Annotated in this window: 53 protein-coding genes and 1 tRNA gene (1 of these 54 only partly in view); 36 read left to right on the top strand and 18 right to left on the bottom strand. The window is 68.3% G+C overall.

Annotation, left to right across the window (positions count from 1 at the left end; genetic code table 11):
- Window positions 1–142 precede the first annotated feature (142 nt).
- Window positions 143–1,543, bottom strand: a complete 1,401-nt coding sequence (locus NV401_RS06465; RefSeq protein ID WP_261293591.1) for a glycosyl transferase family protein — start codon at window positions 1,541–1,543, stop codon at window positions 143–145.
- Between the two features lie 131 nt (window positions 1,544–1,674).
- On the opposite strand from NV401_RS06465, the gene NV401_RS06470 reads away from it, so the two are divergent.
- Both NV401_RS06470 and pbpC read left to right on the top strand, forming a co-directional pair.
- Window positions 1,675–7,443: an alpha-2-macroglobulin family protein gene (locus tag NV401_RS06470; RefSeq protein WP_261293592.1), complete on the top strand. Its 5,769-nt coding sequence runs from the start codon at window positions 1,675–1,677 to the stop codon at window positions 7,441–7,443.
- 162 nt (window positions 7,444–7,605) lie between these two features.
- Window positions 7,606–9,714, top strand: a complete 2,109-nt coding sequence (pbpC, locus tag NV401_RS06475) for a penicillin-binding protein 1C (protein WP_261293593.1) — start codon at window positions 7,606–7,608, stop codon at window positions 9,712–9,714.
- A gap of 69 nt (window positions 9,715–9,783) precedes the next feature.
- Here the strand turns inward: pbpC and NV401_RS06480 are convergent, their stop codons facing one another.
- Window positions 9,784–10,290 carry an RcnB family protein gene (locus NV401_RS06480; RefSeq protein WP_261293594.1) on the bottom strand — a complete coding sequence of 169 codons (507 nt, stop codon included), beginning with the start codon at window positions 10,288–10,290 and terminating at the stop codon, window positions 9,784–9,786.
- Window positions 10,291–10,411: 121 nt separating this feature from the next.
- Window positions 10,412–10,900, bottom strand: a complete 489-nt coding sequence (locus NV401_RS06485) for an outer membrane protein assembly factor BamE (RefSeq protein WP_261293595.1) — start codon at window positions 10,898–10,900, stop codon at window positions 10,412–10,414.
- A 128-nt stretch (window positions 10,901–11,028) separates the two neighbouring features.
- On the opposite strand from NV401_RS06485, the gene NV401_RS06490 reads away from it, so the two are divergent.
- The 3 genes from NV401_RS06490 (at window position 11,029) to NV401_RS06500 (ending at window position 12,965) form a co-directional block, all read left to right on the top strand.
- A complete protein-coding gene (locus NV401_RS06490; protein WP_261293596.1) occupies window positions 11,029–11,535 on the top strand; it encodes a ubiquinol-cytochrome C chaperone family protein in 507 nt (168 codons plus the stop codon).
- Window positions 11,532–12,056 carry a YceD family protein gene (locus NV401_RS06495; protein WP_261293597.1) on the top strand — a complete coding sequence of 175 codons (525 nt, stop codon included), beginning with the start codon at window positions 11,532–11,534 and terminating at the stop codon, window positions 12,054–12,056. The genes NV401_RS06490 and NV401_RS06495 overlap by 4 nt, the downstream gene beginning before the upstream one ends.
- Before the next feature lie 120 nt (window positions 12,057–12,176).
- Window positions 12,177–12,965: an acyl-CoA thioesterase gene (locus NV401_RS06500; protein ID WP_261293598.1), complete on the top strand. Its 789-nt coding sequence runs from the start codon at window positions 12,177–12,179 to the stop codon at window positions 12,963–12,965.
- A gap of 29 nt (window positions 12,966–12,994) precedes the next feature.
- On the opposite strand, the gene NV401_RS06505 is transcribed toward NV401_RS06500, so the two are convergent.
- Window positions 12,995–13,071: transfer RNA gene (locus tag NV401_RS06505), tRNA-Pro, on the bottom strand.
- A 159-nt stretch (window positions 13,072–13,230) separates the two neighbouring features.
- Between NV401_RS06505 and yajC the strand changes: the two genes are divergently transcribed.
- The 5 genes from yajC to NV401_RS06530 all read left to right on the top strand — a co-directional run bounded on the left by yajC (window position 13,231) and on the right by NV401_RS06530 (window position 17,776).
- Entirely contained in the window at window positions 13,231–13,572 is a 342-nt protein-coding gene (yajC, locus tag NV401_RS06510; protein ID WP_261293599.1) for a preprotein translocase subunit YajC, read from the top strand.
- Between the two features lie 7 nt (window positions 13,573–13,579).
- The gene (gene secD / locus NV401_RS06515; RefSeq protein ID WP_261293600.1) at window positions 13,580–15,178 is read left to right on the top strand and encodes a protein translocase subunit SecD; all 1,599 of its coding nucleotides are present in this window, start codon (window positions 13,580–13,582) and stop codon (window positions 15,176–15,178) included.
- 13 nt (window positions 15,179–15,191) lie between these two features.
- Window positions 15,192–16,160, top strand: a complete 969-nt coding sequence (gene secF, locus NV401_RS06520; protein ID WP_261293601.1) for a protein translocase subunit SecF — start codon at window positions 15,192–15,194, stop codon at window positions 16,158–16,160.
- Between the two features lie 7 nt (window positions 16,161–16,167).
- Window positions 16,168–16,539 carry an Mth938-like domain-containing protein gene (locus tag NV401_RS06525; protein WP_261293602.1) on the top strand — a complete coding sequence of 124 codons (372 nt, stop codon included), beginning with the start codon at window positions 16,168–16,170 and terminating at the stop codon, window positions 16,537–16,539.
- Between the two features lie 67 nt (window positions 16,540–16,606).
- Complete coding sequence (locus NV401_RS06530; RefSeq protein WP_261293603.1) at window positions 16,607–17,776, top strand: DUF3089 domain-containing protein; 1,170 nt, start codon at window positions 16,607–16,609, stop codon at window positions 17,774–17,776.
- Here the strand turns inward: NV401_RS06530 and NV401_RS06535 are convergent.
- Window positions 17,751–18,932 carry a glycosyltransferase gene (locus tag NV401_RS06535; protein ID WP_261293604.1) on the bottom strand — a complete coding sequence of 394 codons (1,182 nt, stop codon included), beginning with the start codon at window positions 18,930–18,932 and terminating at the stop codon, window positions 17,751–17,753. The genes NV401_RS06530 and NV401_RS06535 overlap by 26 nt on opposite strands.
- Window positions 18,933–19,013: 81 nt before the next feature.
- Window positions 19,014–19,838 (bottom strand): class I mannose-6-phosphate isomerase, encoded by an 825-nt coding sequence (locus NV401_RS06540; RefSeq protein WP_261293605.1) that lies wholly within the window; start codon window positions 19,836–19,838, stop codon window positions 19,014–19,016.
- A gap of 135 nt (window positions 19,839–19,973) precedes the next feature.
- On the opposite strand from NV401_RS06540, the gene NV401_RS06545 reads away from it, so the two are divergent.
- From NV401_RS06545 to NV401_RS06560, 4 genes are all read left to right on the top strand, one after another.
- Window positions 19,974–20,912 (top strand): outer membrane protein assembly factor BamD, encoded by a 939-nt coding sequence (locus tag NV401_RS06545; protein WP_261293606.1) that lies wholly within the window; start codon window positions 19,974–19,976, stop codon window positions 20,910–20,912.
- A 62-nt stretch (window positions 20,913–20,974) separates the two neighbouring features.
- The gene (recN, locus tag NV401_RS06550; protein WP_261293607.1) at window positions 20,975–22,639 is read left to right on the top strand and encodes a DNA repair protein RecN; all 1,665 of its coding nucleotides are present in this window, start codon (window positions 20,975–20,977) and stop codon (window positions 22,637–22,639) included.
- Window positions 22,640–22,706: 67 nt separating this feature from the next.
- Entirely contained in the window at window positions 22,707–25,202 is a 2,496-nt protein-coding gene (locus tag NV401_RS06555; protein WP_261293608.1) for an ATP-binding protein, read from the top strand.
- A 31-nt stretch (window positions 25,203–25,233) separates the two neighbouring features.
- Complete coding sequence (locus NV401_RS06560; protein WP_261293609.1) at window positions 25,234–25,407, top strand: hypothetical protein; 174 nt, start codon at window positions 25,234–25,236, stop codon at window positions 25,405–25,407.
- 9 nt (window positions 25,408–25,416) lie between these two features.
- On the opposite strand, the gene NV401_RS06565 is transcribed toward NV401_RS06560, so the two are convergent.
- Window positions 25,417–26,601, bottom strand: a complete 1,185-nt coding sequence (locus NV401_RS06565) for an MFS transporter (protein WP_380815746.1) — start codon at window positions 26,599–26,601, stop codon at window positions 25,417–25,419.
- A gap of 145 nt (window positions 26,602–26,746) precedes the next feature.
- Between NV401_RS06565 and NV401_RS06570 the strand changes: the two genes are divergently transcribed.
- Complete coding sequence (locus NV401_RS06570) at window positions 26,747–28,405, top strand: FAD-dependent oxidoreductase (protein WP_261293610.1); 1,659 nt, start codon at window positions 26,747–26,749, stop codon at window positions 28,403–28,405.
- Between the two features lie 45 nt (window positions 28,406–28,450).
- On the opposite strand, the gene NV401_RS06575 is transcribed toward NV401_RS06570, so the two are convergent.
- Both NV401_RS06575 and NV401_RS06580 read right to left on the bottom strand, forming a co-directional pair.
- The gene (locus tag NV401_RS06575) at window positions 28,451–29,539 is read right to left on the bottom strand and encodes a calcium:proton antiporter (RefSeq protein ID WP_261293611.1); all 1,089 of its coding nucleotides are present in this window, start codon (window positions 29,537–29,539) and stop codon (window positions 28,451–28,453) included.
- Window positions 29,540–29,933: 394 nt separating this feature from the next.
- A complete protein-coding gene (locus NV401_RS06580) occupies window positions 29,934–30,803 on the bottom strand; it encodes an MBL fold metallo-hydrolase (RefSeq protein ID WP_261293612.1) in 870 nt (289 codons plus the stop codon).
- Window positions 30,804–30,874: 71 nt separating this feature from the next.
- Between NV401_RS06580 and NV401_RS06585 the strand changes: the two genes are divergently transcribed.
- Genes NV401_RS06585 through NV401_RS06595 form a run of 3 tightly spaced genes read left to right on the top strand, consistent with a single transcriptional unit; the run spans window position 30,875 to window position 32,499 of the window.
- Window positions 30,875–31,189: an ArsR/SmtB family transcription factor gene (locus NV401_RS06585; protein WP_261293613.1), complete on the top strand. Its 315-nt coding sequence runs from the start codon at window positions 30,875–30,877 to the stop codon at window positions 31,187–31,189.
- A gap of 4 nt (window positions 31,190–31,193) precedes the next feature.
- On the top strand, window positions 31,194–31,712 hold the full coding sequence (locus tag NV401_RS06590) for a rhodanese family protein (protein WP_261293614.1): 519 nt from the start codon (window positions 31,194–31,196) through the stop codon (window positions 31,710–31,712).
- A 7-nt stretch (window positions 31,713–31,719) separates the two neighbouring features.
- The gene (locus tag NV401_RS06595) at window positions 31,720–32,499 is read left to right on the top strand and encodes a sulfite exporter TauE/SafE family protein (RefSeq protein ID WP_261293615.1); all 780 of its coding nucleotides are present in this window, start codon (window positions 31,720–31,722) and stop codon (window positions 32,497–32,499) included.
- Between the two features lie 307 nt (window positions 32,500–32,806).
- On the opposite strand, the gene NV401_RS06600 is transcribed toward NV401_RS06595, so the two are convergent.
- Entirely contained in the window at window positions 32,807–33,271 is a 465-nt protein-coding gene (locus NV401_RS06600) for a VOC family protein (RefSeq protein ID WP_261293616.1), read from the bottom strand.
- Between the two features lie 641 nt (window positions 33,272–33,912).
- On the opposite strand from NV401_RS06600, the gene NV401_RS06605 reads away from it, so the two are divergent.
- Genes NV401_RS06605 through NV401_RS06625 form a run of 5 tightly spaced genes read left to right on the top strand, consistent with a single transcriptional unit; the run spans window position 33,913 to window position 38,877 of the window.
- Window positions 33,913–34,935, top strand: coding sequence for a fumarylacetoacetate hydrolase family protein (locus tag NV401_RS06605; RefSeq protein WP_261294047.1), 1,023 nt, complete (start codon window positions 33,913–33,915; stop codon window positions 34,933–34,935).
- A gap of 17 nt (window positions 34,936–34,952) precedes the next feature.
- A complete protein-coding gene (locus tag NV401_RS06610; RefSeq protein WP_261293617.1) occupies window positions 34,953–35,735 on the top strand; it encodes an SDR family NAD(P)-dependent oxidoreductase in 783 nt (260 codons plus the stop codon).
- Window positions 35,735–36,595 (top strand): SMP-30/gluconolactonase/LRE family protein, encoded by an 861-nt coding sequence (locus NV401_RS06615; protein WP_261293618.1) that lies wholly within the window; start codon window positions 35,735–35,737, stop codon window positions 36,593–36,595. Before NV401_RS06610 ends, NV401_RS06615 begins: the two co-directional genes overlap by 1 nt.
- Before the next feature lie 39 nt (window positions 36,596–36,634).
- A complete protein-coding gene (locus NV401_RS06620; RefSeq protein WP_261293619.1) occupies window positions 36,635–38,050 on the top strand; it encodes a sugar porter family MFS transporter in 1,416 nt (471 codons plus the stop codon).
- Window positions 38,047–38,877, top strand: coding sequence for an aldose 1-epimerase (locus NV401_RS06625; protein WP_261293620.1), 831 nt, complete (start codon window positions 38,047–38,049; stop codon window positions 38,875–38,877). Before NV401_RS06620 ends, NV401_RS06625 begins: the two co-directional genes overlap by 4 nt.
- Window positions 38,878–39,019: 142 nt before the next feature.
- On the opposite strand, the gene NV401_RS06630 is transcribed toward NV401_RS06625, so the two are convergent.
- A complete protein-coding gene (locus NV401_RS06630) occupies window positions 39,020–40,096 on the bottom strand; it encodes a LacI family DNA-binding transcriptional regulator (RefSeq protein ID WP_261294048.1) in 1,077 nt (358 codons plus the stop codon).
- 194 nt (window positions 40,097–40,290) lie between these two features.
- Here NV401_RS06630 and NV401_RS06635 point away from each other — a divergent pair, with 194 nt between their 5' ends.
- The 3 genes from NV401_RS06635 (at window position 40,291) to NV401_RS06645 (ending at window position 42,561) form a co-directional block, all read left to right on the top strand.
- Window positions 40,291–41,262: an alpha/beta hydrolase gene (locus NV401_RS06635; protein ID WP_380815737.1), complete on the top strand. Its 972-nt coding sequence runs from the start codon at window positions 40,291–40,293 to the stop codon at window positions 41,260–41,262.
- Window positions 41,263–41,346: 84 nt separating this feature from the next.
- Window positions 41,347–41,961 carry a TetR/AcrR family transcriptional regulator gene (locus NV401_RS06640; protein WP_261293621.1) on the top strand — a complete coding sequence of 205 codons (615 nt, stop codon included), beginning with the start codon at window positions 41,347–41,349 and terminating at the stop codon, window positions 41,959–41,961.
- A 207-nt stretch (window positions 41,962–42,168) separates the two neighbouring features.
- The gene (locus tag NV401_RS06645; RefSeq protein WP_261293622.1) at window positions 42,169–42,561 is read left to right on the top strand and encodes a hypothetical protein; all 393 of its coding nucleotides are present in this window, start codon (window positions 42,169–42,171) and stop codon (window positions 42,559–42,561) included.
- Window positions 42,562–42,583: 22 nt separating this feature from the next.
- Here NV401_RS06645 and NV401_RS06650 read toward each other — a convergent pair whose 3' ends face one another.
- On the bottom strand, window positions 42,584–43,309 hold the full coding sequence (locus NV401_RS06650; RefSeq protein WP_261293623.1) for a FadR/GntR family transcriptional regulator: 726 nt from the start codon (window positions 43,307–43,309) through the stop codon (window positions 42,584–42,586).
- 147 nt (window positions 43,310–43,456) lie between these two features.
- On the opposite strand from NV401_RS06650, the gene NV401_RS06655 reads away from it, so the two are divergent.
- Both NV401_RS06655 and NV401_RS06660 read left to right on the top strand, forming a co-directional pair.
- Window positions 43,457–44,329, top strand: a complete 873-nt coding sequence (locus tag NV401_RS06655) for a 2-dehydro-3-deoxygalactonokinase (RefSeq protein WP_261293624.1) — start codon at window positions 43,457–43,459, stop codon at window positions 44,327–44,329.
- On the top strand, window positions 44,326–44,967 hold the full coding sequence (locus NV401_RS06660; RefSeq protein ID WP_261293625.1) for a 2-dehydro-3-deoxy-6-phosphogalactonate aldolase: 642 nt from the start codon (window positions 44,326–44,328) through the stop codon (window positions 44,965–44,967). The genes NV401_RS06655 and NV401_RS06660 overlap by 4 nt, the downstream gene beginning before the upstream one ends.
- A 1-nt stretch (window position 44,968) precedes the next feature.
- Here the strand turns inward: NV401_RS06660 and NV401_RS06665 are convergent, their stop codons facing one another.
- Together NV401_RS06665 and NV401_RS06670 are read right to left on the bottom strand one after the other, a co-directional pair.
- Window positions 44,969–45,511, bottom strand: coding sequence for a SixA phosphatase family protein (locus NV401_RS06665; protein ID WP_261293626.1), 543 nt, complete (start codon window positions 45,509–45,511; stop codon window positions 44,969–44,971).
- A 10-nt stretch (window positions 45,512–45,521) separates the two neighbouring features.
- Window positions 45,522–48,236, bottom strand: coding sequence for an ATP-dependent DNA helicase (locus NV401_RS06670; protein WP_261293627.1), 2,715 nt, complete (start codon window positions 48,234–48,236; stop codon window positions 45,522–45,524).
- A 198-nt stretch (window positions 48,237–48,434) separates the two neighbouring features.
- Here NV401_RS06670 and NV401_RS06675 point away from each other — a divergent pair, with 198 nt between their 5' ends.
- Window positions 48,435–50,018, top strand: coding sequence for a lysine--tRNA ligase (locus NV401_RS06675; RefSeq protein ID WP_261293628.1), 1,584 nt, complete (start codon window positions 48,435–48,437; stop codon window positions 50,016–50,018).
- A 133-nt stretch (window positions 50,019–50,151) separates the two neighbouring features.
- Here NV401_RS06675 and NV401_RS06680 read toward each other — a convergent pair whose 3' ends face one another.
- Genes NV401_RS06680 through NV401_RS06690 form a run of 3 tightly spaced genes read right to left on the bottom strand, consistent with a single transcriptional unit; the run spans window position 50,152 to window position 51,469 of the window.
- On the bottom strand, window positions 50,152–50,574 hold the full coding sequence (locus tag NV401_RS06680) for an acyl-CoA thioesterase (protein ID WP_261293629.1): 423 nt from the start codon (window positions 50,572–50,574) through the stop codon (window positions 50,152–50,154).
- Complete coding sequence (locus tag NV401_RS06685) at window positions 50,571–51,191, bottom strand: HAD family hydrolase (protein WP_261293630.1); 621 nt, start codon at window positions 51,189–51,191, stop codon at window positions 50,571–50,573. The genes NV401_RS06680 and NV401_RS06685 overlap by 4 nt, the downstream gene beginning before the upstream one ends.
- Window positions 51,188–51,469 (bottom strand): DUF3572 domain-containing protein, encoded by a 282-nt coding sequence (locus NV401_RS06690; protein WP_261293631.1) that lies wholly within the window; start codon window positions 51,467–51,469, stop codon window positions 51,188–51,190. The genes NV401_RS06685 and NV401_RS06690 overlap by 4 nt, the downstream gene beginning before the upstream one ends.
- Window positions 51,470–51,511: 42 nt before the next feature.
- Here NV401_RS06690 and NV401_RS06695 point away from each other — a divergent pair, with 42 nt between their 5' ends.
- On the top strand, window positions 51,512–51,874 hold the full coding sequence (locus tag NV401_RS06695; protein WP_261294050.1) for a response regulator: 363 nt from the start codon (window positions 51,512–51,514) through the stop codon (window positions 51,872–51,874).
- 135 nt (window positions 51,875–52,009) lie between these two features.
- Here the strand turns inward: NV401_RS06695 and rpmG are convergent, their stop codons facing one another.
- Window positions 52,010–52,177: a 50S ribosomal protein L33 gene (rpmG, locus tag NV401_RS06700; RefSeq protein WP_034157855.1), complete on the bottom strand. Its 168-nt coding sequence runs from the start codon at window positions 52,175–52,177 to the stop codon at window positions 52,010–52,012.
- 165 nt (window positions 52,178–52,342) lie between these two features.
- Here rpmG and NV401_RS06705 point away from each other — a divergent pair, with 165 nt between their 5' ends.
- The 6 genes from NV401_RS06705 to NV401_RS06730 form a co-directional block, all read left to right on the top strand.
- Window positions 52,343–52,651: a hypothetical protein gene (locus NV401_RS06705; RefSeq protein WP_261293632.1), complete on the top strand. Its 309-nt coding sequence runs from the start codon at window positions 52,343–52,345 to the stop codon at window positions 52,649–52,651.
- 4 nt (window positions 52,652–52,655) lie between these two features.
- Window positions 52,656–53,219, top strand: coding sequence for a TMEM165/GDT1 family protein (locus tag NV401_RS06710; RefSeq protein ID WP_261293633.1), 564 nt, complete (start codon window positions 52,656–52,658; stop codon window positions 53,217–53,219).
- Window positions 53,220–53,292: 73 nt separating this feature from the next.
- Window positions 53,293–53,790, top strand: a complete 498-nt coding sequence (locus NV401_RS06715) for a Dps family protein (protein ID WP_261293634.1) — start codon at window positions 53,293–53,295, stop codon at window positions 53,788–53,790.
- Window positions 53,791–53,871: 81 nt separating this feature from the next.
- Entirely contained in the window at window positions 53,872–54,348 is a 477-nt protein-coding gene (locus NV401_RS06720) for a DUF6265 family protein (RefSeq protein WP_261293635.1), read from the top strand.
- A 60-nt stretch (window positions 54,349–54,408) separates the two neighbouring features.
- On the top strand, window positions 54,409–54,585 hold the full coding sequence (locus tag NV401_RS06725) for a hypothetical protein (protein ID WP_261293636.1): 177 nt from the start codon (window positions 54,409–54,411) through the stop codon (window positions 54,583–54,585).
- Window positions 54,586–54,788: 203 nt separating this feature from the next.
- Window positions 54,789–56,031, top strand: the 5' portion of a protein-coding gene (locus NV401_RS06730) for a cisplatin damage response ATP-dependent DNA ligase (protein WP_261293637.1). The gene runs 353 nt beyond the window's last position; only the first 1,243 of its 1,596 coding nucleotides appear in the window; the start codon lies at window positions 54,789–54,791; its stop codon lies off the right edge, out of view.

Consider the following 56,031-nt stretch of genomic DNA (forward strand, 5'->3'; position numbering starts at 1 on the left):
GGCATCGCGCCGGGCGCCGCCGCCTGGGGCGCGATCGCCTCCCGCGCCGCGCCCGGCGCGACCGGCCACAGCAGCGCCGCGCGCAGCCCGATCCAGGCGGCCAGCACCGCGAGGAGAAAGCGCAGCGGCCGCCCCGCGCCGGTCACCGCAGCGTTTCCGCGACATCGTCCGGAAAGGTGTGAGCGGTCTTGTCCCAGCAGGGCGGGCGGCCCCGCAGCATGCCGACATAGCGGATCAGCGCGCGCTGCGCGGCGACCATGGCGATGAGATTGCCGACGAACATGCGCGGCACCGACCATGCCGCCTGGCGCTTGCCATAGGCCCGGCCGGTGAACAGCGCGCGCACGCCGAGCCGCCACAGCAACAGGCTGGCGTTCACGCCGAGCAACGTCGCCAGCGGCTCGGGCACGGGCGGGATGCCGACCCCGCTCACCCCGTGCAGCGCGGCGCTCAGCAGCCACAGCGTCGCGGCGAGATAGGCCGCGAGCAGCACCAGCACGGCGAGCGGCGCGCGGCGATCGCGCATCCGCATCCAGTGATCGCGCCAATCGAGCCCCCGGCTCCAGCCGGTGCGATCCCAGCCGGCCAGCGCGATGCCGATCATCCAGCGCGTCTTCTGCCGCATCGCCGCCTCTAGCGTGGCGGGGAAATAGGCGCGCACCGCGACCGGCGCGCCGCCGGCGCGTTCGGCGACGCGCACGAACGCGCCGGTGTCGCCCAGCGCGGCGATGCGCAGCCCGAGCTCGTAATCCTCGGTCAGGCTGATCGCATCGAACGGCGCCCCGGCGCGCGCCTGCGCGATCCGGCCGAGGCACTCGCGCGCGATCGCACAGCCGACCCCGGCCAGCGGCAGCCCGGCGCCGAGCGCCTGGCGCACGATCAGCGTCTTGCCATGGCTCTCGGCGAATTCGTCGGCATAATGGCCCGAGATGAGCCGCGCGCGCGGATCGACCAGCGGCAGCACGGGCAGCTGCACCACGCCGTACACGCCGATCAGCGCGTCGAAGATGCGCAGTTCGCCTTCATGCACGACATCCTCGGCATCGTGCAGCACCACCGCCTTGGTCCGCACGCCCTCCGCCACCTCGTCGCGCAGCAGCGCGCGCCAGATCGTGTTGAGGCACGCCGCCTTGGTGGTCGGCCCAGGCGCGCCGCCGATCACCAGCCGCACGCGCGCATCGTGCTCGGCGACGAGCGCCACCTGGCGGATCGTCGCCGGATCGTTGGGGTAGCAACCGACATAGATGCGGTAATCGGGATGATCGAAGCGCGCCAGCGCGGTGCGCAGCATCGCGCCGATCACCGCCGCTTCGTCCCACGCCGCGACGAACACGGCGATCCGCCCGGGCACCACGGCAACCGGGAAATCGGCCAGCGTGCGCGGCGCCGCGCGGCCCGACAGCCGCCGGCCGCGATGGCACAGATAGACCAGATCGATCGCGAGATCGTCCACTCCGCCGATCAGGAAGCCGATCGTCGCGAACAGCATCGCCTCGCGCACGACGAGATCGACGACGGCAATGCAGTCCCCCCAACCGCCCATCGCCAGCTCCCCCGAGTCGCGAACGGGGCATTGTTTCGGACGACGGCGGGTTCGGCAAGCACGGCGCGGGTGCGAACGCACTGGATTGGCGCAGGTAAAGCCACTAGCCTGCCGCTCAAGGGGACTGATCCATGAAGCTCGCATTGCGTGTGGCATTGCTCGCACTGGCCATCGCGCCGGTGGCGGCGTTCGGCGACAATTCACCGCAAGTGATCATGGCCACGCCCGGCATCGGCGGCGGCGCGATCGAGCGATTCACGACGCGGTTCAGCCAGCCGATGGTCGCGCTCGGCGATCCGCGCGCGACCGGCCCGTTCGACGTCACCTGCCCGGTCGCGGGCAAGGGCCGCTGGGTCGATCCGCAAACTTTCGTGCACGAATTCGACACGCCGCTGCCGGGCGGCACGGTGTGCGAGTTCAAGATCAAGGACGGGCTGAAGAGCGTGTCCGGCTATGCCGTCACCGGGCAGCAAAACTTCAAGGTCGATGCCGGCGGCCCGGTCGCGCGTGCGGTGCTGCCGGCGCAATATGACGGCGAGATCGAGGAGGACCAGGTGTTCCTGGTCGCCGCCAATCTGCCCGCGACGCGCGCCTCGATCGCCGCCAATGCATATTGCGCGGTCGACGGCGTGGGCGAGAAGATCGCCGTCGACGTGCTGCCCGCCGATCTGCCGGGCAAACTGCTGGGCGAACTCGGCACGACCCGCTGGAACGTGCGCAGTTTCCTGGAGAGCGGCGGTCTGCCGGCGACGATCCCGGCGACGGCCGCCGAGCGCAACGCCGCGCTCGCCGGCGTGACCGCGCTCAAATGCCGCCGCCCGCTGCCCGCCGGGCGCGAGATGGCCCTGGTGTGGGGCGCGAACATCGCCGGGGCAGGCGGCAAGATCGCCGGCGCCGATCAGCGCTTCGACTATACCGTGCGCAAGCCCTTCACCGCACGCTTCGAATGTTCGCGCGTCAACGCGCAGGCGGGCTGCTCGCCGGTCGAAAAGGCCTATGTCCGCTTCACCGCACCGATTGCGATGAGCGCCGCGCAGGCAATCAGCATCACCACGCCCGACGGCAAGACGATCGCGCCGCTGTTCAGCGACGAGGAGAAGAAGGCCGCGACGATCAGCAGCATCAGCTTTGCCGCGCCGTTGCCCGCCGCCACTGCCGCCAAGCTGACGATCCCGGCCGGGATCAAGGACGAGAGCGGCCGGCCGCTGGCCAATGGCGAGCGTTTCCCGCTCGACGTGCGGTTCGACGACGCCCCGCCGCTGGTGAAGTTCGCCGCCAATTTCGGCATCGTCGAGGCCAAGGAGGGCGGCGTGCTGCCGGTCACGGTGCGCAACGTCGAGGAAGCGCTGCAGGGCAACAATCTGGCGATCGATGGCCAGCGGCTGCGCGTCGACGGATCGGACGGCGAGGTCGCGCAGTGGCTGCGCACGGTCGAGAAAGCCGGCAACTATGCCAGCCACACGATCAAGCGCGGCGGCGAAGACGTGACGATCAACGATACCGGATCGAAGCCGATCCTCGGCGCCGGCGCCGCGGGTTCAGCGGGTGGCGGCAATGCCTTCAAGCTCGGCCTGCCGGGCAAGGGCAAGCAGTTCGAAGTGGTCGGCCTGCCGCTCGCCAAGCCCGGATTCTATGTCGTCGAGCTGGCCAGCCCGGTGCTCGGCCAGGCGTTGCTCGGGCGCCGGGCGCCGCGCTACGTCGCCTCGGCCGCGCTCGTCACCAACATGGCGGTGCATTTCAAATGGGGCCGCGAGCGCAGCCTGGCCTGGGTGACGTCGCTCGACAGCGGCAAGCCGGTCGCCAATGCCGAAGTCCGCGTGACCGACAGCTGTTCGGGCAAGCTGCTCGCACGCGGCGTGACCGACAAGGCCGGCGGCCTGTTCGTGCCGCCCGGCCTGCCCGAGGTGCAGACCTATGGCAGCTGCGACGAAGGCTCGACCACGCCGCCGCTGATGATTTCCGCGCGCGCCGGCGACGATTTCAGCTTCACGCTGACCAGCTGGAGCGACGGCATCCGGCCGTACGATTTCGATCTGCCCTATGGCTATGACGATCGCAGCGAGATCTTCCACACCGTGTTCGATCGCGCGCTGGTGCGCCAGGGCGAGACGATCCACATGAAGCATATCGTGCGCAAGCCGATGGGCGAGGGTTTCGCCCTGTCGCCCGCGTTCGACGGCACGCTGCGCCTGTCGCATCGCGGTTCGGACACGCAGTTCGATCTGCCGCTGAGCGTCGACGCCAACGGCATCGGCGAATCGAGCTGGGCCGCGCCGCAGGGCGCGCCGATGGGCGATTACGACGTGCAGGTGATCATCGGCAGCGGCGATACGGCGCGCACGATCTTCACCTCGCAGTCGTTCAAGGTCGACGAATACAAATTGCCGACGATGCGCGCCAGCGTCACCGGCCCCAAGGAAGCGGCGGTGCGCCCGAAATCGCTGCCGCTCGACCTGTTCGTCGGCTATCTCTCCGGCGGTGGCGCATCCAACCTCGCGGTCGATCTGCGCGTCGGCTATTTCGGGCGGACGAGCACGCCCGATGGCTATGAGGCCTATACGTTCGGCGGCGATGCGGTGGCCGAGGGCGTCAAGCCGCTCAACGGCGACGGCGAGGAAGACACCACCCCCCTGCCGCCGACCCAGACCTTGCCCGCCACGCTCGGCGGCGACGGCACGACGCGCACCACGATCGAGGTGCCGCAGGGCATCGACTCCAACGCCGACATGCTGGTCGAGATGGATTATCAGGATGCCAATGGCGAAGTGCTGACCGCCTCGCGCCGCATCCCGATCTTCACTTCGGGCGTGCAACTGGGCGTCAAGACCGACGGCTGGCTGATGAAGCAGGACGATCTGCGGCTGCGCTTCGTCGCGCTCGATACCGAGGGCAAGCCGCGCGCCAACCAGAAGATCTCGGTCGCGCTGTACAGCCGCCAGGTGCTGACCGCCAGGCGCCGGCTGATCGGTGGCTTCTATGCCTATGACAATCAGATGCGCACGACCAAGCTGGCCGGCAGTTGCACCGCTACGACCGACGCACAGGGGCTGGCGCAATGCGCGGTCGATCCCGGCGTGTCGGGCGAAGTCTATGCCGTCGCCACGACGGAGGACGCGAACGGCAACGTCGCGCGGGCGACGCGCAGTGTCTGGCTGGCGGGCGATGACGATTGGTGGTTCGGCGGCGACAATGGCGACCGGATGGACCTGGTGCCCGAACAGACCAGCTACAAGGCCGGGGAGACCGCGCGCTTCCAGGTGCGGATGCCGTTCCGCGATGCGACCGCGCTCGTCACGGTCGAGCGCGAAGGTGTGCTGTCGAGCTTCGTCACCGAACTGTCCGGCACCGATCCGGTCGTCGAGGTGAAGATGCCGGGCAGCTATGCGCCGGACGTGTTCGTGTCGGTGATGGCAGTGCGCGGCCGCGTGCAGAGCGGCTTCTGGAGCTGGATGACCAGCCTGGGCCAGAAGATCGGGCTGACCAGCGGCCCGCCGGTGAGCGAACCGACCGCCTTGGTCGATCTCGCCAAGCCGGCCTACCGCCTGGGCATCGCCAAGGTGAAGGTCGGCTGGGAAGCGCATCAGCTGCAGGTCGCGGTGAAGGCGGATAAGCAGCGTTATGCCGCGCGCGATACCGCGCAGGTCGATATCCAGGTGAAGGGGCCGGACGGCACGCCGGCGGCCAGTGCGGACGTCGCCTTCGCCGCGGTCGACGAAGCGCTGCTGCAGCTCGCGCCCAACGAGTCGTGGGATGTGCTGACGGCGATGATGGGCGAACGCGCGCTCTCCGTGCTGACCTCGACCGCGCAGATGCAGGTCGTCGGCAAGCGCCATTACGGGCGCAAGGCGGTCGAGGCCGGCGGTGGCGGCGGCGGCGATCTGTCCGGGCTCAACCGCGAGAATTTCCAGCCGGTATTGCTGTGGAAGGGCCGCGTCGCGCTCGATGCGCAAGGCCGCGCGCGCGTGCCGGTCGTGCTGTCGGATGCCTTGTCCTCGTTCAAGCTGGTGGCGATCGCCACCGATGGCGCGCAGCGCTTCGGCACCGGCATGGCCAGCGTGCGCACCGCGCAGGATCTGTCGATCTTCGCCGGCATGCCGACTTTGGTGCGCTCGGGCGATTATTATGCCGCGGGCTTCACGCTCCGGAACGGCTCGGACAAGCCGATGAAGGTGACCGCCAGCGTCGATCTGTTCCCCCGCATCGCGCAAGGGAAACCGCTGACCGTGACGATCCCGGCCGGCGGCGCCGCGCCGGTGGCGTGGAACCTGACCGCGCCGGACAAGGTCGCCAATCTGCGCTGGCAGGTGAAGGCGGTCGCCGACAATGGCAAAGCCAGCGACCAGATCACCGTCTCGCAGGACGTCATCCCGGCGATTCCGGTCGAGGTGTGGGCGGCGACGCTGACCCAGATCGGGCCGAACAGCACGATCCCGATCACGCGCCCGGCCGGCGCGCTGCCCGGCTGGGGCACGGTCGACATCCGGCTCGACGATACGCTCGCCCCGCCGCTCGCCGGGGTGCGCGCCTATATGGCGGCCTATCCCTACACCTGCTTCGAACAGCGCCTGTCGACCGCGGTGGCGCTGGGCGATGCTGGCGCGTGGACGCGGCTGACCGGCGAGATGCCAACCTACCAGGCATCGGACGGCCTGTTGCGCTACTGGCCGTCGGACAGCCTGACCGGATCGGAGGCGCTCACCGCCTATGTCCTGTCGCTGACCGCCGATGCCGGGCTGCCGATCCCGGAAGGGCCGCGCGGCCGCATGATCGAGGCGATGAAGGCGGTGATCGACGGCCGGCTGCGGCGCGAGGAATATGGCGACGTTCGGCTGCAGCGCGTCGCGGCGCTGGCGGCGCTCGCGCGGCAGGGCGCGGCGACGCCGGCCATGCTCGGCCAGATCGGCATCGCGCCGAACGAGATGCCGACCGCGACGCTGGCCGACTATATCGTCGCGCTGGATCGCATCGCCGGCCTCGCCAACGCGCAGGCGCTGAAGGCAGCGGCGGAGAGCACGTTGCGCACCCGCCTCGTCTATGAAGGCACGCGGCTCGATCTGTCCGACCAGAGCAGTGCCAGCTGGTGGCTGATGTCGTCGGGCGACGAGGCGGCGATCAAGTCGGTGATCGCCACCTTGGGCCGCCCCGGATGGCAGGACGATGCCCCGAAGATGATGGTCGGCGTGTCCCTGCGCCAGCAGCGTGGGCATTGGGACACGACCACCGCCAATGCGTGGGGCACGATCGCCGCGCGCAAATTCGCGGGGCTCTATCCGGCCAGTGCGATCCAGGGGCCGACGACGTTGTCGCTGGGCGCGCAGACGATCGTGAAGTCCTGGCCGCTGGCGACGGACCAGCGCCAGGCGAGCTTCGCGCTGCCCGCCGGCCAGACGCCGCTGCGCCTGTCGCAGGCGAGCGGGCTCGGCCCCTGGGCGATGATCGCGGTGTCCGCCGCGGTGCCGCTGCGGCAGCCGCTGTTCGCCGGCTACCGCATGACCAAGAAGGTCGATGTCGTGCAGGCGCGCAACGCCGGTACGCTGACGCGCGGCGACGTGCTCAAGGTGACGATCACGGTCGAGGCCTCGGCTGAGCGCAACTGGGTGGTGGTGAACGATCCGATTCCCGCGGGTGCCACGATCGTCGGCGATCTCGGCGGTCAATCGTCGATGCTCGCCGAGGTGACCGGCACGGACGGCGTGCAGCCAAGCTATGTCGAGCGCGGGCGCGAGGCATGGCGCGGCTATTTCGCCTGGGTGCCGCGCGGGTCGTTCACCGTGGCGTACACGATGCGGCTGAACGGCGCGGGCCGCTTCAGCCTGCCGCCGACGCGGGTCGAGGCGATGTATTCGCCGGCAATCCGGGCACAGGTCCCCAACGCGCCGGTGACGGTGGCGCAGCGGTGATACGTGGGTAGCATTCGGGGCCTTAGGAAACGTTTCGAAGCCTTAGTGAGAAGGCGCCACCCCGGCGAACGCCGGGGCCCAGTCGCGAAGGTCGATGTAGCCGGGGATAGCGCTCGGCCAATTGACGTTCCACGACTGGGCCCCGGCGTCTGCCGGGGTGGTATGGGAGGGAAGGTGACGCTTGGGGTACTGGCCGCTGCCATCCTCGCGTTCGCCGGCGTGGATTACGCCACGCTCCCCCCGCCGCTGCCAAGCTACGCGCAGACCCGCGCCGCGTGGCACCCGTCCGAATCCTGGCTCTACGATCGGCACGGCCGGCTGATCGATTCCGCGCGCGTCGATTTCGCCGCGCGCCGGCTCGCCTGGACGCCGCTCGACGCGGTCTCGCCGGTGACGCGGGAGACGATCGTCGCCGCCGAGGATCGCCGCTTCTATGGCCATGGCGGGGTCGACAGCCTTGCGCTGCTTGGCGCGCTGCGCGATCGGATCCGGGGGCGACGCCATCGCGGCGCGAGCACGCTCTCGATGCAGCTCGCCGGCTTTCTCGCGCCCGATCTCGCCGCGCCCGGCGCGCGTGGCTGGTGGGACAAGCTGCGCCAGATGCGCGCCGGCTGGGCGATCGAGCGCGGCTGGCGCAAGGACGAGATTCTCGAGGCCTATCTCAACCTCGCCGGGTTCCGCGGCGAGGCGCAAGGGATCGGCGCGGCAGCACTCGGCCTGTTCGGCAAGACGCCCGGCAGCCTGGCGCGGGACGACGCGGTGTTGCTCGCCGCATTGCTGCCCGAACCGCAGGCCCCGGCGCCACGCGTCGCGCGCCGCGCCTGTTCGCTGTCGGGCGCCAAGGATTGCGCGCGCTTCCCCGGCGCCGCGGCGTCGATGCTCGGCCCGGCACGCAGCCTTGCGCTCGATCCCGGCCTGGCGCCGCATCTCAGCCAGCGCTTACTGCTCAGGGCAGGGATGCGGGTCACCACGACGCTGGATGCGCGCGTCCAGCAGGCGGCGATCGTTGCGCTCAAGCGCCAGTTGCAGGGGCTGGGCGGCAGCCGCGCGCGCGACGGGGCGGTGGTGGTGGTCGACAATGCCAGCGGCGACGTGCTCGCCTATGTCGGCGGGATCGGCGGCAATTCGACCGCCGCGGCGGTGGACGGCGCGAACAGCTACCGCCAGGCCGGCTCGACGCTCAAACCGTTCCTCTATGCCCAGGCGATCGAGCGCGGTTATCTCACCCCCGCCTCGATCCTCGACGATTCGCCGGTGCAGCTCGACACCGCCTCGGGCCTGTACGTGCCGCAGAATTACGATCACGCGTTCAAGGGCCCGGTCTCGGCGCGCAGCGCCCTGGCCGGATCGCTCAACGTGCCCGCGGTGCGCACGCTCCTGCTCGTCGGGGTCGAGCCGTTTCGCGACCGGCTATGGGACAGCGGCTATCGCGGCCTCACCGAGGACGGGCAATATTACGGCTTCAGCCTGGCATTGGGCTCGGCCGAAGTGACCCTGCTCGAACAGGCCGATGCGTACCGCGCGCTGGCCAATGGCGGGCAATGGACGCCACTCAGGCTCACCGCCGACGCGCCCCGCCCGGCGGCGCGGCGCATCACCAGCGCGCAGGCCGCCTGGCTGGTGTCGGACATGATCGCCGATCCCGACGCCCGCGCGGCGACCTTCGGGATGGACAGCGCGCTGCGCCTGCCGTTCTGGGCGGCGGTGAAGACCGGCACGTCGAAGGCAATGCGCGACAATTGGTGCATCGGCTATTCCGATCGCTACACCGTCGGCGTGTGGGTCGGGAATCTCGAAGGCGATCCGATGCGCGCCGTCTCCGGCACCAGCGGCGCGGCGCCAGTGTGGCGCGATCTGATGCTCGCGCTGCACGGCGCGCGCGCGGGACAGGCGCCGCCGCGCCCCGAGGGGATCGAGCAGCGGCTGGTCAGCTTCGGCGACGGGATCGAACGGGCGCGACCGGAATATTTCCTCGCCGGCACCGGGCAAAGCCAGATCGCCGCCGCCCCCGCCGCCGCGCGTCGGCCGCGCATCGTCAATCCCGTGTCGGGCAGTGTCTATGCGCTCGACCCCGATATCCCGATCGAGCGCCAGCGGCTGGCGATCGGCGTCTCGGGCGCGGTCAGCGCGCACCGGCTGATGCTGGACGCTAAGAATCTCGGCGCCGCCGATGCGCATCCGCTGGTGCTGGCCGGCCCGGGCAAGCATCGGCTGCGGCTGATCGACCTGACCGGCCGGGTGATCGATCAGGTGATCTTCACGATTCGCTAGCGACGCGCCCGGTGCCGGACGCAAAAAGGCCCGGGCGTCGCCGCCCGGGCCAGTCTCTCTACCGGGAGCTTACCAGTAGAAGCTGCGGATCACATCCATCACGACGCCGCGCCGCACATCGACGAGCAGGACATCGTTGTAATGCCGCACCCAGCGCTGATTGTAGCCCGGATTGGGCAGGCGATAGCGCCACGGATCGTTGATGAAGTACCGCGATCCGTAATAGTTCGGCGCAATCCGGATGCCGCTGCGGAACTGCGTGTAGCGGAACGGCGCGTTCCAATTGCCGCGGGCATAGATGCTGCGGTTGGTGTTGCGATAGCCGCGCCAGTCGTTGCGGCCCCATTTGCGGTCGCGGTCACGGCGATCTTCGCGCAGTTCCTGGCGCGCATCGCGCACGTCGCGGCGTTCCTCGCGGATGTCGCGGCGGTCGCCGTTGCGATAGGCGCGGTTCAATTCGCGCTGTTCCTGCCGCAGATCCTGCCGGTCGCGGCGGACTTCGCGCTGCGACTGCGCGCTGGCCATGGCGGGGAACGCCATGCCCGCGATCAGCGCGGTGATGATCAGTTTACGCATCGTCAGTCTCCATTCGTTGCCCGGCGGCCTGTCGGCTACCGTCAATCACCCTTTTGCCAGGGTGCCACTGAACGATCGGCGAACGGGACGGTCAGCAAAATGAAAGGAGCGCTGGCCGGGCTTACGGCTCGGCGCGATCGCCGCCGCCTTGGCCACCCTGCCCGCCGATCGCGCCGACCGTGCCGATATTACCGAACAGTTCGTCGAAGAAGCCACGCTTGCGGCCCAGCGTCGGCGTGCTCTTGTTCGATGGGCTGATCGAGGCGACCTGCGTCTGATCGCCCTTGGCGATTCCCGTCACCGTGCCGCGCGGATCGAAGCTGATGCGGATCGTCGTCTGATCGCGCACCTTGGGGTTGTTGTAGGCGAAATTGCGCGCATCGCGCGAAATATAATACCAGTCGCCCTCGTTGAACTGGCTGGTAAAGCTCGGCTTGCCCAGCACCTGCAGCACCGAGGTGCGGTTATCCACGCCCGGCTGCACCGAATTCACCAGATCGGCGTCGATGATATAGCCCTGGTGCGACTTGAGCGGGGTGCACGCCCCGGCGGCGACGCAGGCCAGGCCAAGGGCCGCGGTCGTCATCAACCGGTTCAGATATACGCTCATCACATTCTCCAGAGGGCAGTCGTCGGGGCCGCCCGCCCCATAGCCATACTGCCCATGCATTGCATCACGCGCCGTTCGCCTCAATATGCCGAGCTTCATGGCCAAACAAGGGCCGTGCGGGAGCGGGCATGGGTTGGCTGGGAAGACTGTTTGGCGAAAAGCGCGACGAGGCGTTGCCGTTATACACGGCGATCGTCGCGCGCGCGCGGCAACCGCACTGGTATCTGGACGGCGAAGTGCCCGATACGATCGACGGCCGATTCGACATGATCGCCTGTATTCTGGGCTTTGTCGTGCTGCGGCTGGAACAGGAGGCGGCCGGCGCGCCGCTCAGCGCGGTGCTGACCGAACGCTTCGTCGACGACATGGACGGGCAGTTGCGCGAACAGGGCGTGGGCGACGTCGTGGTCGGCAAGCATATCGGCAAGATGATGGGGATGCTGGGCGGGCGACTCGGCGCCTATCGCGAGGGGCTGGCGGGCGACGGGATCGATTCCGCGCTGGTGCGCAACCTCTACCGCGGCGCGGCGCCGGCGCCGGCCGCGCTGGCGCATGTCCGCGACGGCCTGCTCGACTTCCGCACGCGGCTCGCCGCAACGCCGATCGCCGCCCTGGCCGAAGGACAGCTACCGTGACCCAACCCGAATTCTCCCGCCTGCAGCGCCGCGACACGATCGGCTCGACCGAACATAGCGTGTCGATCAGCGCGACCGAGGAAGAGCGCGCCGCGCTCGCCACGCGGTTCGGCCTCGTCGCGCTCGAATCGCTCGAGGCAACGTTGCGCATCCGCACCGAGGCCGCCGGCATCGTCGCGCGCGGCACCGTCACTGCCGCCGTGGTGCAGGCCTGTTCGGTCACCGACGAGCCGCTCAAGGTGCGCGTCAATGAGGACATTGCGGTCCGCTTCATCGAGGAACAGGCGGTCGACGAAGAGGAGATCGAGCTGTCCGAGGATGCGCTCGACACGATGTTCTATTCGGGCGGCGGGATCGATCTCGGCGAGGCGGCGGCGGAGACGGTCGCGCTGGCGCTCGATCCGTTCCTGCGCGGGCCCAACGCCGCGCGCGTGCTCAAGGCGGCCGGCGTGATCGGCGAGGACGAGGTGAGACCGGCCGGCGCGCTCGCCGGGCTGAAGGACCTGCTCGCCAAGAAATGAGCGGCGCGATGCGTCGCGTGCAACCGCATCGCCGGCGCGCGCAATTGTCGCGGCCGGCGTTTGCCGCTTGAAGGCGCGGCGGCGGGCGACGGGACCGCGGCGAGCGGAAAGACCAGGACCATGACCAGCGTGACCAAGGCCGTGGGCGGCGCCGTGCAGCTGATCGACATGATCTTCCCCGGTGATACCAACCATCACGGCACCTTGTTCGGCGGCGTCGCGCTGGCGCATATGGACAAGGTCGCGTTCCTCGCCGCCGCGCGCCACGGCCGGGCGCCGTTCGTCACCGCCGCGTGCGAGCGGATCGATTTCACCGCGCCGGCGCGGCTCGGCGAGCTGATCGAGGCGACCGGGCGGATCGTGCGCGTCGGCAACAGCTCGGTCGATGTCGAGGTCGAGCTGGTCGCCGAGGAACTGACCAGCGGCGAGCGCCGCCTGTGCACGCGCGGCCTGTTCGCGATGGTCGCGGTCAAGGGGCCCGACACGCGGCTGCCGCTGCCGCCGATCGAGTCCGCGGTGAAGGATGCAGACGACGATGCGCTGCACATGGCGGACATCGTGTTCCCGTCGCAGACCAATCATTACGGCACGCTCTATGGCGGTGACGCGCTCAAGATGCTCGGGCGCGCGGCGTTCATCGCCGCGACACGCCACGCCCGCGCGGTGATGGTGATGGCCGCCTCCGACCGGATCGATTTCCGCGCCCCGATCCGCGAGGGCGAGATGACCGAGTGCATCGCCCGCGTGCGCATGACCGGGCGCAGTTCCGTCTCGATCCTGGTCGATCTCCACGCCGAGAACCTGCTCACCGGCCGCCGCGATCATGCCGCGACGGCGACGTTCACGATGGTCGCGGTGGATCCGGACGGCCGCTCGCTCCCGCATGGGGCGAGCGCGCTGCGGCGTTGAGCGCCGCGCATCACAGGGTGTGGAAAACTTGGTCGGGGCGACAGGATTCGAACCTGCGACCCCCACACCCCCAGTGTGATGCGCTACCAGGCTGCGCTACGCCCCGACCGAGGGCGGGCGTGTATGCCGAGCGGCGGCAGGATGCAAGCGCCGCGATTTGCGCACGGCCCGTCCGCCAACCGTTTGTTGCGCCCCTGCCATGTTGATGATAGCGCGCGGCGCTTGAGCGTGGGGCAGCCTCACGCGCGTCCATTCAGGTAGCCGCATGTTGATTCCCCAAGCCTTTGCCCAGACCACGGGCGCCGCAGCCGGCGCCGGCCCGCTCGGCATGTTCGCCAGCATCGCCCCGCTGCTGCTCGTCTTCGTCGTCTTCTACTTCCTGATGATCCGCCCGCAGCAGCGCCGCATGAAGGCGATGCAGGCCGCGGTGAATGCGGTGAAGAAGGGCGATTCGGTCGTCACGGCGGGCGGCATCCTCGGCCGCGTGACCAAGGTCGAGGACACGATCGTCGAGATCGAGATCGCGCCGAACACGCGCGTCCGCGTGGTCAAGGCGACGCTGACCGACGTGACCGGCGCCGGCACGGCCAAGCCCGCGAACGACTGACGCCACGATGCTCGATTTCCCGCGCTGGAAAGTACTCTCGATCCTCGGGTTCCTGGCGGCGCTGATGCTGCTGGCGGTGCCGAGCTTCCTGCCCGAATCCACCACCGCGAAATGGGGCAGTTTCCCCCATCCGCGGATCAATCTCGGGCTCGATCTCGCCGGCGGCTCCTATCTGCTGCTCGAGGCGGATACCAAGGACGTCGCGCAGACGCGGCTCGATGCGATGCGCGACCGTGTGGTCACCGAGCTGCGCCGCGGCGCCCCCCGGATCGAGACCGGCGACGTTTCCGAACGCGACGGCAAGTTGAGCTTCATGCTGCGCGATTCCACGCAGGTCGATGCGGCGCGCGAGAAACTGCTCGAGATCGCCGGCAGCGGCGTCGGCATGACCGGGCAGCGCGAATGGGACATCCAGGTCGTCGATGGCTCGCGCTTCGTGATGACGCCGAGCGAGGCAGGCCTGAAGGCCGCGATCAAGACCGCGGTCGACGATGCCACCGAAGTGGTGCGCACGCGCATCGATCAGCTCGGCACGCGCGAGCCGACGATCGTCCGCCAGGGCGATACGCGCATCGTCGTGCAGGTGCCGGGGCTGCAGAACCCGCAGGCGCTGAAGGATCTGCTCGGCAAGACCGCCAAGCTCGAATTCAAGCTGGTCGACACCACCGCCACCGATCCCGCGGCCTTGGCCAAGGGCCAGGCGCCGATCGGCAGCCAGGTGCTGCAATATCAGGAGGGCGGCCAGCCGATCGCGGTCAAGCGCTCGGCGATTATCAGCGGTGATCAGCTGACCGATGCGCGCCAGGGCTTCTCGCCGCAGGGCAACGAGCCGCAGGTGGTGATCACCTTCAACAGCGAGGGCGGCCGCCGCTTCGCCCGCGTCACGCAGGAAAACGTCGGCAAGCCGTTCGCCATCATCCTCGACAACAAGGTGATCTCCGCGCCGAACATCAACGAGGCGATCCTCGGCGGCACGGCGAGCATCTCGGGCAGCTTCACGGTCGATTCGGCCAACCAGCTGGCGATCGCCTTGCGCTCGGGCAAATTGCCCGTGCCGCTGAAGGTGATCGAGGAATCGACCGTCGGGCCGGATCTCGGCGCGGATTCGATCCGCGCAGGGATTCTCGCCTCGGTCATCGCCGTCACCGCGGTGATCATCTTCATGTTCCTGACCTATGGCCGGTTCGGCGCCTATGCCAATCTCGCCGTGGTCATCAACGTGGTGGTGATCGTCGGCGTGCTGGCGCTGCTCAACGGCACCTTGACCCTGCCCGGCATCGCCGGCTTCGTGCTGACGATCGGCACCGCGGTCGACGCCAACGTGCTGATCAACGAGCGTATCCGCGAGGAACGACGGCGCGGGCGCAACGTCGTCCAGGCGGTCGAGCTGGGTTACAAGGAAGCGAGCCGGACGATCTTCGAGGCGAACGTGACGCATGCCATTTCCGGCGTGATCATGCTCGTCTTGGGCTCGGGCCCGGTCAAGGGCTTCGCGGTCGTGCTGCTGATCGGCATCGCCACCTCGGTGTTCACCGCCGTCGTGTTCACGCGCATGCTCATCGCTCTGTGGCTGCGGAAGAACCGCCCCACCGACATCAACATTTGATCGGCGAAGACACATGCGCCTGCTGAAAATCGTCCCCGACAACACCAACCTGCCGTTCGTATCCTTACGCAAATGGGCGTTCGCGCTGACCATGGCGCTGAGCCTTGCCTCGGTCGGGCTGGTCTGGGCCAAGGGTCTCAATTTCGGCGTCGATTTCGTCGGCGGCCTGATGATCGAGGAAAAGTTCACCACCGCCCCCAACGTCGATCAGCTGCGCCAGACGATCGATCGCCTCGGCGTCGGCGATGCGCAGCTGCAGCCGTTCGGAGACGGCAAGACGATGACGATCCGCCTGCCGGTGGTGGAAAGCGCCGACGAAGGCGCGACCAACGCGGTGGTGCGCAAGGTCGAGGCGGCGGTCGGGCAGGCCTTCCCGGGCGCGACCTTCTCGCGCTATTCGACCGTCTCGGGCAAGGTTTCGGACGAACTGATCCGCAACGGCATCCTCGCCGTCGTGCTCGCGGTGCTCGGTATCGGCCTGTTCGCCGTCGTGCGCTTCGAATGGCAGTTCGGCGTGTCGACCGTCGTCGCGATCGTCCACGATTTGCTCATGACGCTCGGTTTCTTCGCGCTGACGCAGTTCGAATTCGACCTCAACATCGTCGCGGCGGTGCTGACGATCATCGGCTATTCGATCAACGACAAGATCGTCATCGATGACCGCATTCGCGAGAATATGCGCCGCTATCGCAAGATGGACATGGCCGGGATCGTCGATCTCTCGGTCAACGAAACCCTTCCACGAACCGTGATGACCTCGCTGACCATCCTGCTCGCCTTGTTCGCCCTGCTGTTCCTCGGCGGCCATGTGCTGCGCGGCTTCACCGCGGCGATGATCCTGGGCATCTTCGTCGGCACCTATTCGTCGATCTACGTGTCGTCCTCGCTGCTGATCACGCTCGGCCTGCGCGCCAATCCGGATGCGCCGGACAAGCCGGAGCGCGGGACAAGCGGCGCCGAGCGGGTCGGCCCCAAGGGCTGATCCGCGCATGCGCATGGACAAGCCGAAGACCGATGGCCCGATCATCGCCGGCTTTTCCGCCGGCGGGTTCAAGGTCGATGACGGCGTCTATCGTGCGCTGCTGATCACGCCGCAGCGCGCCGACGGCTGGGCGCCGCCGCCGCTGGCCGCGCTGACCGCAGACGATCTCGCGCCGATTCTGGCGCTCGATCCGCCGCCCGAATTCGTCTTGATCGGCACCGGGCCGGCGATGGTCCGCCCCGCGCCCAAACTGATCCGCGCGATCGAGGCATTGGGCTTCGGAGTCGAGGCGATGGACAGCCGCGCCGCGGCGCGCGCCTGGGCGGTGCTGCGCGGCGAAGGGCGCTGGATCGCCGCCGCGCTCTACCCGCTCGACTGAGCCTCGACTCGCGTCAATTCCCGGTTACACTCTTCCCCCAAGACCATCAGAGTCGGGGGAGAAATCGATGAAACTGCTCGTCACCGCCTTGGCCACGTCGCTGGCCGTTCCCGCCGCCGCGCAAGTCCCCGGCCCGGCGCCGGCTCCGGACTATACGCAGGATGCCAGCTGGCTGTGCCGCCCCGACCGCGCCGATGCCTGCGCGTCGAACCAGGACGTCACGGTGATCCGCGCCGACGGCAAGCGCAAGATCGAGAAGCTCCGCCCCGATCCGCAGATCTCGTTCGACTGTTTCTACGTCTATCCCACCGTGTCGTTCGATCCCACGCCGAACAGCGACATGAATGCCGGCCCCGAGGAGCAAGGCGTGGCCAGCGCGCAGGCGGCGCGCTTCCGCCAGCATTGCCGCGTCTTTGCGCCGCTCTACCGTCAGGTCACATTGACCGCGCTGCGCACCGCGATGACCGGGGCGACGGTGACGATGGACCGCGAACTGCCCTATGCCGATGTGAAGGCGGCCTGGGCCGATTATCTCGCGCGCGACAATAAGGGGCGCGGCGTGGTGCTGATCGGGCACAGCCAGGGTTCGGGCATCCTCAAGCGGCTGATCGCCGAGCAGATCGAGAACACGCCGGTGCAGCGCCGGATCGTCTCGGCGATGCTGCTCGGCACCAATGTCGCGGTGCCGGCCGGCCAGGATGTCGGCGGCGATTTCAAGCGCATGCCTTTGTGCCGCAAGGACGGGCAGTTCGGCTGCATCGTCTCCTATGTCACGTTCCGCGCCGATTCGCCGCCGCCCGCCAACAGCCGCTTCGGCAAGGTGCCAGGCGCGGGGCAGGTCGCCGCCTGCACCAATCCCGCGGCGCTCGCCGGCGGCAAGGCGGTGACCGACGCGATCCTCGGCGCCAAGAGCGCCGGCACCGGCTCCGCTGCGATGGGTCCGTGGAGCAAGGACGGCGCGCCGGTCACCACCGGCTTCGTCAAGGTACCGGGGCTGATCTCGGCGGAATGTGTGTCGCAGGGCGGCTTCGACTATCTGGCGGTGACGGTGAACGCCGATCCGGCCGATCCGCGCACCGACACGATCGTCGGCGATGTCGCGATCGGGCCGGCGATCCTCAAGGATTGGGGGCTGCACCTGATCGACATGTCGGTCGCGATGGGCGACCTCGTCGAACTGGCCGATCGCCAGGCGACCGAATGGCGCGGCATCAGCTGGACGAAGAAGAAGCGCTGACCAGCCCGGCGAGGTGATCGTACAGCGCGGCGCGATTGGCCTCCCAGGTGAAGCCGAGCGCCGCCTGCCGCGTATCGTGCGGCGCCGGCGGTGCGGCGAGCAGATCGGCGATCGCGGCGCGGAACGCGTCGGCATCGCGCGCGACGATCCGGCCGGCCGCCGCGCTGCGCACCACATCGCCGGCGCCGCCCGCCGCGGTGATCACGATCGGCGTGCCGCACGCCAGCGCCTCGACCCAGGCATTGGCCAGCCCCTCGGAGGCGGAGGCCAGCGCCATCACGTCGGCGGCGGCGAGCAGGGCGGGCATCGCGCCATGCGGCACGGCTCCCAGCAGCCGGACGCGATCGCCCACGCCCAACGCCGCGATCGCTGCGGTCAAGGCGGCGCGCTCTGGCCCCTCCCCGGCGATCAGCAGCGAGACGCCGGGCAGCGCGGCGACCGCGCGCAGCACGATGTCATGCCCCTTGCGCGGGATCAGCGCGCCGAGCGAGACGATGAGCGGCCCGGTCACGCCCAGCGCCGCCTTCAGCGCCGTCCGGTCGCCGGGCGCGAAGCGCGCGAGATCGACGCCCGTATGGTGCACGCGGATCCGCGCGGCGGGCATGCCGAGCGCGACCATATCCGCCTTTAGCGCGTCGCTCACCGCCAGCAGCCCGTCCGCCTGCCGGCCGGCCGTCACGACCTGCGCGGCAGTGGCCGGGGCGCTGCCCCAATGATGGATGTCCGCGCCGCGCGCCTTGATCGACACCGGCACGCCGAAATGCCGGCCGAGCGCGACCGCCGCCGGCCCGTCGGGAAAGAAGAATTCGGCATCGATCACGTCGAACGGAAAGTCGCGGCGCAGCACGGTGAGCAGCGGAATCAGCCGGCGGATCAGCGCGGGCACGTGAAAGCGGCCCTGCGTCGCAGGCAGGGTGGTGAAGCGCGGCCGCCAGGTATCGACGCCCTGCCAGGTCTCGCGCGGCGGCAGCGCGGCGAGCGCGGCATAATGCGCGTGGCGCGACAGCGGCCAGGGCGGCAGGCCGATCGGCGCGACGACGCGCAAATCCACATCGGGATGCGCCGCCAGCCCCAGTGTCTGCCGCGCGACGAACACGCCGAAATTGGGGCGCGAGGCATCGGGATAGAGGGAGGCCAGGGTGAGGACGCGGAGCATCGGGCCGGCCTAGCAGCGGAAGGTTACGATGGCCTTCCCAATCCCGCCCTCCCCCGGGGCATCCGGGCAAGGGCAGCGCGATCAGATCCGCGTCGTCCCCGGATAGGCGAACAGCAGGTCGCTCCCCGTCTCCGCGCTGACGTGCGTCGTGCCGGTGAACTGCAGGCATTCGCCCGCCTGCCACGCCACGCCGTCCGCCGTGCCCGCGCCGGTGATCGGCACGAACCAACCCGGCACGCCGTCGGGCAGCGTCACCACGCGCTGGCCAGCCGGCCAGCGTTCGAGCACGAATTTCGGCCCCTCGACCAGCAGGATGCGGTCGTCCGCGACGCGCCCGGGCGCCGGCGGCGCGACATAGGGCACGGGATCCGCGACCGCGACGCCGTCATCGAGATGCAGTTCGCGGTCGCTGCCATAATCGTACAGCCGGTAGGTCGTATCCGAATTCTGCTGCACCTCGATCACCGTGATCCCGGCGCCGATCGCATGCACCGTGCCGCTCGCAGAATAGAAGAAATCGCCCGCCTTGACCGGCTTCCAGGCGAGCAACTGCTCGATCGTGCCGTCCTCGGAGGCGGCGCGCAGCGTCTCCTTGCTGAGCGGCTCGAGCGTGCCGATCGCGATCGTCGCGCCCGGCTCGGCGGCCAGCACCACCCAGCATTCGTCCTTGCCGCGCGGCAGGCCGCGCGCGCGCGCCTGTTCGTCATCGGGATGAACCTGGACCGAGAGCTTTTCCGAGGTGAACAGATATTTGATCAGCAGATCGGGTTTGCCGGCATCCGGCGTCTGGAACCACACTTCGCCGATCTTCTCGGCCTCGGGCGCCGGATCGGCGAAACCCGGCCACAGCTGGTGCCGGCCCCACGGCTTTTCGACGCGACGCGTGGTAAGCAGGCTGGCGGTCATGTCGGGTCGCTCCTCGGGGTAATATTACAGGCGTGCAACGCACCATATCCGTGCAGGCTCCGCCGCGCAGCCCTGCCGCGCCCGCCACGCGAAAAACATTGTGAGCCACGGCTTCCGTGCGTTATGGAACCGGCCATGCGTAACCCCCTGCCCCGCCAGCTCTCCCGCCCGATCGCGCTTGCGGTCATCGCCGCGCTTGCCGCGACCACCGCCGGGTGCGCCCGCAACACCGCGAAGAACGACGTCCCCTATGTCGCGCGCGACGTCGGCACGCTGTATTCGGCCGCCAAGGGCCGGCTCGATCAGCGGCGCTACAAGGAAGCGGCGGCCTTGTTCGACGAAGTCGAGCGCCAGCATCCCTATTCGGTATGGGCGCGCCGCGCACAGCTGATGAGCGCGTTCAGCAATTATCTCGGCCGCGACTATACCAGCTCGATCCAGTCCTCGCAGCGCTTCCTGCAGGTCCATCCCGGCAACCGCGACGCACCTTACGCTTATTACCTGATCGCTCTGGGCTATTACGAGCAGATCAGCGACGTGACGCGCGATCAGAAGATCACGCAGCAGGCGCTCGATTCGCTCGGCGAACTGGTCCGCCGCTATCCCAACACGCGCTACGCCTCCGATGCGCGGCTCAAGATCGATCTGGTCCGCGATCATCTGGCCGGCAAGGAGATGGAAATCGGCCGCTGGTACGAGACGCGCGGCCAGTGGCTTGCCGCGACGATGCGCTTCCGCCGCGTGGTCGACGATTTCCAGACCACCACGCACACGCCCGAAGCGCTGATGCGCCTGACCGAGACCTATCTCGCTTTGGGCGTGCCGGACGAGGCCAAGAAGTCCGCCGCGGTGCTCGGCGCCAACTATCCGGGCAGCGACTGGTACGAGCGTGCCTATAAGCTGGTGAACGACAATCCCGCCAAGGCGCTTGCCGCGGTCCCGCCGGGCCAGCCGATCGTGCCGGTGATGACCACCCCCAGCGTCGATCAGCCGACCCGCCCCGGCAGCGACGCGATCGCGCCGAAGGACGAGGGCCGCACCGCGCCCACCGGTGCCAGCCCCAACGGCGGCTGACCCGGCGCCTCCGCAAAGAACAATTCCAGAACGGTATTTTATCCGCTAGGGGAGTGTCGATCATGCTGACCGCGCTTTCCATCCGGGATGTCGTCCTGATCGAGGCCCTGGACCTCGATTTCGGGGCCGGGCTCGGCGTCCTGACCGGCGAAACCGGTGCCGGCAAATCGATCCTGCTCGATGCGCTGGGCCTGGCGCTCGGCGCGCGTGGCGACAGCGCGCTGGTGCGTCATGGCACCAACCAGGCAGTGGTCACCGCGAGCTTCGATCCGCCGGCGACAAGCGGCGCGCTGGCCGATCTGCTCGCCGATAACGGGCTCGATCGGGAGCCGGGCGAACCGCTGATCATCCGTCGCATCGTCAAGGCCGATGGCGGCAGCCGCGCGTTCGTCAACGATCAGCCCGCCTCTGCCGGCCTGCTGCGCGAGATCGGCGCCAATCTGGTCGAGATCCACGGCCAGCATGACGAGCGCGGGCTGCTCAACCCGCGCGGCCACCGCGCGCTGCTCGATACGTTCGCGCGGATCGATGCGGCGCCCGCCGCCGCCGCGCATCGCGCGTGGCGTGCCGCCGAAACCGCGCTGGCCGAGGCGCAGCTGGAACTCGACACGCAGGCACGTGACCAGGAATGGCTCGACCATGCCGTCGCCGAACTGCGCGCCTTCGGGCCGGAGGAAGGCGAGGAAGAAGCGCTCGCCACGCGCCGTGCCGGGATGCAGCGCGGCGAGAAGATCGCCGACGATCTGCAGGCGATCGCCGATCTGCTCGAGGGATCGGACGGCGGGCTCGCCAAATTGCGCCAGGCGGCGCGAATTCTCGAGCGCGTCGGGCAGGACCACGCGGCGCTGGGCGAGGCGCTGGAAGCGATCGACCGCGCGATCATCGAGGGTGCCGAGGCGCAGGAGAAGGTCGACGAGGCCGCCGCCGCGCTGGCGTTCGATCCGGCGCAGCTCGAATCCGACGAGACCCGCCTGTTCGATCTGCGCGCGCTGGCGCGCAAGCATCGCGTGCAGCCCGACGAACTCGCTGCGCTGACGCAGCAACTGTCCGACAAGCTCGAGCGGATCGAGAGCGGCGGCGCAGGGATCGCCGCGCTCGAACGCCGCCTGGCGCTCGCTGCCAAGGCCTATGAGATCGAGGCCGATCTGCTGACCGCGCAGCGCGGCGCGGCGGCGGCGCGGCTCGACGCGGCGGTGAAGGCCGAGCTGGCGCCCTTGAAGCTCGACGCCGCGCGCTTCCGCACCGCGATCGCGCCACTGGCGCGCGACGCCTGGGGCCCGGCGGGCAAGGACCGCGTCGATTTCGAGATCTCGACCAATCCCGGCGCGCCGTTCGCCCCGCTGACCAAGATCGCCTCGGGCGGCGAGCTCTCGCGCTTCATCCTCGCGCTGAAGGTCGCGCTGGCGGAGGAAGGCGGCGCGGCGACGATGATCTTCGACGAGATCGATCGCGGCGTCGGCGGCGCGGTGGCCAGCGCGATCGGCGAGCGGCTCGCGCGGCTCGCGGGGGCCACGCAATTGCTGGTCGTGACGCACAGCCCGCAGGTCGCGGCGCGCGGCGGGCGGCATCTGCTGATCGCCAAGAGCCATGACGGCACCGTCACCCGCACCGGCGTGCGCGCGCTCGACGAGGCCGAACGCCGCGAGGAAATCGCCCGCATGCTTTCCGGCGCGACGGTCACGGACGAGGCGCGCGCGCAGGCTGAACGGTTGCTCGAAACCGCGTGACGCGGCCGGCTGGCTATTCCGCCGCCCGCCTGTATGTAGCGATTTTCGACGAGAGTGCTCGCGCCGCATGCCTTCCGCCACGCCCGATCTGCCCCGCGCGTTGCGCTTCCTCGACGGCGGCGGCGCGGCGACCGCGCTGATCCTCGCGCGCGACTGGTCGGATCACCCGCTCGGCCCGCCGGAAGGCTGGCCCGATGCGCTCAGGATATCGCTCAGCACGATCCTCAACTCGCCCGAATCGATGATCCTTGCCTGGGGCGAAGAGGAACTGTTCTTCTTTTTCAACGAAACCTATTTTCCGTTGCTCGGCCCGCGCCTCGATTGGGCGATGGGCACGCGCTTCGACCAGGTCTGGGCCGATGGCTGGGAACAGGCCAAACCGATCATCGACGATGCCTTTGCCGGCCGCAGCACGCGGTTCGTCGATCTGCCGTGGAAACTGGATACCGATCGCGGGCCTGCCGATACCTGGTTCACCTTTTCCTATTCGCGCATCCTCGATCCGGCGGGCGCTATCGCCGGCCTGTCGATCCTGACCAACGAGACGACCGACAAGGTTCTGGCCGAACAGCATAACCGGCAGACCGAGGAACAGCTGCGCCGCGCGCAGGAGGCGGGCGGGATCGGCATGTTCACCGTCCATCCCGACGGCACCGCCGAGCCGACACCGTCCTTCTGCCGGCTGTACGGGCTGGACGAGACCGATTGCGTTCCCTCGGCGGTGTTCGAAGCACTGATCGTGCCCGAGGATCGCGCGCTGGCCTCCAGCCAGGAAACGCGCGCTGCCGGCAGTGCGCCGCTCGATGTCGAATATCGCATCCGTCGCGCCGATACCGGCGAGATCCGCTGGATCGCGCGCAAAGGCGAGATCGAGCGCGATGCCGAGGGCCGGTTCGTGCGCTTCGTCGGCGTGGCGCAGGACGTTACCGAACGGGTCGAGGCGCGCCTGGCGCTTGCCGCCGAACGCGAGCAGCTGGCGCAGATGTTCGAACAGGCGCCGACCTTCATGGCGATGCTCGAAGGCCCCGAGCATCGCATCGTTCGCGCCAATCCCGGCTATTTCGCGCTGGTCGACAATCGCAACGTGCTCGGCAAGACGATTGCCGAGGCGCTGCCCGACGCGGTCGAACAGGGCTTTCTGGAGATTCTCGACGGCGTGTACCGCACCGGCGAGGCGTTCGTGTCGGAAAGCGGCCGCTTCGCCTCGCAGGCCGGTCCCGGCGAGCCGATCAACGTGCGCTATGTCGATTTCGTGTTCCAGCCGATCCGGGATGCGACCGGGCAGGTCAGCGGCATCTTCATCGAGGGCGCCGATGTCACGCAGCGCAGCATTGCCGAGGAAAATCTCCACCTGCTGAACGCCGAGCTCGAACAGCGCGTCGCCGATCGCACCGACGAACTGATGCGCGCCGAGGAAAATCTGCGTCAGGCGCAGAAGATGGAGGCGGTCGGCCAGCTGACCGGCGGCATCGCGCACGATTTCAACAATCTGCTCGCCGGCATCTCGGGCAGCCTGGAGATGATGCAGGTGCGCATCGCGCAGGGCCGCGGCGGCGAGCTCGATCGCTATATCGATGCCGCGCAGGGCGCCGCAAAGCGCGCCGCGGCATTGACCCACCGCCTGCTCGCCTTCTCGCGCCGCCAGACGCTGGCGCCCAAGCCGACCGACGTGACGCAATTGGTCGGCGGCATGGCCGAGCTGATCCGGCGCACGGTCGGCCCGCAGATCGAGATCGACACGGTCAACACCGCCGGTCTCTGGCCGAGCCTGATCGACCCCAGCCAGCTCGAAAACGCGGTGCTCAACCTGTGCATCAACGCGCGCGACGCGATGCCCGAGGGCGGCCGCATCACGATCGAGACCGGCAATCATTGGATGGATCACCGCACCGCCGCCACGCGCGGGCTGGAGGCCGGCGACTATATCTCGATCTGCGTGACGGACACCGGCACCGGCATGCCGCCCGAGGTGATCGCCAGGGCGTTCGAACCGTTCTTCACCACCAAGCCGATCGGCATGGGCACCGGGCTCGGCCTGTCGATGATCTACGGCTTCGCCAAGCAATCGGGCGGATCGGTACACATCAATTCCGCGCCCGGCGCGGGCACGATGGTGTGCGTCTATCTGCCCCGCCATATCGGCGCCGCGGACAGCGCGGCCAGCGCGCCCGAACCGGCAGCGGCGGCACGCGGCGCGGGCGAAACCGTGCTGGTGGTCGATGACGAGCCGACCGTGCGCATGCTGGTCGCCGAGGTGCTGAACGATCTCGGTTATCATGCGCTCGAGGCGGAGGATGGGGCGGCGGGGCTGAAGGTGCTCGGCTCCGGGGCGCGCATCGATCTGCTGGTCACCGATGTCGGCCTGCCCGGCGGGATGAACGGTCGCCAGGTCGCCGATGCGGCGCGCGCCGTGCGGCCCGATCTCAAGGTGCTGTTCATCACCGGCTATGCCGAGAATGCCGTGCTCAGCCACGGCCATCTCGATCCTGGCATGCACGTGCTGACCAAGCCGTTCGCGATCGATGCGCTGGCCGCGCGGATCCGCGAACTGATCGCCGGCTGACGCGTTCAGCCTGCCTAACCGAGGAGCAGCCATGTCTATCGACGATCAGATGATCGATACGCCCGACGGCCCGATGAGCTGGGCCGAATGGAAGAAGAAGCATCCGGTGCAGGTGCCGTCGCGCCGCACCAAGGGCAAGGACCTGCCGGTCAAGGTCAAGATGTTCACCGAGGATCCCAAGCCGACCAAGCCCAAAAAGCCCTGACCGCGCCACTCAGCGCCTGCCGGTCAGCGCCGCCAGCTGCAGGATCGTGGCGATCGCGGCAAAGCCGGCGCCGAGCGCGGCGACGCCGCTCCACCCCGCCGCGCCCCACACCTGCATCGCCGCGGCCGAGCCGGCCGCGCCCCCCAGGAACATGCCGCCCATCAGGATCGTGTTGAGCCGCGACCGCGCCTCGGGCCGCAGCGCGTAGACGATATGCTGGTTGGAGACGAGCGCGCTCTGCACCGCGAAATCGAGCACGATCACGCCGACGACCATGCCCGCGACCGAGCTCCACACGCCGACCAGCAGCCAGGCAAGCAAGGTCAGCACCGACCCCAGCACGATCACGTCGCGTGGCCCCCGCCGGTCGGCGATCCGCCCGGCGACCGGCGCGGCGAGGATGCCGACCGCACCAACCACGCCGAACAGCCCGGCGATATCCGCGCCGAGCCCGAAGCGCGGTTCCTGCAGGTGCAGCGCGAGGATCGTCCAGAAGCCGGTGAACGAGGCGAACAGCAGCGCCTGGGTGACCGCCGCGCGGCGCAGCGCGGGGAATTCGCGCCACAGCCCGCCGAGCGAGTGGAGCAGCGCGCCGTAGCGCAGATCGCTGCTCGGCTGGCTGCGCGGCAGCATCACCGCCATGCCGATCGCGCCGGCCAATGCGATCGGCACGCCGAGCCAGAACATCTCGCGCCAGCCGCCATGCGTGGCGACAAACCCGGCCAGCGTGCGGCTGAGCAGGATGCCGCCGAGCAGCCCTGCCATCACCGTGCCGACGGTCGCGCCGCGCCGTGCGGGATCGGCGAGATGCGCGGCGAACGGCACGATCTGCTGCGCGACCGAGGCGGCGACGCCGAGCAGCAGCGAGGCGGCGATCAGCAGCAGCGCGCTCGGCGCCAGCGCCGCCGCCACCAAAGCGAGCGCGAGCAACACGAACTGCAGCACGATCAGCCGCTTGCGCTCGACCAGATCGCCGAGCGGGACGAGCAGGAACAGCCCGGCGGCATAGCCGAGCTGCGTCGCGGTCGGGATCAGCCCGGTCAGCCGCCCGGGCAGGTCGCGCTCGATCATGCCGAGCATCGGCTGGTTGTAATAGATGTTGGCCACCGCCGCGCCCGCCGCCACCGCCAGCGCGAGCGTCAGCCCGCGGCCAAGCCTGCCCTCCACCGTCGCCGTTTCCGCCATTGCCGTCATCACGCACTCCACTGTCGCCGCCCATGTAGGTTGCCGCAGCGCAGCAAAACAGCGCCGTGCGTGCAGTGCGCTGAAAAAGGGGCAGTTCCTGCACGCGCGCCGGGATGCTAGAACGCACAGTGCAGCGGCCCATACGGAGATGACCATGAGCAGTCTCGGCACCCGCGAACACCAGATGTTTCCCTTGCTCGATGCAGCGCAGATCGCCACCGCGCGGCGTTTCGCCAGCGGCGCGGAGACGCGCTTCGATCCCGGCCAGACGATCTATGCGATCGGCGAGGAGGATGCGCCGGCCTGGCTGGTGCTGGACGGCACGATCCACGTCGTGCGCCGCGACGGGCTGCACCACGAAGCGCCGATCACCACGCACGGCGCCGGGCAGCTGACCGGCGAGGTCAACCAGCTCGCCGGGCGCCCGTCGATCGCCGCCGGTCGCGCCGGGGCGGAGGGCTGCACCGCGCTGCCGTTCGACGCGGCGCATCTGCGCGCGCTGATGGTCGGCTCGGCCGATGTCGGCGAGATCGTGATGCGCGCGCTGATCCTGCGCCGCGTCGGGCTGATCGAACAGGGCGGCGCGGGGACGATCCTGATCGGCGTGCCGGGCAGCGCGGCGATCGTGCGGCTGCAGAATTTCCTCACCCGCAGCGGCTATCCCAATCTCGTGCTCGACGCGGCAAACGATGCGGAAGGCCGTGCGCTGGTCGAGCGGATCGGCGTGCTGCCCGATGAACTGCCGCTGGTCGTGTGCCCCGACGGGCATTTGCTGCGCAATCCGAGCGATATCGAGGTCGCCGCCTGTCTCGGCATGACGCCCGATCTGGATCCCGCCATGCTGTACGACGTGGCGATCGTCGGCGCCGGGCCGGCGGGCCTCGCCGCCTCGGTCTATGCCGCCTCCGAAGGCCTGTCGGTGATCGTGCTCGACGAGCGCGCGATGGGCGGCCAGGCCGGCGCCTCGGCGCGGATCGAGAATTATCTCGGCTTCCCGACCGGCATTTCCGGCCAGGCGCTGGCCGGGCGGGCGTTCAACCAGGCGCTGAAGTTCGGCGCCGAGATCGCCGTGCCGCTGCAGGTCGACTGCCTGGATTGCACCGGCACGCCCTTGGTGCTCGACCTTGCCGGCGACCGCCGGTTGCGCGCCAGGACGATCGTGGTCGCCTCGGGCGCGCGCTATCGCCGGCCCGCGATCGACAATCTGGCGATGTTCGAAGGCGCCGGGATTTCCTATTGGGCCTCGCCGATCGAGGCGCGGCTGTGCGCCGGCGAGGAAATCGCCTTGGTCGGCGGCGGCAATTCGGCCGGCCAGGCAGTCGTGTTCCTCGCGCCGCAGGTCCGGCATCTGCATCTCATCGTGCGCCGCGATCTGGCAGAGACCATGTCGCGCTATCTGGTCGATCGCATCGCCGCTTTGCCCAATGTCGAAATCCATGTCGGCGCGGAGATCGCCGCGCTGGAGGGTGATGCCGCCACCGGCCTGTCCGCGGCGACCTTCCGCTATCGCGCCGACGGAGCGCTGGTGCGGCGCGCGCTGCGCCACATCTTCCTGTTCATCGGCGCCGATCCCAACGCCGCCTGGCTGCGCGGCCGCGCGGCGACCGACGCCAACGGCTTCATCGTCACCGGTACGGGCGCGCTGTCGCTCGAGACCAGCATCCCCGGCGTGTTCGCGATCGGCGATGTGCGCGCGGGATCGACCAAGCGCGTCGCGGCGGCGGTCGGCGAGGGGGCGGCGGTGGTCGCGCAGATCCACGCCAAGCTCGCCGATCAGGCGCGCGACGCCGAACGGGCGCGGCACGCCGCCTGACTCGGCGGCACGCACCGCGCGGCGCCGGCGCGGTGGTGTCCCCCGTTACGGCACGACCGCGTAGAGCAGGAACGCCGCGAAGATGCTGAGATGGACGATACCCTGGAGGATCGTCGTGCGCCCCGTGCCGAGCGTGATCACCGAGACGAGCAGCGTCAGCCCGAGCAGCACGCTTTCCTTCGGGCCGAGCCCGAGCTGCAGCGGCTGACCGAGCAGGATGGACACCGCCGCCACGGCGGGAACGGTGAGGCCGATCGTCGCCAGCGCCGAGCCGAGCGCCAGGTTCATGCTCGTCTGCAGGCGATCGAGCCGCGCGGCGCGATACGCGGCCAGCCCTTCGGGCAGGAGCACCAGCGCCGCGATCATGATCCCGACCACGACCTTGGGCGCACCCGCCCGGTCCACCAGATGCTCCAGCGTCGGCGACAAGGCCTTGGCGAGGCCGACCACGGCCACCAGCGAGAGCAGCAGCAGCGCGACGCTGAACAGCGTTGCCCGGCCCGAGGGCGGCGGCGCGTGCGCCTCCTCGTTGCCGATTTCGGGCGGCAGGAAATAGTCGCGGTGGCGGATCGTCTGGACGAACACGAACGCGCCGTAGAGCACGAGCGAGACGATCGCCGAGAATATGAGCTGCGTGGTGTTGAGCATCGGCCCCGATGCACTGACGGTCACGTTCGGCACGATCAGGGTGAGCACCGTCAGCGCGGCGAGCACCGCGAGCGCGGCCAGCGCGCCTTCGAACTGGAACCCCTGCACATGATGGCGAACGCCACCGGCGAGCAGGCAGACCCCGACGATACCGGCGCACGTGATCATCACCGCCGCGAACACCGTGTCGCGGGCCAGCCCCGCTTTGTCGGCGCCGCCCTCCAGCATGATCGAGACGATCAGCGCCACCTCGATCACGGTCACCGCGACCGCGAGCACCAGCGTGCCGAACGGCTCGCCGACCCGGTGCGCGATCACCTCCGCATGGTAGACCGCCGCGAACACGACGGCGACGACGATCGCGCCCACGACCGCCGCCATCAGCCCGCTGACCACCCCCGCCAGCGTCGCGAGCAGCCCGGCCACGCCGATGATCGGCCAGGCCCAGGCCCACCACGGCGCCCGGTCGGTTACTGGTATGGCCACAGCCTTGCTTCCTTTCGATCGTGCCGGATCGCCAAGAACCGGCCCCAATGAGCCAGCCGTGCGCCGACCTACCGGCTATGAACGCGTCGGCGCCGGATTGCGTTCACCTAGCCGTGAAGGAGCGGCTGGAAAACCGGCCGGATTTGCCGGCAGCGGGCCGCGCCGCCGTGCTGCCGGTTGCTCAGCGTCAGAATGTCCGCACTCGGCATCCGACAATAGCTGCCGTCATGACCGACCATGGCATAAGCGGCGCGTCCGCTTTTGGCGCCGCCGCGGCGGCGCCACGCGTCCCATGGTGGAAGGCGGAACGGCGGCTTTCGGGAAGGCGGGCGACAATAGCCGACATTGAGAGGTTGCCGCCCTTCCCGAAAACGATGCGCAAACGGGACAATCTTCACTCCGCTTTCCATTTCACTGGAATACGCAGGTAGGTGACGCCGTTCGCCTCTGCCTCGTTAAAGTGACCCGCGCGGATGTTGACCTGGATTGAGGGCAAAAGCAGCTTGGGGACGGATAGCCCGGCGTCGCGCTGCTCGCGCATGGCTACGAAATCGTCCTCGCCTACGCCGTCATGGACATGGACGCTCGACTCGCGCTGCTCGCCAACTGTCGTCTCCCAGCGATAGTCGTCGCGGCCCGGCGCCTTGTAGTCGTGACACAGGAACAGTCGCGTCTCGACGGGTAATGTCAGAAGGCGGCGGATCGAACGATAGAGCGTGCGGGCATCGCCGCCGGGAAAGTCGGCGCGGGCGGTGCCATAGTCGGGCATGAACAGCGTATCGCCCACGAACGCCGCATCACCGATCAGATAGGCGACGTCGGCGGGGGTGTGGCCGGGGACGTGCAACACTTTGACCTCCAACTCACCGATCGCGAAGCGGTCGCCGTCCTCGAACAGCCGGTCGAAGTCCGATCCGTCCGCCTTCAGGTCGCCCATCGCAAACACGGGACGGAAGATCTTCTGCACGTCGCGAATGTGCGCGCCGATCCCGATCCATGCGCCGGTATGCGCCTTGATGAACGGTGCAGCCGTCAGATGGTCGGCATGGGCGTGCGTCTCCAGAACCATCTCGATCCGCCAGTCATGCTCGCGAGCGAAGGCGACGATCCGCTCAGCCGAGCGCGTATCGGCGATACCGCTCGCTATGTCGAAGTCTAGCACCGGGTCGATTACCGCCGCCTTCCGCGTGGCGGCATCGCCCACGAGATAGCTGATCGTGTTCGTCGGTTCGTCGAAGAACGCTTCGATGAAGAGCTGGGCCATGATTTCCTCCGTTAGCTATTGCTAATATATTAGATGATGCTACATAAGCAATACCTAATGGAGTAGCGAGGATGCTCAAGCCGCTGATGGACTTGGCGACGTTCGAGGCGAAGGCCGGACAGGTTGCCGTCACGCTGAAGGCGATTGGCAACGAGCGTCGCCTGATGCTGCTGTGCAAGCTGGTCGAGCATGGCGAGGTGACAGTCAGCGATCTGGCGCGCGATGTTGGCCTGTCGCAGTCAGCCTGTTCGCAACACCTCGCCAAGATGCGCGACGAAGGCCTCGTCACTTATCGACGCGAGAGCCAGACGCTTTGGTACGCCATTGCCGATGCGCGCGTCGAAACGCTGCTTGCCACCCTCTACCAGCTCTACTGCAAGGATTGATGCAATGACGCTTGCGACCCTTTCCCCCGCCGACACGCGCGCCGCAATCGATGCCGGTGCGCGCCTGATCGACATTCGCGGAACCGACGAACATGCGCGCGAGAGCATTCCCGGCGCTATCAACGTGCCGCTCGACCGGATCGGCGACCTGCCGCATGACGCCCGTCCAATTGTCTTCCATTGCAAATCGGGGATGCGCACCGCCGGCAATGCCGCGAAACTCGGCGCGGCCGCGTGTGACGCGCCGGCCTACATCCTCAAGGGCGGTATCGATGCATGGCGGCAGGATGGACAGCCTATCGTCACGGATCGATCGCAGCCGCTGGAGATCATGCGGCAGGTGCAGATTACCGCTGGCGCACTGGTGCTGCTTGGCGTGCTGCTCGGCACGTTCATCGCCCCCGCTTTTTTCGGCGTGTCGGCATTCGTCGGCGCCGGGCTGGTCTTCGCCGGCGTGACGGGGTGGTGCGGCATGGCTAACCTGCTGTGCGTCATGCCGTGGAACCGGCGCGCGACCGCCTGAGGCCAGCATGGACACTGCCGCCACCCTTGCCGCGCTCGTATCGGGCGGCGTGATTGGCCTGATCCTTGGCCTCGTCGGCGGGGGAGGGTCGATCCTCGCCGTGCCGCTCTTGATTTATATCGTCGGTGTCGGGTCGCCGCACATGGCCATCGGCACGGCCGCAGTCGCCGTCACGGTCAACGCGCTCGCTAGCCTAATCGGCCACGCCCGCGCCGGCCGCGTGAAATGGCGGTGCGCCGGCGTATTCGCGGTGTCGGGCATGATCGGCGCGGCGCTGGGTGCCGAGTTGGGCAAGGCGTTCGACGGCAAGCGGCTGCTTGTCCTATTTGGGCTGCTAATGATCGGCGTTGGCCTGTCGATGCTGCGAAAGCGGCGCACGGCTGAGGCACCCGATGTGCGGCTCACCCGCAACAGCGCCACGATGCTGTTGCCGCGCCTGCTCCCGATCGGGTTGGGCGTCGGGCTTGCGGCCGGCTTCTTCGGAATCGGGGGCGGGTTCTTGATCGTCCCGGGGTTGATCCTCGCGACTGCGATGCCGCTGCCCTTTGCCATCGGCACGTCTTTGGTCGTCGTTAGCGCACTGGGACTGACCACCGCGACCTCCTATGCCATATCCGGATTGGTCGATTGGCGTGTGACCACGCTGCTGGTCATAGGCGGCATCGTCGGGACGATCGGCGGTATCGAATTGGGCAAGGTTATCGGTACCCGAAAGGGGCTGCTCGAACGGGGCTTTGCCTCTGTTGTGATCGCGATTGGAGCCTACATCACAGTGTCGTCGGTTTAGGCAGCCCATTCCTATAAACGAACCCATACCGGGACAGTTGCCCGGGCGATCACGGCGAGAGCCGTCCGGGGCACCTGCTTTCCCAAAATCTGTTCCCGATTGCGCTTTCTCGAAATGGCCTGTCGGAGACGGAGGAACGGGAAAGATCGCGCTTAACGAATGGCCGTTATCGGGAGCCCGAATCGCCAGCCTGAACGTCCGGTTATGCGCGGAAGCGGCCCGTCCGCTATTGAGAAGGCAGAGCGACTTGGTCGGATGTCCCTGGACGTTGCGGCATCTTCCGGAAAGAACCCCTCGCGGGAAAGGCTTACTTCGATGCCGATTCACCCTTCGGCTGCCACAATTCTATCTTGGTTCCGTCCGGATCAACGATCCACGCGAATTTTCCGCTGGCGTCGCTGTCGTCACGCCCGAGTATCGGAACATTCTTGGCTTTCAGCCGATCAAGGAACGCATCCAGGTCATCTACCGCAAAATTCAGCATGAACTCGCGCTTGGAGGGCTCCATATAATCGGATGCCTCCTTCAAGACGTTGAGGGTCAGCACAGGCGGATGCTCCGGCGCGTCATAGGACAGCATCACGCCGCCCCAGGCTTCGACGTTCATGCCGAGCACATCGCGATACCAGACCATGAGGGCTTTCGGGTCTTTGCTCTTGAAGAAGATGCCGCCGATTCCGGTAATTCTGCCGGGCGGTTCCGCGAAGACCGTCAGGGGATTGAGCGCGGCCAGGACGGCGATGACGATAAGTAGCCTGCGACTACATGGCATAGCATCATCTTCCCCGCCGTTACTGAAGCGATGCTATGGAGATGCGGATCGACGCGCAACCGCATTTCCGATCAACCATGGCCTATCCACCCTCGCCCCATCTGTTCTGCACGAGGCGTGGATTTGAGGGTTCCGGGCGCGGGCGGCCTTCCCTCCCCCCGCATCCAATTGGTGCGATAGCGCTACCAAATCACTACACTGCAAGGATCGTCGCCGCGCCATCCGTCCGTTCGTCCTAGCGCGGACGCTGTGGGCGCAGAAGGCCTTGGCACGCCGGCGCGCCATCGCCGCGCCGCCGACTGACGCGGCGGCGAGCGCTTCATCGACGGCACGATTGGCGCCCGGTCCGATCGGCACAGCATCGTGCGCATCACCGCGTGACCCGGCCGATCCGCGCGACAACCTGACGCCGCTCGCGTGGCGCTGCGCCGGGATGCCGCGACGGTGTGGCGCTGCCGCCCCACCCATCGCCCACCGATACGTCGCTTGACGGCCTCAACGGCTTAGACGATACCGCTAACACAATGGAGGGGATTCACGTGCAGCAAGAGTATCTGCCGCTCGCGGAGGCGGTGCCGCGCGACTGGCGCGAAGCGCTGTTCGTCGGCCGGATCGACCGCGGCGACGGCCCCACGCCGATCCTGGTGCGCGGCGGGGTGGCGTTCGACATGTCGCGCGTCGCGCCCACCGTTTCGGGGTTGATCGAAGCGCGCGCGTTCGACGGCGGCGTGCGGATCGGCGCGCTCGACGCGATCGACGCGGCGCAATTGCTCAGCCCGATCGACCTGCAGTGCGTGAAAGCGGCGGGCGTGACCTTTGCCGTTTCCGCGCTGGAACGCGTGATCGAGGAGCGTGCGCGCGGCGATCATCACCGTGCCGCCGCGGTGCGCGAGCGGATCGAGGCGGCATTGGGCGGGAATATCCGGGCGGTCGTGCCGGGATCGGCCGAGGCGGCGGCGCTCAAGCAGGTGCTGATCGCCGACGGCATGTGGTCGCAATATCTCGAAGTGGCGATCGGGCCAGACGCCGAGATCTTCACCAAGTCGCCCGTGCTGTCGACGGTCGGGCTCAACGCGCCGATCGGCGTGCGATCGGATTCGACCTGGAACAATCCCGAGCCGGAGATCGTGCTGGTCGCGGATTCGCACGGCCGCGCAGTCGGCGCGACGCTCGGCAACGACGTCAATCTGCGCGATTTCGAAGGGCGCTCGGCACTGCTGCTGGGCAAGGCGAAGGACAATACCGCTTCCTGCGCGCTCGGGCCGTTGATCCGCCTGTTCGACGAGGGCTTCACGATGGATAGCGTGCGCGGCGCCGACGTGTCGCTGACCATTCAGGGCACCGACGGCTATGTGCTAGAGGGCGCGAGCACGATGCGCGAGATCAGCCGCGATCCCGAGGATCTGCTCGCCCAGGCGATGAGCGAGCATCACTATCCCGACGGCTTCGTGCTGTTCTGCGGCACCTTGTTCGCGCCGACCCAGGATCGCGACGAGCCCGGCCGCGGCTTCACGCACAAGCGCGGCGACGTGGTGACGATTGCCAGCGCGCGGCTCGGCACGCTCGTCAATACCGTGACCACGTCGCGCGATGCACCGCCCTGGTCGTTCGGCGTCGGCGCGCTGATGCGCAATCTCGCCGCCCGCGGGCTGCTCACGGCGTGACACCGACGGAGACCTTGATGTTGCAACAGACCACCAGCGCTGCCGGCGCCCGCTATCCGAGCCTGCAGGACAAGCGCGTCATCATCACCGGGGGCGCGTCGGGGATCGGCGCCGGCCTGGTCGAGGCGTTCGTCGCGCAGGGCGCGCGTGTCGGCTTCGTCGATATCGACGATGACGGCGGCGCGGCGCTCGCCCAGCGCCTCGCCGGGGACGCGCGCCATGCGCCGCTGTACCGCCGCTGCGATCTCACCGATCTCGCGGCGCTGGGCACGGTGATGGCCGCGCTCGAACAGGCGCTGGGCGGGGTCGACGTGCTGCTCAACAATGCCGCCAACGACGATCGCCACACGATCGAAGAGGTCACGCCGGCGCTGTGGGAGGACCGGCTCAACGTCAATCTGCGCCACCAGTTCTTCGCCGCCAAGGCGGTGATCCCGGCGATGCAGCGCGCCGGCGGCGGCGCGATCGTCAATTTCGGCTCGATCAGCTGGCATCTCGCGCTTCCCGATCTCGTGCTCTACCAGACCTGCAAGGCGGCGATCGAGGGGCTCACCCGCGCGCTTGCCCGAGACCTTGGCAGGAGCAATATCCGCGTGAACACGATCGTCCCCGGCAATGTCCAGACGCCGCGCCAGGAGCGCTGGTATACCCCCGAAGGCGAGGCGCAGATCGTCGCCGCGCAATGCCTCGACGGCCGCATCCAGCCGTCCGACGTCGCCGCGCTGGCGCTGTTCCTCGCCTCGGACGACGCGCGCATGTGCACCGCGCACGAGTATTTCGTCGATGCGGGGTGGCGCTGATGCGCGCGGAGCCGCTGCTGTCGATCGGCGCCGAGCTCGGCGAAGGCCCGATCTGGATCGACGACGCCTTGTGGTTCGTCGACATCAAGGGCCGGCGCCTCTATCGCCACACGCCGGCGAACGGCGCGCTCGATCAGTGGGACGCGCCGGAATATATCGGCTGGGTGGTGCCGTCGGTGCACGGCGATCTGATCGCCGGGCTGCAGTCCGGCCCGCACCGCTTCTCGCCCGAGACCGGCGCGTTCGCGCAGATCGCCGAGATCGACGCGCATCTGCCCGCCAACCGGCTCAACGACGCCGCGGTCGATCCCGCCGGGCGGATCTTCTTCGGCACGATGGACAATGACGAACGCGCCGCCAGCGGCCGCGTGTATCGGCTCGATGCCGGCACGGTCAGCGCCACCGCGATCAACCCGGTGGTGATCACCAACGGCCCGGCGATCGCGCCCGACGGCACCCGGCTCTACCATGTCGACACGCTGGCGCGCACCATCACCATGCACGCGATCGACGCCGCCGGTGACGTCGGCGCGGCGGCACCGTTCCTCGCCTTCACCGGCGACGAGGGCCATCCCGACGGCGTGATCTGCGATTCCGCGGGCGGCGTGTGGGTCGCCTTTTACGGCGGCTGGGCGGCGCGGCGCTACGATGCGGACGGACGGCAGACCGACGAAGTGCGCTTCCCCGTGTCCAACATCACCAAGATCGCGCTGGGCGGCGCCGACCTGCGCACCGCCTATGCCACCACCGCGCGCCAGGGCCTGTCCGCCGAAGCGCTCGACGATCAGCCGCTCGCCGGCGACGTCTTCACCTTCCCCGTCACCATCGCCGGAACGACCATACCCCCCGCCAACAGCTGAGCGCCCGTCAGAGGCGCCAGAACAGAGAGGATACCCTGAGTGGCACAGACCCACGACCCGAATGCGGTCAACCGATCGCTGATCATGCTCGTCGTCGCGGTGGCGACGATCGGCGGCTTCATGTTCGGCTACGATTCCGGCGTCATCAACGGCACGCAAAAGGGGCTGGAGGCGGCGTTCGGGCTCGGGCGGCTCGGCATCGGCATCAATGTCGGCGCGATCCTGGTCGGATCGTCGGTCGGCGCGTTCGGCGCCGGGCGCCTGTCCGACCTGATCGGGCGGCGCAACACGATGATGGTCGCCGCGGCATTGTTCATCTTCTCCGCATTGCTCGCGGGGGCGGCGGATTCCTCGGCGCTGTTCATCGTCGCGCGGATCATCGGCGGGTTCGGCGTCGGTGCCGCCAGCGTCACCTCGCCGGTCTATATCTCGGAAGTGACGCCGGCCAATGTCCGCGGCCGCCTGTCGAGCATCCAGCAGGTGATGATCATCTCCGGCCTGACCGGGGCGTTCGTCGCCAACTTCGCGCTGGCGCGCTATGCCGGCGGCTCGACCGCGATCCTGTGGGGCGGCTACGAGGCATGGCGCTGGATGTTCTGGCTGCAGGTGCTGCCCGCCGCGCTCTATTTCGTCGCCTTGTTCTTCATCCCCGAAAGCCCGCGCTATCTGGTGGTCAAGGGCCGCGATGCCGCGGCGGAAGCCGTGCTCGCGCGCCTGTTCGGCGCGGCCGAGGCCCGGCGGAAGGTGGCCGAGATCCGCGCCAGCCTGGCCGACGATCATCATCGCCCCAAGCTCTCCGATCTGCTCGACAAGCAGACGCGCCGGATCCGCCCGATCCTGTGGGTCGGCATCGGGCTTGCCGTGTTCCAGCAGCTCGTCGGCATCAACGTCGTCTTCTATTACGGCGCCACCCTGTGGGAAGCGGTCGGCTTCACCGAGGATTATGCGCTGCAGACCAATATCCTGTCGGGCGTGCTGTCGATCGGCGCATGCCTGCTGGCGATCGCGCTGATCGACAAGATCGGGCGCAAGCCGCTGCTGCTGATCGGCTCGGCCGGGATGGCGGTGACGCTGGCGGTGGTCGCCTGGGCCTTCTCGACCGCGGTGACCGATGCAGCCGGCGCGGTGTCGCTGCCGGGCAATAACGGCGTGATCGCGCTGGTCGCCGCCAATCTGTACGTGATCTTCTTCAACGTCAGCTGGGGCCCGGTGATGTGGGTGATGCTGGGCGAGATGTTCCCGACGCAGATCCGCGGCTCGGCGCTGGCCGTGGCTGGCTTCGCGCAGTGGATCGCCAATGCCGCGATCTCGGTCAGCTTCCCGTCGCTCGCCGTCTCCCCCGGCCTGGCGGTGACCTATGTCGGCTATGCGATTGCCGCGGCGGTCTCGTTCTTCTTCGTCCAGGCGATGGTCAAGGAGACGCGCGGGCGTGAGCTCGAGGATATGGAGGGATGAGGATCGCGGCGGGCGACTGGGTCGCCATGCTCGATCCCGTGATGGGCGGCGCCATCGCGTCGCTCACCCGGCGCGGCGCACACGTGCTGCGGCCGGCGCCGGTGGCCCCGCGCGATCCGCTGTCGCTGGCGAGCTTTCCGCTCGTGCCTTATGCCAATCGCATCGCCGACGGGAGGTTCGCCTTTGCCGGGACGCGCCATGTCCTGCCGCCCAATCATCCCGGACAGGCGCACCCGCTGCATGGCCTGGGCTGGCTGTCAGCCTGGTCCGTCGCCACGTCCGACGCGACCAGCGCCACGCTGGTGCACGAACACGCCGCCGACGGCGCCTGGCCATGGCCGTACCGCGCAACGCAACGGATCGCGCTCGACGCGCAGGGGCTGACGGTCGCGCTGACGCTGGACAATATCGGGTCCGCGGCGATGCCGTACAGCCTCGGCTTCCATCCCTATTTCACCCGCGCGCGCGTCGCGACGCTCGCCTTCGCCGCCGCCGGCCTGTGGCAGGCGGATGCGGCGATGCTGCCGACCGTGCCGGCCGCCCCCGACGCGCTTGGCGACTGGTCCGTCGGTCGCGGGCTGGAACGCCCCGATCTGATCGACCATTGCTATACCGGCTGGCCGGGCACGGCGACGATCGCCCGCGCGGATGGCGCCATCACCCTGTCGGCGACCGGCGCGACGCTGCTCCATCTGTACCTGCCGCCGGGCGAAGACTTCTTCTGCATCGAACCGGTCACCGCGATGCCCGATGCGGTCAATCGCGGCGCAGCGGCAGTGCTCGCGCCCGGCGAGCAAGGTGCGATCACGATGGCGATCCGCGGCTAATCCTCCCCGGCACGGGGAGGTGGCAGCCGCAGGCTGACGGAGGGGGTGTGCCGGCAACGCCGCGGTTGCGCTTGAGGATAGGCCCCTCCACCACCCGGCTGAAGAAGCCGGGCGGCCCCCCTCCTCGTGCAGGGGAGAATTTCTACTTCTTGACCCGCGCCGGCGGCCGGCGCCGCGGTGCGGCATCGGACTGGCGGCGGATCAGCGTATAATCCAGCGTCACGTGGCGCACGTCGCTGCCGCGCTTGCCGCGCAGCATGGCGGTGAGCAATTCCACCGCCGCGCGCGACATGTCGGCGATCGGCTGATGGATCGTGGTCAGTTCGGGCCAGATCGTCGTCGCCAGCGCGCTGTCGTCGAACCCGCAGACGGTCAGGTCACCAGGTACGTCGAGCCCGCGGCGATGCGCCACCGCGACGGTCGCCGCCGCCATGTCGTCGTTGCTGGCGAAGATCGCGGTTGGCGGATCGTCGCGCTCGAGCAGTTCGTCCGCCGCATCCAGCCCGGAGCGATAGGTGAACAGGCCGTCGGCAACGAGTTGCTCGTCGAACGGCATGCCCGCCGCCGCCAGCGCGGCGCGATAGCCGTCGAGCCGCTGGCCGCTGGCGGTGAGATTGGGGTTGCCGGTGATGAAGCCGATCCGCGCATGGCCGAGCTCGATCAGGTGCTGCGTCATGGCCTGCGCCGCGCCGCGATCGTCGATCGAGATGGCGGCGCATTCCTTCGGCGGGCAGCCGGTCGCCACCACCACGGTGGGCACGCGCGCGGCGATCAGCACGTCGAGCACGCTGCGCGAATCGCACAATGGCGGCGGCAGGATCACCCCGTCGATGCCGCTGTTGATCATGCGCTCGACGACGCGGCGTTCATGATCGCCGAGTTCGCATTTCTCCACCACCAGCTGGATGTCGGAGCGGCCCGCCTGATCGAGGCTGCCGACCAGGAATTCGCTGAGATAGGCCGCGCTGGGGTTGGAATAGAGCAGGCCGAGCCGCAGGTGCGATGCGCCCGCCAGGCTGCGCGCGGCGCGGTTCGGCGCGTAATTGAGCTCGGCGATCGCGGCGGTGACGGTCTCGCGCGTCGAATCGCGCACATTGTTCTCGGCGTTGATCACGCGGCTGACCGTCATCGTCGAGACGCCGGCCAGCGCGGCGACATCGGCGATCGTCGGTGCGCCATTCTGGCGGCCGGATCCGGCACGGGGCTTGCGGGGTGTCATGGCCATGAGCGTTGCATCACCGCGTGGTTAGCGCAGCGCCCCGCCGTCTGGCAAATCGCGCCGGCGGCGATCTGCGATAGCGCCCGGATGACAATCGGTTATGCTCTGCCGAAAGGGTCGGGAGGACAGGTCATGAGACGGGTTGAAGGGTCGAAAGACGTGCGCGCGTCGTGCGCCGGCGCGATCGTCGTCCGGTGAGCGGCCCCACCCGCCGCGGCGTCATTACTGGCCTTGCCACGACTGCGCTCGCCGCGCCGGCGCTGGCCCAGGCCTCTAGGCCGACGCCCGACGAAGCGATCCTGTTGTGGCCCGGCCGGCCGCCCGGCGCGCCGCGCACGATACCGGTCCAAAAGATCGAGCAGCGTTCGTCCGTGCCCGGGGTCGATGATCGCTGGATCACCGGGATCGACCGCCCGATGCTGGAGGTGCGCCGGCCGGCCCGGCCCAATGGCGCCGCGGTGCTGCTGATACCGGGCGGCGGCTATGGCTTTCTCGCCTGGGACAATGAGGGCGAGGAACAGGCGCGCTGGCTGACCGCGCTCGGCATCACCTGCTTCATCCTGCGCTATCGCCTGCCGGGCGAAGGCTGGGCCGCGCGCGCCACCGTGCCGCTGGCCGATGCGCAGCGCGGGCTGCGCCTGATCCGCGCGCGCGCGGCGGGTTATGGCATCGATCCCGGGCGCGTCGCCGTGCTCGGTTTTTCCGCCGGCGGGCATCTCGCCGGCAGCCTGGCGACACGGCATGGCGAGCGGGTCTATGACCCGGTCGACGCCGCCGATCGCCTGTCCGCCCGGCCCGATCTTGCCGGGCTGGTCTATCCGGTGGTCAGCCTGTCCGCCCCGTTCACGCATGGCGGCAGCCGCGACATGCTGTTCGGCCCTGCGCAGGCCCCTGCCCTGCTCCGCGCCGCCTCGGTCGAAACGCGCGTGACTGCGGAAACGCCCCCAATCTTCCTGGTCCATGCCAGCGACGATGATCTGGTGCCGATCGCCAACAGCCTGGCATTGTACCAGGCGCTGCTCGACGCCAGACGCCCGGCCGAGCTTCATGCGTTCGATCGGGGCGGCCATGGTTTCGGCGCGCGGCTGGCCAAGAAGGTGCCGGCGTCCGCCTGGCCCGGCCTGTTCGCGGCCTATGCGCGGCGCAGCGGCGTTTTTCCGGCATGACGCGCGTCTTGCGCGCCTTGGCGCTGACACGAAACCGTCACGCTAACTGGACGTTCATGTAACACCGCCTATATACCATTCGGTATGAATAGCCCCTGTTCCCATGTTGCGACCAAGGGCCGCCCGCGCGAGTTCGATCTCGACGATGCGCTGGCGGCGGCGTTGCGCGTCTTCTGGCAGCATGGCTACGAGGCCGCCTCGATGGCCGAGCTTACCGCGGCAATGGGCATCACCAAGCCCAGCCTCTATGCCGCATTCGGCAACAAGGAAGCCTTGTTCCACAAGGCGCTCGATCTCTACGAGCGCGAAAAGCTGGCCTATATGGGCACCGCGGTCGAGGCGCCGACGGCGCGTCAGGTGGCCGAACGACTGCTTCATGGCGCGCTCCAGATGCAGATGAGCACCTGCGATCCCAAGGGCTGCCTGGGCGTGATCAGCAGCGTGGCGTGCGGCGCCGAAGCCGAGCCGATCAAGGCCGAGGTGGTCAAGCGCCGTGCCTCGTCCGAGGCGGCGCTGGTCGCACGCTTCGAAAAGGCCAAGGCGGCCGGCGAACTGCCCGAGGGGATGGAAGCGGCGGCGCTGGTCAAATATCTGATCGTGCTGATGCAGGGCCTGGCGCTGCAGGGCGGGTCCGGCGCGACCTGCGAGGAATTGCAGCAACTGGTCGCCACCAGCATGGCGATGTGGCCGACCAAATAGCGCGCTTTTCCGGCCCTGCGCTATAAAATACCGCTCGTTATAGAAAGCGGTTGACGCCCCGACGGGCACTTAATATACCAGGCGGTACGGAAGCGGTTCGCGCTCTTCCCACACAATAATCCGGCGTTCGGCGGCAGGTGCAGGGCACTTTCCGTCGCGCTCGATCGCGCCGTCGACCGGCGCTGCACGCGTAGAAGGGGAACTCTCATGGCCTATCTCGATCTCGACAACATGTTCCCCGCGCCGGCTCGCAACCGCGTCGCGCAGGCCGAGGCCGCCGCTGCACTGCCCGGCTTTTCCGCGCTCGAATGGAGCGTGATCGCGCTGGCCAAGAACGATTCGCTCGCCAGCCTGGCCACGCCGGGCCGCATGTCGCGTGCGCTCGGCTCCGTGTTCGGGCTGAGCACCGCGTCGCGGCTCGCCGACCCCAAATTGGAGGCGCTGCGCCGCCTGTCGGTCCATGCCTGGCGCCGCGGCTTCGCGCTGCCGATGGCCGAGATCAACCGCTTCGTCGCCGCCGGCTTTGTCGAGGCGCAGATCGAGACGCTCGTCACCAGCATCACCGGTCAGCGGATCGGTACCAAAGGCCGCTGGGCCTGACGCGGCGCGCGGGGGCGGCGTCCTAGTCTCCGGCGATCAGTTCCAGCACGTCGCCGATGATCCGCCGCATCGCGATCCGCGCCGCCGCCGCATCGCGCAGCGCGATCGCGTCGGCCACCGCGGCATGGTCGGGGATGTTGGCGCTGCGCCCGCGCATCCGGTTGGTGAAGCGGATCGACGTCCGCAGTGCCGTCGCGACGACCATCTGGAACTGCGCGTAGAAGGGATTCTTGGAGGCGCGCAGGATCGCGAGGTGAAACGCGATGTCCGCGTCCAGTGGATCGTCATTGCCCGCTTCCGCCGCTTCCATCCGCGCCAGCCCGGCATGGATCGCGGCGATATCCTCGGCATCGTGGAACTGCGCGGCCAATGCCGCCGCCTCGGGTTCGATCGCGATCCGCAGCTGGTTGAACTGGCGCAGCAGCTCGACCGAGAATTTGCGCTCGAGCAGCCAGCGCAGCACGTCGGGATCGAACAGGTTCCAGTTGCCCGAAGGCTGCACCACGGTGCCCTGACGCGGCCGCGCGGAGACAAGCCCCTTCGCAGTGAGCATCTTCACAGCCTCCCGCGTAACCGACCTACTCACGCCATGCGCCTTGGCGATCTCCGCCTCGGTCGGGAACGGGCGCTGTTCGTAACGCCCGGTGACGATCGCGCGGCCCAGCGTATCGAGCATGCCGTGCGTCAGGTTGCGGCCCAGCTCGTGGCGGTTGGCCGCGATGTCGCTATCGTTGGGAAGGCTCTCCATCGATCGGTTTCTGGCGCAAAGCGCTGCCAGTGTCACGTGGCAAGCGCTAGACATGCGACTATTGTCGTATAAATCAGCCGCAACACGCGCGACCGCCGGCCGCGCCCTGGAAAGTAGCGTCATGATCATCCAACGGCAGGCCCCGCAATGAGCGACGCGTTCATCGCCGTCGACTGGGGCACCACCAACCGCCGCGCCTTCGTGATCGAGCACGGCCTGGTCACGCGCACCGAGCGCGATGCGCGCGGCGCGGCGTCACTGACGCCGGGTGACTATCCCGGCGAGGTCGCCGCGATCCGCCAGCGGCTCGGCGACCTCCCCATGCTCCTTGCCGGGATGGTCGGATCGACGATTGGCTGGCGCGACGTACCGTATGTGGCAGCGCCCGCCGGGCTCGAGGCGCTGGCCACTGCACTCGGCCGGATCGACGATCGCACCGCCATCGTACCGGGGCTGGCCTACCGCGACGGTGCCCGCGCCGACGTGATGCGCGGCGAGGAGGTGCAGTTGCTCGGCGCCGCTGCGGCCGGGCTGGTGCCGAGCGAGGCGCTTCTCTGCCAGCCGGGCACGCATTGCAAATGGGCGATGATCGCGGACGGACGGATCACCAGCTTCGTCACCGCGATGACCGGCGAACTGTTCGCGATGCTGCGCGGCAACGGCCTGCTCGCGCGGCAATTGGGCGGCGACGTCGGCGACGGGGATGCGTTCCGCGCCGGCGTGGCCGAAGGCGCTAGGCGCGACCTCGCCGCCAGCCTGTTCGGCATCCGCGCCAGCGGCGTGCTGGGCCTGCGCGACGACCGGGATGCCGCCTCCTATGCCAGCGGGCTGCTGATCGGCAGCGACGTGGCGGCACGCCTGGCGGAACAGCCCGGCATGCCCATTTATATCCTGGCCGACCCCGGCCTCGGCACGCTCTACGCCGCCGCTGTCACCGCACTCGGCGGCAACGCGACGATCATCGACAGCCACGGCGCGTTCGTCGCCGGCATCACCCGCCTTCGGGAGCTTTCAGCATGACCCATCTCACCGCCTTCGACGCCGCCTTTGCCGAGTTGCCGTTGATCGCAATCCTGCGCGGGGTGCGGCCCGACGAGGTTGAGGCGGTCGGCACGGCACTGGTCGACGCCGGCTTCAAGATCCTCGAAGTCCCGCTCAACTCACCCGAGCCGTTCGACGGGATCGCGCGTCTGGCCAAGGCGGTCGCGGGCCGCGCGGTGGTCGGCGCCGGCACCGTGCTCCGCGTGGAGGACGTGGCCAGGGTCGAGGCGGCCGGCGGCACGCTAATCATCTCGCCCAACGCCAACACTGCGGTGATCGCCGAGGCGGCGGGCCGCGGCCTCGTATCGCTGCCCGGCATCGCTACGCCGACCGAGGCGTTCGCTGCGCTCGACGCCGGCGCCAGCGCGCTCAAACTGTTCCCGGCCGAAGCGGCGAGCCCGGTGGTGCTGAAAGCGATGCGCGCCGTGCTGCCCAAGACGACGCGGATCCTGCCGGTCGGCGGCATCACGCCGACGACGATGGCGCCGTGGCTGCAGGTCGGCGCGGCCGGCTTCGGGCTGGGCGGCGCGCTCTATGCAGCGGGCATGAGCGCGGACGAGGTTAGCGCGCGCGCAGCTGATTTCGTCGCGTCCTATCGCGCGCTGACGACCGCCTAGGCTAGTCCTGATCAGGCCCGAGCGCGGGATCGAGATCGCGTGGGCGGATGAACCGCGTTAGCGTCGCGCCGTTGGCCGCGACGTCCGCCCAGGCGCCATCGAAGGTCATTTCCGCGGTGCTGGCGGTGGGAAATTTCTCCTCCACCGTATCGCGCAAGCCATCATCGGCGGTGTCGTCCGGCACCAGCATCAGCACGAGATCCTCGAGCCCCGGATTGTGCCCGACCATCAGCACCCGGTCGGCACTTTCCGGCAGCCCGTGGATGACGTCGAGCAGCGTCATCGCCGAGGCGAGATAGATGCGGCGATCCACCACCGGGGCGAGATCGGTGCCGTACCCCGTCTGAAGATGCGCGATCGTCTCGCCAACGCGCACCGCGGGCGAGGCGACGACATGATCGAAGACCAGACCGAGGCTGCGCCAGTGTTTGCCGACCGCTTCGGCGGCGCGCTTGCCCTTGCCGTTCAGCGGACGATCGAAATCACGCGCGACCGTATCGTCCCAGCCCGACTTGGCGTGGCGGAGCAGCGTTAACGTCTTCATGGGCTCTCCGTCAGGCGTCCAGGCGGACCTCTTGCACGACCTGCGTGACGGAAGGAAGACGCGATGCGCGCAGCACCGCCTCGTCCAGCGTGACTCGTTCGATCCTGACGCCAGGCGGGAAAGCCGTGAGCAACCGCGACGGCATCGCGGCGGACAACAATACAAACATGCCGCGATCGTCGGCGCGGCGGATCAGCCGTCCGAACGCCTGCGCCAGCCGCGCACGGACGATGCGATCGTCATAAGCGCTGCCGCCGCTGGCCAGCCGGCGCGCGGCGTGCAGCACGGTCGGCTTGGGCCAGGGCACACCCTCCATCACCACCAGGCGGAGCGACTCGCCGGGCACGTCGACACCGTCGCGCAGCGCATCGGTGCCGAGCAGCGACGCGCTGGCATCATCGCGGAAAATATCGATCAGCGTGCCGGTATCGATCGGATCGACATGCTGCGCATAGAGCGGCAGTCCGTCGCGCGCGAGCCGATCGGCGATCCGCGCATGCACCCCGCGCAGCCGCCGGATCGCGGTGAACAGGCCGAGCATCCCGCCGCCGCTGGCGCAGCCCAGCCGTGCATAGGCATTGGCCAGCGCGCCCATGTCGCCACGCTTGACGTCGGTGACGATCAGCACCTCGGCCTGGGAAGCGTAATCGAACGGCGACGATGCCTCGAACCGGCTCGCGCCGCGCAGCAGATGATTGGCGCCGGTGCGCGCTTCGGCCACCGCCCAGCCTTCGTTGGGATCGGCGCCGCCGCCGCGCAGCGTCGCCGAGGTGACCAGCGCGCCGTGGGCGGGTTTGAGCACCGTCTCGGCGAACGGCTTGCTCGGATCGAGCCAGTGGCGGTGCAGCCCGATGTCATATTCGCGCCCCTCGACGCGATCGACCGCCAGCCAGTCGACGAAATCGGGCGAGGCCGGGCCGCCGACCCGTGCGAGCAGCGACACCCACGCCGCCACCGTCTCGGCGCGCCAGCCGATCGAGGCGATCGCGCCCTCCACCCGCGCGCGCGCCGGCCCATCCATCCAGTCAGGCGCCTCGGCCAGCACGGCTTCCAGTCGCCGGCCGAGCGTGACCAACGGCCGCACCAGTGCATCGAGCGCATGCGCCGCAGGCCCGGCCGCCTCGACCAAAGTGGCGTCGGGCTCGGCGAGTTCGGTTTCCAGCGCGTAGCCGGCATCGCCCGCCGCCTCGGCGCGCGCATAGGTCAGCCCGCGCACCGCGGCGAGCAGCGTCTCGATCGGCCCGAACGGCGCGCCTTCGCCGACGCGCTGCAGCCAGCCGTCGGCGGCCAGCGCCTGCGCCGCGACCACCGCTTCGGAGATCGCGCGCGCACCGCCCTCGTCATAGCTCGCCACGTCTGACAGGCGCGCCTGCAGGCCGCGCCGCCGTCCGCGCCCGCCGGATTCGGGGCCGAGGATCCAGCGCCGGATCTCGATCGTCTCCTGGCCGGTCAGCGCGGTGGAGAACATCGAATCCGCCGCATCGAACAGGTGATGGCCCTCGTCGAACACATAGCGCGTCGGGCGGGTGGTCAGCTCGCGGCCGCGCGCGGCGTTGACCATCACCAACGCGTGGTTGGCGATGACGATATCCGCCTCGCTGCTCGCCCGCGCGGCGCGCTCGATGAAGCATTTGCGGTAATGCGGGCAGCCGGCATAGACGCATTCGCCGCGCCGGTCGGTCAGCGCGGTCGAGCCGTTGCGGCGGAACAGGGTGGGCAGCCAGCCGGGCAGATCGCCGCCGACCATGTCGCCGTCGGCGCTATACGCCGCCCAGCGCGCGACCAGTTGCGCGAGCACCGCGGCGCGATTCTGAAAACCGCCCTGCAGTGCATCTTCCAGATTGAGCAGGCACAGATAATTCTCGCGCCCCTTGCGCGTCACTACCTTCTGCTTGCGCACCGTAGCGTCGGGGAACAGTCGCGCGCTTTCCTGCCCCAATTGCCGCTGCAGCGCCTTGGTAAAGGTCGATACCCACACGGCCCCGCCTGCCTTTTCCGCCCAGAGCGACGCCGGCGCGAGATATCCCAAGGTCTTGCCGATCCCCGTCCCCGCTTCGGCGAGCACCATATTGGGCGAATCGCGCACCATGCGCGGGCCGAACGCATCCATCGCCGCCTGCGCGAAGGCGCGCTGCCCGGTCCGCTGTTCGGCGGCCGACCCGGTGAGATGCGCGAGCCGCGCCTGCGTTTCGTCGCCGTCCAGCGTGATCGTGCGCGGCTGCGGGCGCGGCGCGCCTTCCGACCATTCGGGCAGCTTCGAGAACAGCCAGCGTTCCGCTTCTACCGGCTTGACCAGATGATCGCCGATCACCGGCGCCCACGGCCAGCGCAGGCGGAACAGTGACTGCGCCGACATCCACGCGCCTTCCTTTTCCGGCCACTCCCCCTTGGGCAGATCGAGCAACGCCTGCGCCGCCGCACGCAGGAAAGTGGCGACATCCTCGTCGCGCGCCGGCGTTTCCAGCCCGGTCGCACGCGCGAGGCCGCGCGGCGTCGGCACCATGAAGCGCGCCGGGCACATGAAGGCGAACAGTTCGAGCACGTCGAGCCCGGCGAGATCGGCATAGCCGAGCCGTTGGCCGACCAGCGCTGCGTTGAGCACGATCACCGGCGTATCCGCGGCAATGCGGATCGCCTCGCCGCGGCCGATCGGGCGCGTGCCCTCGTCGGTGGCGATCCAGATGCCGCTATGGCTGGCATGGAGGGCGGGATAGCGGAGACTCACGTGGGCGACAGTGACGTGGGTGGAACGAAATGGCAACGGCTCAGCGCTCCTGCGACCGCAGGATCCTAGCTAACGGTGCGTATCGCTCGTGGCCCTGGCCGCCCGCCTTCACGGGAGAACAAGCAGGATCGGTTGAGCGTCTCCTGTCTCTCAACTGCCAGGGATGACGAATCCCGCACTTCCCGCTAGAGCCCCCCCATGACGACTGACCTGCGCACCGCCGCCTTCGACTCCAAAGCCTGGCCCTATGAGGAAGCACGCAAGCTGCTCAAGCGCTACCCGGACGGCGCGCCGGCGAAAGGCCATGTGCTGTTCGAGACCGGCTATGGCCCCTCGGGCCTGCCGCATATCGGCACGTTCAACGAAGTACTGCGCACGACGATGGTGCGCCGCGCGTTCGAGACGCTGTCCGATATCCCGACCCGGCTGATCGCGTTCAGCGACGACATGGACGGGCTGCGCAAGGTGCCCGACAATGTCCCCAACAAGGAGATGCTGACCGCGCATCTCGGCAAGCCACTGACGCGCATCCCCGATCCGTTCGGCACGCACGAGAGCTTCGCCGCGCACAACAATGCGTTGCTGCGCGAATTCCTCGATCGCTTCGGCTTCGACTATGAATTCGTCTCGTCGACCGATTATTATGCCGACGGCACGTTCGACGAGGCGCTGAAGGGCGTGCTGCGCCATTATCAGGGCATCATGGACGTAATGCTGCCGACATTGCGCAAGGAACGCCAGGCGACCTATTCGCCGGTCCTGCCAGTGTCACCGACGAGCGGCATCGTGCTGCAGGTGCCGATCGAAGTGCTCGATGCGGAAACCGGCATGATCGCCTTCATCGACGAGGGTCAGCGTATCGAGCAATCGATCCTCGGCGGCCAGGCCAAGCTGCAGTGGAAGGTCGACTGGGCGATGCGCTGGGTCGCGCTGGGTGTCGATTACGAGATGGCGGGCAAGGATCTGATCGATTCGGTCACGCAGAGCTCGAAGATTGCGCGCGTGCTCGGCGGGCGCCCGCCCGAAGGGTTCAATTACGAGATGTTCCTCGACGAGAAGGGCGAGAAGATCTCCAAGTCCAAGGGCAACGGGCTCAGCCTCGATCAGTGGCTGACCTACGGCCCGGACGAGAGCCTAGCCTTCTACATCTATCGCGAACCCAAAAAGGCCAAGGCACTGCACCTGGGACTCATCCCGCGCGCGGTCGACGATTACTGGCAGTTCCGGGAGAAGTATCCGCATCAGCCGGTCGAGCAGCAGCTCGGCAATCCGGTGCACCATATCCATAACGGCCCGCCGCCGGCCGAGACGCTGCCGGTGACGTTCGGGCTGCTGCTCAACCTGGTCGGCGTGATGGGTGACGCCAGCAAGGAGCAGGTGTGGGGCTATCTGGCCAATTACGTGCCCGATGCCACGCCCGAGGCCTATCCCGCGCTTGACGATCTGATCGGCTATGCGCTGGCCTATGGCCGCGATTTCGTGACGCCGACGCTCAAGCGCCGCGCGCCTGTGGGCATCGAAATCGCCGCGCTAGAGCGGCTGGATGCCGATCTGGCGGGGCTTTCGGCGGATGCACGGCCGGAGGATATCCAGAACATCGTCTACGAGATCGGCAAGAGCGAGTTCGGCGACGCGGGCGGGTTCGAAAACCTGCGCGACTGGTTCAAGGCGCTGTACGAGACGCTGCTCGGCTCCGAGCAGGGCCCGCGCATGGGCAGCTTCATCGCGCTGTACGGCATCGACAATACGCGCAAGCTGATCGCCGAGGCGCTGGGGCGGTAAGGTCGCCCCGTTCGATCGCGCCGCCCCCACCCCAACACCGTCATCCTGAACTCGTTTCAGGATCCATCATGCCGCACTGCCGATCGTCCGGGTGGCGGGATGGACCCTGAATCAAGTTCAGGGTGACGGTCAATTATTGGGTGGGCAAGCCGCGCAAAAAACCCCGGATCCCATCCGAGATCGTCACCGGGCGATGCGTCGCCAGATCGACGTTCACGCTGACCATCTGGATCACGCAGTGCAGGTCGCCGGTCGTGGCATGGCACAGTTCGAATCGCTTCGTGATGCTGGAGCCACCGATCCTGTCGACGCGTACGAATGCCTCGATCTCGTCGCCCCAGGCGAACGGCTTCAGATAGTCGATCTCGCTACGCCGTACGTGGAACTCCGCCGTGCGCCATTCCGGCAATGCCTCGGCGATTCCGGTCCATTCCCAGAATTCGGTCACGGCGACATCGGCATATTCGAGGTAGCGCGAGTTGAACACGATCGCCTGCGCGTCGATCTCGGCATAGCGCACCTTGAACCGCGTCGAGAAAGCGAAGCCCTCCCTCACGCGGGAAGGCCTGCAGCAAACCGCTCCATGATCCACAGTTCGGCATCGTTCCAGTCGTCGATCCGCGCATGTGCCGCCGGGGCCTTGGGCACGTGCGGGGCGAGCGCCGGTTCGGATACCATGTGCAGCCGGTGCACGCCCGGCGCGTGCTTCGCGACCGAGTCGTGATGCACTGCGAGATCGTCGACGAACACGGTGACGGGATTGCCATGCTCGGCGACCAGCTTCGCCACCGGGTCGCCCTTACCGCCCTGGTTGCATTCGACGCGGTGGTCGATCCCGAATTTCGCGAGCTGCTCGATGCGCGGCTGGCGGCACTGATCCTGCAGATTGGTCAAGATGACGATGTCGGCGGCCTTGGCCAGTGTAGCGAGCGCCTCGCGCGCATGCGGCACCAGCGTCTGGCGATCCATTTCGCCCGGGAAGAAGCCGTCGAGCATGCCCCACATATCCTCGCGCGTCAGCGCGGGCCCGCCGTCACGCCGAGTCATGCTGCTGGCGAAATCGCCACCGGCGATCGCAAAGTCGATATCGTGCGTCTCGCCCAGCCAGGTGCCGAAATGCCGCACCATGTGCAGCAGCACCTCGTCGCAATCACAGATCAGCAGCGGCCTCATGCCTCATATCCTCCGTCCAGCGCCGCGCGCGCGCCGACCAGTGCGTCGGGCGCGACCGCCAGCCCGTCGGCGCAGGCGATCAAATCGGGCTCATAATTTTCCAGGAAGCCAAGCACGGCGGAGAGCACGGCGGGCTCGCCGGCGCGCGCCCGCAAGTCGCTCGGATCGAGCCCGGTCGTGTCGAGCAGCCGCTGCGCGCGATCCGGTTCGCCCAGGGTCCAAACCAGCGCACGCAGCGCCAGCGCGCCGGCGTCTTCATTTGTCTCGCGGGCGCGCATTGCCTATCACTCTTTCGCATGACGATACAGGATGGCGCGGACGTGGCAAAAAGAGTGCTCGTTGTCGAGGACAATGAACTCAATTTGAAGCTGTTCTGCGACCTGCTGCGCGCTCATGACTATCTCCCCGAAGGGGTCCGAGACGGTCGCGAAGCTGTTGCGAAGGCCCGCGAATTCGCGCCCGATCTGATCATCATGGACATCCAGCTGCCGCATGTCAGCGGTTTCGAACTGATCAACCAGCTCAAGGCGGACGAAGCACTGAAGGCGATTCCGATCATGGCGGTCACCGCCTATGCCGGCCGCGAGGACGAGGAACGGATCCGCGCCGCCGGGGCGGATGCCTATGTCTCCAAGCCGATCTCGCTGGCGCGCTTCGTGGAATCGGTGCGGGTGCTGTTGTAGGCCATTTACCCGCCGTCATCCTGAACCTGATTCAGGATGAAGAGCGTGGAGCGCACGCACGCAAAAAGCCGCAGAGGCACCCCCTGCGGCTCGCGACCGGCCGACGGCCGGGATCAGGCAGACCGCAGAAGCGGCTTACTTGATCTTCGTTTCCTTGAACTCGACATGCTTGCGCACGACGGGATCGTACTTCTTGAACGAGAGCTTCTCGGTCTTGGTACGCGGATTCTTCTTCGTGACGTAGAAGAAGCCGGTGTCTGCCGAGCTCAGCAGCTTGATCTTGACGGTTGTTGGCTTGGCCATGAGCCCGGTTCCTGAATCTGTAAAAAAGCAAAGAGCGGCGAACAAGCCGCCGCTCACAAGCCGCGTCCGTTGGCCCAAAGGCCTTTCCAAGTCAAGCATAAGCCGCATTTAAGGCCGTGTTTACCACTGCAGGCGCACCTTTCCGGTAACACGGGAGCATGGGGCATGGCGGACGATACGATCAAGAACGAGCTGACCGCGCGAATCGGCCGGATCGGTGCGCGCGTCGGGATCGACCGCCCGGCCGATCTCGCGCACGAGATCGACCGGATCCGCGCGCTGGCGCACCGCAGCGGCATGCGCCCCGCGGTGACCGTCGCGCAGGCGCTGGAAATGGGGCTGGCGCGCGGCGAATGCGGCCCGCTGATCCGCGCCTGGCTCGATCTGCTGCGTGATGCGGTGGGCAGCGAGCGGCAGGACGAGGCCGCCTGTGACACCTATCGCGCGGCCTGTGCGGTGCGGATGTTCGGATAGCAGTATGGACGCACTGATGGCCGCCCTGGTCGCGGCCGCGCTGGCTCAGGCAAGCGACCGCACGCCGTGGCTCGCCGCGATCCTCGGTGACCGCTATCCGCGCGTCACCGTGATCCTCGCCACTGCGCTGGCCCTGGCGCTGGGCAATACGATCGCGGCGATCGGCGGCACGCTCGTGGCGCGCGAGATGTCGCCCAATGCGCGGGATCTGTTTCTGGCGATCGCGCTGATCTTTTCGGGCATCGCCGCCTTTTCCGCGATCAAGCCGCCGGATCGGCTGACCAACTGGCGGCTTGGCGCATTCCCGACCAGCCTGGCCGGCGTGTTCGTCCTTGCCCTCGGCGATCGCAGCCAGTTCCTCACCGCCGCGATCACCGCACGCAGCCCCGCGCCTGTGTTCGCAGCGATTGGCGCGACGATCGGCGCGCTGGCCATCAACGTGCCGGCCATCCTGGCTGGGGAAGCCGCGCGCCGGCGCTTGCCGATCACCGCGGTCCGCATCGGCGCCGGCGCGCTGTTCCTGTTGATCGGCGTCTATCTGGCGCTGGGGGCGATCAGACTGATCTAGATTTTCGTTGGATGCAGGCGGAGCGTTTGCGCTACTCGAATCGTTACCGCAACGAACCCAAGGAGAACTCGCCATGGCCGACCCGGCAGCCCCGCTGAAAACCCCGACCGACATTCAGAGCAACGCGGCCAAATCGGTCGCCGAGGCGCTGAACGGCATCCTTGCCGACAGCTTCGCGCTCTATTTCAAGACCAAGAACTTTCACTGGCATGTATCCGGCCCGCATTTCCGCGACTATCATCTGATGCTCGACGATCAGGCGACACAGATCCTCGACACCACCGATGCGATCGCCGAGCGCGTGCGCAAGACCGGCAACACCACGCTGCGCTCGATCGGCGACATTGCGCGCCATCAGACGATCAAGGACAATGACCAGCCCTTCGTCAGCGCGACCGACATGCTGGTTGAGCTGCGCGAGGACAATCTGAAGCTCGTCGAAGCCCTGCGCGAGGCCAAGGACATCGTCGACGAAGCCAAGGACAATGCCACCAGCGGCATTCTCGACGACTGGACCGATCTCGCCGAGGAGCGCGCCTGGTTCCTGTTCGAGGCCAGCCGCAAGGGCTAAGCTCGACAAATCGACCCCGCTGTTTCAGACTTTGATGAAACGGCGGGGGTCGATCTGATGAAACATGGTTTCGTATTGATGTTGGCGGCGATTGCCACGCCGACAATCGCGCAAGAAACACGACAGTTGCAGCCGGGCGCCGTCTCGCCCCCGGCAACGATCGACCAATTGAGCTGGCTTGCCGGCGAATGGCGCGGAGACGGGATCGACGCGCCGGCCACCGAAGTATATTCGCAAGCCCTGGGCGGGCAGATCGCCGGCCATTTCGTACAGACTGACAAGCAAGGCCGCGTCGCCTTTCAGGAACTGGTCCAGATCGTCCCGCGCGGCGGCTCGCTGGTATACCGGGTGCGGCACTTCAACGCCGACTTGACCGGCTGGGAAGACAAGAGCGGCCATGTGGTGGAATTCCCGCTCGTCGCGCTGGAGCCCGACGCCGCCTATTTCGCTGGCCTGACGGTGCGTCGCAACGGCAACAAACTGGTATCGACCGTGGTCATTCGCGGAAACGGCAAGCCCCAGGAAATCTCGTTTCGCTATACCCGCGTGCAACGGTAACTGCCCCGGAACAAGCGCAACGGCCGCATCGTTGATATTCCACACGTTGGAAGAATGTACATGCTGCGCTGGGCCATCCTGTTACTCGTCATCGGACTGTTCGCGTCGGTGCAGAGTCTTGCCGGCGGTTTGGCCGGGGTCGCCCAGCAGTTGTTCGTGGTAGCCACCGCAATCCTCGCCATTTCGCTGGTCCTCGGGCTGCGCGCCGGGCAGCGCACCGGGCCCGCGATCGACTGACGCCTGCCCCGCTTGACGCGCCCAGGCCAACCGGAGAGCGCCAGGCTGGCCGTACGCACGATCGGCGACCGCCGCGCGTTGGAAAGGCCGCTCAGCAGGTCCAGCAGCCCGATCGATACGATAGCCGGGACGGCGATCAGCAGCTTTCTCATCGCGTGTCGCCAGAGCGGGAGCCAGCGGCGGGCGCCATGCGTTAGCGCGTCATGCGCGCCTTTGCCGATCTGCTCGATGCCCTGATCTACACACGCTCGCGCAATGCGAAGCTCAAGCTGATCGGCGATTATCTGCGCGCCACGCCCGATCCCGATCGCGGCTGGGGGCTTGCCGCACTGACCGGCGATCTCGATCTGCCGGGGGTCAAGCCCGCCGTGATCCGCGCGCTGATCGAGGCGCGGGTCGATCCGGTGCTGTACCGGATGAGCCGCGACTATGTCGGCGACAGTGCCGAGACCATCGCCTTGCTATGGCCCAACCCGCCGGTGCCGCCGCCGGCGGCCGAACCGCTGACGATCAGCCAGGCGGTCGGGACGCTCAACGCGCTGTCGCGCTCGGACGCGCCGGCGGCGCTCGCCGCGATGCTCGACCGGCTCGATGCCGAGGAACGTTTCGCATTGCTCAAGATGGCGACCGGCGCCCTACGCATCGGCGTGTCCGCGCGGCTCGCCAAGACCGCGTTGGCCACGGCGTTCGAGATCGATGTCGAGGCGGTCGAGGAGGTGTGGCACGGGATCGACGCGCCTTATGCCAGCCTGTTCGCCTGGGCCGAGGGCACGGGCGCGCAGCCGACCACTGCCGACGTGCCGGTGTTCCGCCCGTTCATGCTGGCCCATCCGCTCGAGGACCTGCGCGTCGATCTGGCCGACTATGCCGCGGAATGGAAATGGGACGGGATCCGCGTGCAGATCGTGCACGTCGCCGGCGAGACACGGCTGTTCAGCCGCACCGGCGACGACGTCACCGGGAGCTTTCCGGAGGTCGCGCGCGCGTTTACCACGCCCGGCGTGATCGACGGCGAACTGCTGGTGAAGGGCGAGCATCAGGGCGGCACGCTCGAGGATGGCGGCGGGGCGGCGAGCTTCAACGCACTGCAGCAGCGGCTCGGGCGCAAGACCGTATCGGCCAAGATGCTGAGCGATTATCCCGCGTTCGTCCGGGTCTACGACATCCTGTTCGACGGCGCGGAGGATCTGCGCCCCCTGCCCTGGCGCGAGCGCCGCGTTCGGCTCGAAGCCTTCATGCCGCGGCTCGATCCGGCGCGCTTCGATCTTAGTGCGGTGATCGAGGCAGAGGATTTCACCGCGCTGGAGGGGATCCGCGCGGGCGCACGCGATGCCGCGATCGAGGGCGTGATGCTCAAACGGCGCGATTCGCCATATGTCACCGGGCGCCGGGTCGGCCTGTGGTACAAATGGAAGCGCGATCCGCTGACCGCGGACTGCGTGATGA

The sequence above is a fragment of the Sphingomonas hylomeconis genome (assembly GCF_025370105.1).
Taxonomy (GTDB): Bacteria; Pseudomonadota; Alphaproteobacteria; order Sphingomonadales; family Sphingomonadaceae; genus Sphingomonas; species Sphingomonas hylomeconis.

Bases quoted from the DNA above. Each gene is read 5' to 3' on its own strand.
- NV401_RS06690 (WP_261293631.1), bottom strand. From the start codon at position 51,469: ATGCGCGCCCGCGAGACAAATGAAGACGCCGGCGCGCTGGCGCTGCGT.
- NV401_RS06570 (WP_261293610.1), top strand. From the start codon at position 26,747: ATGAGCAGTCTCGGCACCCGCGAACACCAGATGTTTCCCTTGCTCGAT.
- secD (WP_261293600.1), top strand. From the start codon at position 13,580: ATGCTCGATTTCCCGCGCTGGAAAGTACTCTCGATCCTCGGGTTCCTG.
- NV401_RS06645 (WP_261293622.1), top strand. From the start codon at position 42,169: ATGGCCTATCTCGATCTCGACAACATGTTCCCCGCGCCGGCTCGCAAC.
- NV401_RS06565 (WP_380815746.1), bottom strand. From the start codon at position 26,601: ATGACGGCAATGGCGGAAACGGCGACGGTGGAGGGCAGGCTTGGCCGC.
- rpmG (WP_034157855.1), bottom strand. From the start codon at position 52,177: ATGGCCAAGCCAACAACCGTCAAGATCAAGCTGCTGAGCTCGGCAGAC.
- NV401_RS06675 (WP_261293628.1), top strand. From the start codon at position 48,435: ATGACGACTGACCTGCGCACCGCCGCCTTCGACTCCAAAGCCTGGCCC.
- yajC (WP_261293599.1), top strand. From the start codon at position 13,231: ATGTTGATTCCCCAAGCCTTTGCCCAGACCACGGGCGCCGCAGCCGGC.
- NV401_RS06725 (WP_261293636.1), top strand. From the start codon at position 54,409: ATGCTGCGCTGGGCCATCCTGTTACTCGTCATCGGACTGTTCGCGTCG.
- NV401_RS06665 (WP_261293626.1), bottom strand. From the start codon at position 45,511: ATGAAGACGTTAACGCTGCTCCGCCACGCCAAGTCGGGCTGGGACGAT.
- NV401_RS06470 (WP_261293592.1), top strand. From the start codon at position 1,675: ATGAAGCTCGCATTGCGTGTGGCATTGCTCGCACTGGCCATCGCGCCG.
- NV401_RS06535 (WP_261293604.1), bottom strand. From the start codon at position 18,932: ATGCTCCGCGTCCTCACCCTGGCCTCCCTCTATCCCGATGCCTCGCGC.
- NV401_RS06480 (WP_261293594.1), bottom strand. From the start codon at position 10,290: ATGCGTAAACTGATCATCACCGCGCTGATCGCGGGCATGGCGTTCCCC.
- NV401_RS06580 (WP_261293612.1), bottom strand. From the start codon at position 30,803: ATGGCCCAGCTCTTCATCGAAGCGTTCTTCGACGAACCGACGAACACG.
- recN (WP_261293607.1), top strand. From the start codon at position 20,975: ATGCTGACCGCGCTTTCCATCCGGGATGTCGTCCTGATCGAGGCCCTG.
- NV401_RS06525 (WP_261293602.1), top strand. From the start codon at position 16,168: ATGCGCATGGACAAGCCGAAGACCGATGGCCCGATCATCGCCGGCTTT.
- NV401_RS06530 (WP_261293603.1), top strand. From the start codon at position 16,607: ATGAAACTGCTCGTCACCGCCTTGGCCACGTCGCTGGCCGTTCCCGCC.
- NV401_RS06585 (WP_261293613.1), top strand. From the start codon at position 30,875: ATGCTCAAGCCGCTGATGGACTTGGCGACGTTCGAGGCGAAGGCCGGA.
- NV401_RS06490 (WP_261293596.1), top strand. From the start codon at position 11,029: ATGGGTTGGCTGGGAAGACTGTTTGGCGAAAAGCGCGACGAGGCGTTG.
- NV401_RS06595 (WP_261293615.1), top strand. From the start codon at position 31,720: ATGGACACTGCCGCCACCCTTGCCGCGCTCGTATCGGGCGGCGTGATT.
- NV401_RS06500 (WP_261293598.1), top strand. From the start codon at position 12,177: ATGACCAGCGTGACCAAGGCCGTGGGCGGCGCCGTGCAGCTGATCGAC.
- NV401_RS06710 (WP_261293633.1), top strand. From the start codon at position 52,656: ATGGACGCACTGATGGCCGCCCTGGTCGCGGCCGCGCTGGCTCAGGCA.
- NV401_RS06540 (WP_261293605.1), bottom strand. From the start codon at position 19,838: ATGACCGCCAGCCTGCTTACCACGCGTCGCGTCGAAAAGCCGTGGGGC.
- NV401_RS06555 (WP_261293608.1), top strand. From the start codon at position 22,707: ATGCCTTCCGCCACGCCCGATCTGCCCCGCGCGTTGCGCTTCCTCGAC.
- NV401_RS06625 (WP_261293620.1), top strand. From the start codon at position 38,047: ATGAGGATCGCGGCGGGCGACTGGGTCGCCATGCTCGATCCCGTGATG.
- NV401_RS06640 (WP_261293621.1), top strand. From the start codon at position 41,347: ATGAATAGCCCCTGTTCCCATGTTGCGACCAAGGGCCGCCCGCGCGAG.
- NV401_RS06610 (WP_261293617.1), top strand. From the start codon at position 34,953: ATGTTGCAACAGACCACCAGCGCTGCCGGCGCCCGCTATCCGAGCCTG.
- NV401_RS06660 (WP_261293625.1), top strand. From the start codon at position 44,326: ATGACCCATCTCACCGCCTTCGACGCCGCCTTTGCCGAGTTGCCGTTG.
- NV401_RS06465 (WP_261293591.1), bottom strand. From the start codon at position 1,543: ATGGGCGGTTGGGGGGACTGCATTGCCGTCGTCGATCTCGTCGTGCGC.
- NV401_RS06715 (WP_261293634.1), top strand. From the start codon at position 53,293: ATGGCCGACCCGGCAGCCCCGCTGAAAACCCCGACCGACATTCAGAGC.
- secF (WP_261293601.1), top strand. From the start codon at position 15,192: ATGCGCCTGCTGAAAATCGTCCCCGACAACACCAACCTGCCGTTCGTA.
- NV401_RS06685 (WP_261293630.1), bottom strand. From the start codon at position 51,191: ATGAGGCCGCTGCTGATCTGTGATTGCGACGAGGTGCTGCTGCACATG.
- NV401_RS06650 (WP_261293623.1), bottom strand. From the start codon at position 43,309: ATGGAGAGCCTTCCCAACGATAGCGACATCGCGGCCAACCGCCACGAG.
- NV401_RS06615 (WP_261293618.1), top strand. From the start codon at position 35,735: ATGCGCGCGGAGCCGCTGCTGTCGATCGGCGCCGAGCTCGGCGAAGGC.
- NV401_RS06545 (WP_261293606.1), top strand. From the start codon at position 19,974: ATGCGTAACCCCCTGCCCCGCCAGCTCTCCCGCCCGATCGCGCTTGCG.
- NV401_RS06705 (WP_261293632.1), top strand. From the start codon at position 52,343: ATGGCGGACGATACGATCAAGAACGAGCTGACCGCGCGAATCGGCCGG.
- NV401_RS06655 (WP_261293624.1), top strand. From the start codon at position 43,457: ATGAGCGACGCGTTCATCGCCGTCGACTGGGGCACCACCAACCGCCGC.
- NV401_RS06600 (WP_261293616.1), bottom strand. From the start codon at position 33,271: ATGCCATGTAGTCGCAGGCTACTTATCGTCATCGCCGTCCTGGCCGCG.
- NV401_RS06590 (WP_261293614.1), top strand. From the start codon at position 31,194: ATGACGCTTGCGACCCTTTCCCCCGCCGACACGCGCGCCGCAATCGAT.
- NV401_RS06485 (WP_261293595.1), bottom strand. From the start codon at position 10,900: ATGAGCGTATATCTGAACCGGTTGATGACGACCGCGGCCCTTGGCCTG.
- NV401_RS06630 (WP_261294048.1), bottom strand. From the start codon at position 40,096: ATGACACCCCGCAAGCCCCGTGCCGGATCCGGCCGCCAGAATGGCGCA.
- NV401_RS06560 (WP_261293609.1), top strand. From the start codon at position 25,234: ATGTCTATCGACGATCAGATGATCGATACGCCCGACGGCCCGATGAGC.
- pbpC (WP_261293593.1), top strand. From the start codon at position 7,606: ATGGGAGGGAAGGTGACGCTTGGGGTACTGGCCGCTGCCATCCTCGCG.